This window comes from Nocardia sp. NPDC102475 (assembly GCF_055584605.1).
In genome coordinates, this window is record NZ_JBVJLS010000020.1 from 57,672 (window position 1) to 113,523 (window position 55,852).

General features: G+C 65.3%; 62 protein-coding genes (2 of these 62 only partly in view). 32 read left to right on the plus strand and 30 right to left on the minus strand.

The annotated features are described in order from the left end of the window. Together ACZ60G_RS31145 and ACZ60G_RS31150 are read left to right on the plus strand one after the other, a co-directional pair. On the plus strand, positions 1-642 hold the 3' portion of the coding sequence (locus ACZ60G_RS31145) for an acyl-CoA dehydrogenase family protein (RefSeq protein WP_465814584.1). 516 nt of this gene lie to the left of the window's left edge; only the last 642 of its 1,158 coding nucleotides appear in the window; its start codon lies beyond the left edge, outside the window; it ends in the stop codon at positions 640-642. Continuing rightward, entirely contained in the window at positions 639-1,769 is a 1,131-nt protein-coding gene (locus tag ACZ60G_RS31150; protein ID WP_465814586.1) for an acyl-CoA dehydrogenase family protein, read from the plus strand. The genes ACZ60G_RS31145 and ACZ60G_RS31150 overlap by 4 nt, the downstream gene beginning before the upstream one ends. On the opposite strand, the gene ACZ60G_RS31155 is transcribed toward ACZ60G_RS31150, so the two are convergent. From ACZ60G_RS31155 to ACZ60G_RS31175, 5 genes are all read right to left on the minus strand, one after another. Then, positions 1,727-3,004, minus strand: coding sequence for a TetR/AcrR family transcriptional regulator (locus tag ACZ60G_RS31155; protein ID WP_465814587.1), 1,278 nt, complete (start codon positions 3,002-3,004; stop codon positions 1,727-1,729). The genes ACZ60G_RS31150 and ACZ60G_RS31155 overlap by 43 nt on opposite strands. A 33-nt stretch (positions 3,005-3,037) precedes the next feature. Next, positions 3,038-3,247, minus strand: coding sequence for a ferredoxin (locus ACZ60G_RS31160; protein WP_465814588.1), 210 nt, complete (start codon positions 3,245-3,247; stop codon positions 3,038-3,040). A 14-nt stretch (positions 3,248-3,261) separates the two neighbouring features. Next, entirely contained in the window at positions 3,262-4,020 is a 759-nt protein-coding gene (locus ACZ60G_RS31165) for an SDR family NAD(P)-dependent oxidoreductase (RefSeq protein ID WP_465814590.1), read from the minus strand. Positions 4,021-4,048: 28 nt separating this feature from the next. Continuing rightward, on the minus strand, positions 4,049-5,317 hold the full coding sequence (locus ACZ60G_RS31170) for a cytochrome P450 (protein ID WP_465814592.1): 1,269 nt from the start codon (positions 5,315-5,317) through the stop codon (positions 4,049-4,051). Between the two features lie 185 nt (positions 5,318-5,502). Continuing rightward, entirely contained in the window at positions 5,503-6,102 is a 600-nt protein-coding gene (locus tag ACZ60G_RS31175) for a TetR/AcrR family transcriptional regulator (RefSeq protein ID WP_465814594.1), read from the minus strand. A 347-nt stretch (positions 6,103-6,449) separates the two neighbouring features. On the opposite strand from ACZ60G_RS31175, the gene ACZ60G_RS31180 reads away from it, so the two are divergent. Further along, positions 6,450-6,578, plus strand: a complete 129-nt coding sequence (locus tag ACZ60G_RS31180; RefSeq protein ID WP_465814596.1) for a hypothetical protein — start codon at positions 6,450-6,452, stop codon at positions 6,576-6,578. Here the strand turns inward: ACZ60G_RS31180 and ACZ60G_RS31185 are convergent. From ACZ60G_RS31185 to ACZ60G_RS31210, 6 genes are read right to left on the minus strand one after another with little or no spacing between them, the layout of a single operon-like run. Beyond that, positions 6,575-8,131, minus strand: coding sequence for an MFS transporter (locus tag ACZ60G_RS31185; RefSeq protein ID WP_465814598.1), 1,557 nt, complete (start codon positions 8,129-8,131; stop codon positions 6,575-6,577). The two genes, ACZ60G_RS31180 and ACZ60G_RS31185, sit on opposite strands and share 4 nt — an antisense overlap. An 8-nt stretch (positions 8,132-8,139) precedes the next feature. After that, a complete protein-coding gene (locus ACZ60G_RS31190; protein ID WP_465814599.1) occupies positions 8,140-8,976 on the minus strand; it encodes a mycofactocin-coupled SDR family oxidoreductase in 837 nt (278 codons plus the stop codon). Between the two features lie 9 nt (positions 8,977-8,985). After that, on the minus strand, positions 8,986-9,657 hold the full coding sequence (locus ACZ60G_RS31195) for an SRPBCC family protein (RefSeq protein WP_465814601.1): 672 nt from the start codon (positions 9,655-9,657) through the stop codon (positions 8,986-8,988). Next, positions 9,654-10,139 carry a (2Fe-2S)-binding protein gene (locus tag ACZ60G_RS31200; protein ID WP_357466261.1) on the minus strand — a complete coding sequence of 162 codons (486 nt, stop codon included), beginning with the start codon at positions 10,137-10,139 and terminating at the stop codon, positions 9,654-9,656. Before ACZ60G_RS31200 ends, ACZ60G_RS31195 begins: the two co-directional genes overlap by 4 nt. Further along, positions 10,132-11,007, minus strand: a complete 876-nt coding sequence (locus tag ACZ60G_RS31205; protein ID WP_465814603.1) for an FAD binding domain-containing protein — start codon at positions 11,005-11,007, stop codon at positions 10,132-10,134. Before ACZ60G_RS31205 ends, ACZ60G_RS31200 begins: the two co-directional genes overlap by 8 nt. Then, positions 11,004-13,376, minus strand: coding sequence for a xanthine dehydrogenase family protein molybdopterin-binding subunit (locus ACZ60G_RS31210; protein WP_465814605.1), 2,373 nt, complete (start codon positions 13,374-13,376; stop codon positions 11,004-11,006). Before ACZ60G_RS31210 ends, ACZ60G_RS31205 begins: the two co-directional genes overlap by 4 nt. Before the next feature lie 322 nt (positions 13,377-13,698). Between ACZ60G_RS31210 and ACZ60G_RS31215 the strand changes: the two genes are divergently transcribed. The 13 genes from ACZ60G_RS31215 (at position 13,699) to ACZ60G_RS31275 (ending at position 26,790) form a co-directional block, all read left to right on the plus strand. Beyond that, positions 13,699-14,772, plus strand: a complete 1,074-nt coding sequence (locus ACZ60G_RS31215) for an XdhC family protein (RefSeq protein WP_465814607.1) — start codon at positions 13,699-13,701, stop codon at positions 14,770-14,772. 35 nt (positions 14,773-14,807) lie between these two features. After that, positions 14,808-15,524 carry a TetR/AcrR family transcriptional regulator gene (locus tag ACZ60G_RS31220; RefSeq protein WP_465814609.1) on the plus strand — a complete coding sequence of 239 codons (717 nt, stop codon included), beginning with the start codon at positions 14,808-14,810 and terminating at the stop codon, positions 15,522-15,524. A 361-nt stretch (positions 15,525-15,885) separates the two neighbouring features. Continuing rightward, positions 15,886-16,230: a 2Fe-2S iron-sulfur cluster-binding protein gene (locus ACZ60G_RS31225; protein WP_465814814.1), complete on the plus strand. Its 345-nt coding sequence runs from the start codon at positions 15,886-15,888 to the stop codon at positions 16,228-16,230. 22 nt (positions 16,231-16,252) lie between these two features. Further along, positions 16,253-17,548, plus strand: a complete 1,296-nt coding sequence (locus tag ACZ60G_RS31230; RefSeq protein ID WP_465814611.1) for a cytochrome P450 — start codon at positions 16,253-16,255, stop codon at positions 17,546-17,548. A gap of 19 nt (positions 17,549-17,567) precedes the next feature. Continuing rightward, entirely contained in the window at positions 17,568-18,869 is a 1,302-nt protein-coding gene (locus ACZ60G_RS31235) for an MlaD family protein (protein ID WP_465814613.1), read from the plus strand. Continuing rightward, positions 18,866-19,903, plus strand: coding sequence for an MCE family protein (locus ACZ60G_RS31240; protein WP_465814615.1), 1,038 nt, complete (start codon positions 18,866-18,868; stop codon positions 19,901-19,903). Before ACZ60G_RS31235 ends, ACZ60G_RS31240 begins: the two co-directional genes overlap by 4 nt. A 4-nt stretch (positions 19,904-19,907) precedes the next feature. Next, entirely contained in the window at positions 19,908-20,960 is a 1,053-nt protein-coding gene (locus ACZ60G_RS31245) for an MCE family protein (protein ID WP_465814617.1), read from the plus strand. After that, complete coding sequence (locus tag ACZ60G_RS31250; protein WP_465814619.1) at positions 20,957-22,069, plus strand: MCE family protein; 1,113 nt, start codon at positions 20,957-20,959, stop codon at positions 22,067-22,069. The genes ACZ60G_RS31245 and ACZ60G_RS31250 overlap by 4 nt, the downstream gene beginning before the upstream one ends. Further along, the gene (locus tag ACZ60G_RS31255; RefSeq protein ID WP_465814621.1) at positions 22,066-23,178 is read left to right on the plus strand and encodes an MCE family protein; all 1,113 of its coding nucleotides are present in this window, start codon (positions 22,066-22,068) and stop codon (positions 23,176-23,178) included. Before ACZ60G_RS31250 ends, ACZ60G_RS31255 begins: the two co-directional genes overlap by 4 nt. Continuing rightward, entirely contained in the window at positions 23,175-24,470 is a 1,296-nt protein-coding gene (locus tag ACZ60G_RS31260; RefSeq protein WP_465814623.1) for an MlaD family protein, read from the plus strand. The genes ACZ60G_RS31255 and ACZ60G_RS31260 overlap by 4 nt, the downstream gene beginning before the upstream one ends. Before the next feature lie 28 nt (positions 24,471-24,498). Further along, entirely contained in the window at positions 24,499-25,089 is a 591-nt protein-coding gene (locus ACZ60G_RS31265) for a hypothetical protein (protein ID WP_465814625.1), read from the plus strand. Position 25,090: 1 nt separating this feature from the next. Next, a complete protein-coding gene (locus ACZ60G_RS31270) occupies positions 25,091-25,936 on the plus strand; it encodes an MlaE family ABC transporter permease (protein WP_465814627.1) in 846 nt (281 codons plus the stop codon). Continuing rightward, positions 25,936-26,790, plus strand: coding sequence for an ABC transporter permease (locus tag ACZ60G_RS31275; protein ID WP_465814629.1), 855 nt, complete (start codon positions 25,936-25,938; stop codon positions 26,788-26,790). The genes ACZ60G_RS31270 and ACZ60G_RS31275 overlap by 1 nt, the downstream gene beginning before the upstream one ends. Before the next feature lie 10 nt (positions 26,791-26,800). Here the strand turns inward: ACZ60G_RS31275 and ACZ60G_RS31280 are convergent, their stop codons facing one another. After that, a complete protein-coding gene (locus ACZ60G_RS31280; RefSeq protein WP_465814631.1) occupies positions 26,801-26,980 on the minus strand; it encodes a hypothetical protein in 180 nt (59 codons plus the stop codon). 359 nt (positions 26,981-27,339) lie between these two features. Here ACZ60G_RS31280 and ACZ60G_RS31285 point away from each other — a divergent pair, with 359 nt between their 5' ends. Then, the gene (locus ACZ60G_RS31285) at positions 27,340-28,515 is read left to right on the plus strand and encodes an amidohydrolase family protein (RefSeq protein ID WP_465814633.1); all 1,176 of its coding nucleotides are present in this window, start codon (positions 27,340-27,342) and stop codon (positions 28,513-28,515) included. Positions 28,516-28,560: 45 nt separating this feature from the next. Here ACZ60G_RS31285 and ACZ60G_RS31290 read toward each other — a convergent pair whose 3' ends face one another. Together ACZ60G_RS31290 and ACZ60G_RS31295 are read right to left on the minus strand one after the other, a co-directional pair. Continuing rightward, positions 28,561-29,385 carry an SDR family oxidoreductase gene (locus tag ACZ60G_RS31290; RefSeq protein ID WP_465814634.1) on the minus strand — a complete coding sequence of 275 codons (825 nt, stop codon included), beginning with the start codon at positions 29,383-29,385 and terminating at the stop codon, positions 28,561-28,563. Continuing rightward, on the minus strand, positions 29,382-29,852 hold the full coding sequence (locus tag ACZ60G_RS31295) for a VOC family protein (RefSeq protein ID WP_465814636.1): 471 nt from the start codon (positions 29,850-29,852) through the stop codon (positions 29,382-29,384). The genes ACZ60G_RS31290 and ACZ60G_RS31295 overlap by 4 nt, the downstream gene beginning before the upstream one ends. 88 nt (positions 29,853-29,940) lie before the next feature. On the opposite strand from ACZ60G_RS31295, the gene ACZ60G_RS31300 reads away from it, so the two are divergent. From ACZ60G_RS31300 to ACZ60G_RS31315, 4 genes are read left to right on the plus strand one after another with little or no spacing between them, the layout of a single operon-like run. Next, positions 29,941-31,242, plus strand: a complete 1,302-nt coding sequence (locus ACZ60G_RS31300) for an acyl-CoA dehydrogenase family protein (protein ID WP_465814638.1) — start codon at positions 29,941-29,943, stop codon at positions 31,240-31,242. Positions 31,243-31,271: 29 nt separating this feature from the next. Further along, positions 31,272-32,267 (plus strand): phosphotransferase family protein, encoded by a 996-nt coding sequence (locus tag ACZ60G_RS31305; protein WP_465814816.1) that lies wholly within the window; start codon positions 31,272-31,274, stop codon positions 32,265-32,267. Then, the gene (locus ACZ60G_RS31310; protein WP_465814640.1) at positions 32,264-33,034 is read left to right on the plus strand and encodes an enoyl-CoA hydratase-related protein; all 771 of its coding nucleotides are present in this window, start codon (positions 32,264-32,266) and stop codon (positions 33,032-33,034) included. The genes ACZ60G_RS31305 and ACZ60G_RS31310 overlap by 4 nt, the downstream gene beginning before the upstream one ends. A 1-nt stretch (position 33,035) precedes the next feature. After that, a complete protein-coding gene (locus ACZ60G_RS31315; RefSeq protein WP_465814641.1) occupies positions 33,036-34,004 on the plus strand; it encodes an NADPH:quinone oxidoreductase family protein in 969 nt (322 codons plus the stop codon). A gap of 472 nt (positions 34,005-34,476) precedes the next feature. On the opposite strand, the gene ACZ60G_RS31320 is transcribed toward ACZ60G_RS31315, so the two are convergent. From ACZ60G_RS31320 to ACZ60G_RS31370, 11 genes are all read right to left on the minus strand, one after another. Then, positions 34,477-34,638 carry a hypothetical protein gene (locus tag ACZ60G_RS31320; RefSeq protein WP_465814643.1) on the minus strand — a complete coding sequence of 54 codons (162 nt, stop codon included), beginning with the start codon at positions 34,636-34,638 and terminating at the stop codon, positions 34,477-34,479. A gap of 93 nt (positions 34,639-34,731) precedes the next feature. Beyond that, complete coding sequence (locus ACZ60G_RS31325) at positions 34,732-35,613, minus strand: hypothetical protein (RefSeq protein ID WP_465814645.1); 882 nt, start codon at positions 35,611-35,613, stop codon at positions 34,732-34,734. Positions 35,614-35,780: 167 nt separating this feature from the next. After that, a complete protein-coding gene (locus ACZ60G_RS31330; protein ID WP_465814647.1) occupies positions 35,781-36,179 on the minus strand; it encodes a hypothetical protein in 399 nt (132 codons plus the stop codon). Positions 36,180-36,283: 104 nt separating this feature from the next. Beyond that, on the minus strand, positions 36,284-36,904 hold the full coding sequence (locus tag ACZ60G_RS31335) for a TetR/AcrR family transcriptional regulator (protein ID WP_465814649.1): 621 nt from the start codon (positions 36,902-36,904) through the stop codon (positions 36,284-36,286). Between the two features lie 93 nt (positions 36,905-36,997). Next, positions 36,998-38,146, minus strand: coding sequence for an acyl-CoA dehydrogenase family protein (locus ACZ60G_RS31340; RefSeq protein WP_465814651.1), 1,149 nt, complete (start codon positions 38,144-38,146; stop codon positions 36,998-37,000). Positions 38,147-38,157: 11 nt separating this feature from the next. Further along, positions 38,158-39,303 (minus strand): thiolase family protein, encoded by a 1,146-nt coding sequence (locus ACZ60G_RS31345; RefSeq protein WP_465814652.1) that lies wholly within the window; start codon positions 39,301-39,303, stop codon positions 38,158-38,160. Next, the gene (locus tag ACZ60G_RS31350; RefSeq protein ID WP_465814654.1) at positions 39,296-40,129 is read right to left on the minus strand and encodes an enoyl-CoA hydratase/isomerase family protein; all 834 of its coding nucleotides are present in this window, start codon (positions 40,127-40,129) and stop codon (positions 39,296-39,298) included. Before ACZ60G_RS31350 ends, ACZ60G_RS31345 begins: the two co-directional genes overlap by 8 nt. Beyond that, the gene (locus ACZ60G_RS31355; RefSeq protein ID WP_465814656.1) at positions 40,123-41,358 is read right to left on the minus strand and encodes a CaiB/BaiF CoA transferase family protein; all 1,236 of its coding nucleotides are present in this window, start codon (positions 41,356-41,358) and stop codon (positions 40,123-40,125) included. Before ACZ60G_RS31355 ends, ACZ60G_RS31350 begins: the two co-directional genes overlap by 7 nt. Next, on the minus strand, positions 41,358-42,125 hold the full coding sequence (locus ACZ60G_RS31360; protein WP_465814658.1) for an SDR family NAD(P)-dependent oxidoreductase: 768 nt from the start codon (positions 42,123-42,125) through the stop codon (positions 41,358-41,360). The genes ACZ60G_RS31355 and ACZ60G_RS31360 overlap by 1 nt, the downstream gene beginning before the upstream one ends. A 20-nt stretch (positions 42,126-42,145) precedes the next feature. Next, the gene (locus ACZ60G_RS31365) at positions 42,146-43,312 is read right to left on the minus strand and encodes an acyl-CoA dehydrogenase family protein (protein ID WP_465814660.1); all 1,167 of its coding nucleotides are present in this window, start codon (positions 43,310-43,312) and stop codon (positions 42,146-42,148) included. 39 nt (positions 43,313-43,351) lie between these two features. Then, positions 43,352-43,660 (minus strand): hypothetical protein, encoded by a 309-nt coding sequence (locus ACZ60G_RS31370; RefSeq protein WP_357466303.1) that lies wholly within the window; start codon positions 43,658-43,660, stop codon positions 43,352-43,354. Positions 43,661-43,799: 139 nt separating this feature from the next. Here ACZ60G_RS31370 and ACZ60G_RS31375 point away from each other — a divergent pair, with 139 nt between their 5' ends. The 11 genes from ACZ60G_RS31375 to ACZ60G_RS31425 all read left to right on the plus strand — a co-directional run bounded on the left by ACZ60G_RS31375 (position 43,800) and on the right by ACZ60G_RS31425 (position 51,115). Further along, positions 43,800-44,270 (plus strand): pyridoxamine 5'-phosphate oxidase family protein, encoded by a 471-nt coding sequence (locus ACZ60G_RS31375; RefSeq protein WP_465814662.1) that lies wholly within the window; start codon positions 43,800-43,802, stop codon positions 44,268-44,270. Between the two features lie 71 nt (positions 44,271-44,341). Continuing rightward, positions 44,342-44,872, plus strand: coding sequence for a carboxymuconolactone decarboxylase family protein (locus ACZ60G_RS31380; RefSeq protein WP_465814664.1), 531 nt, complete (start codon positions 44,342-44,344; stop codon positions 44,870-44,872). A gap of 5 nt (positions 44,873-44,877) precedes the next feature. Beyond that, positions 44,878-46,146 carry an aromatic ring-hydroxylating oxygenase subunit alpha gene (locus ACZ60G_RS31385; RefSeq protein WP_465814666.1) on the plus strand — a complete coding sequence of 423 codons (1,269 nt, stop codon included), beginning with the start codon at positions 44,878-44,880 and terminating at the stop codon, positions 46,144-46,146. After that, positions 46,130-46,471 carry a hypothetical protein gene (locus ACZ60G_RS31390; protein ID WP_465814668.1) on the plus strand — a complete coding sequence of 114 codons (342 nt, stop codon included), beginning with the start codon at positions 46,130-46,132 and terminating at the stop codon, positions 46,469-46,471. Before ACZ60G_RS31385 ends, ACZ60G_RS31390 begins: the two co-directional genes overlap by 17 nt. 3 nt (positions 46,472-46,474) lie before the next feature. Then, complete coding sequence (locus tag ACZ60G_RS31395) at positions 46,475-47,692, plus strand: metal-dependent hydrolase family protein (protein WP_465814670.1); 1,218 nt, start codon at positions 46,475-46,477, stop codon at positions 47,690-47,692. After that, positions 47,679-48,095, plus strand: a complete 417-nt coding sequence (locus ACZ60G_RS31400; RefSeq protein ID WP_465814672.1) for a nuclear transport factor 2 family protein — start codon at positions 47,679-47,681, stop codon at positions 48,093-48,095. Before ACZ60G_RS31395 ends, ACZ60G_RS31400 begins: the two co-directional genes overlap by 14 nt. A gap of 2 nt (positions 48,096-48,097) precedes the next feature. Then, positions 48,098-49,186 (plus strand): acyl-CoA dehydrogenase family protein, encoded by a 1,089-nt coding sequence (locus tag ACZ60G_RS31405; protein WP_465814674.1) that lies wholly within the window; start codon positions 48,098-48,100, stop codon positions 49,184-49,186. Between the two features lie 66 nt (positions 49,187-49,252). Next, complete coding sequence (locus tag ACZ60G_RS31410) at positions 49,253-49,987, plus strand: acyl-CoA dehydrogenase family protein (RefSeq protein WP_465814818.1); 735 nt, start codon at positions 49,253-49,255, stop codon at positions 49,985-49,987. 30 nt (positions 49,988-50,017) lie between these two features. Then, positions 50,018-50,311: a hypothetical protein gene (locus ACZ60G_RS31415; protein WP_465814676.1), complete on the plus strand. Its 294-nt coding sequence runs from the start codon at positions 50,018-50,020 to the stop codon at positions 50,309-50,311. A gap of 43 nt (positions 50,312-50,354) precedes the next feature. Continuing rightward, complete coding sequence (locus ACZ60G_RS31420; RefSeq protein ID WP_465814678.1) at positions 50,355-50,537, plus strand: hypothetical protein; 183 nt, start codon at positions 50,355-50,357, stop codon at positions 50,535-50,537. 206 nt (positions 50,538-50,743) lie between these two features. After that, complete coding sequence (locus tag ACZ60G_RS31425; RefSeq protein WP_465814680.1) at positions 50,744-51,115, plus strand: DUF6188 family protein; 372 nt, start codon at positions 50,744-50,746, stop codon at positions 51,113-51,115. Between the two features lie 625 nt (positions 51,116-51,740). Here ACZ60G_RS31425 and ACZ60G_RS31430 read toward each other — a convergent pair. The 5 genes from ACZ60G_RS31430 to ACZ60G_RS31450 form a co-directional block, all read right to left on the minus strand. Further along, a complete protein-coding gene (locus ACZ60G_RS31430; protein WP_465814682.1) occupies positions 51,741-52,160 on the minus strand; it encodes a PIN domain-containing protein in 420 nt (139 codons plus the stop codon). Next, entirely contained in the window at positions 52,153-52,407 is a 255-nt protein-coding gene (locus ACZ60G_RS31435; RefSeq protein ID WP_063045154.1) for a type II toxin-antitoxin system Phd/YefM family antitoxin, read from the minus strand. The genes ACZ60G_RS31430 and ACZ60G_RS31435 overlap by 8 nt, the downstream gene beginning before the upstream one ends. Positions 52,408-53,167: 760 nt before the next feature. Beyond that, entirely contained in the window at positions 53,168-53,950 is a 783-nt protein-coding gene (locus tag ACZ60G_RS31440; RefSeq protein WP_465814683.1) for an enoyl-CoA hydratase, read from the minus strand. A gap of 11 nt (positions 53,951-53,961) precedes the next feature. Then, positions 53,962-55,137 (minus strand): acyl-CoA dehydrogenase family protein, encoded by a 1,176-nt coding sequence (locus ACZ60G_RS31445; protein WP_465814685.1) that lies wholly within the window; start codon positions 55,135-55,137, stop codon positions 53,962-53,964. After that, positions 55,121-55,852 carry the 3' portion of an acyl-CoA dehydrogenase family protein gene (locus ACZ60G_RS31450; RefSeq protein WP_465814687.1) on the minus strand. It continues 267 nt past the right edge of the window, so the window shows 732 of its 999 coding nt (coding positions 268-999); the start codon falls outside the window, past its right edge — the gene reads right to left on this strand; the stop codon is at positions 55,121-55,123. Before ACZ60G_RS31450 ends, ACZ60G_RS31445 begins: the two co-directional genes overlap by 17 nt.

Sequence of the window (55,852 nt, forward strand, 5' to 3'; positions counted from 1 at the left end):
CAGCTGTTCGTCCGCACCGATCCCGCAGCCCCCAAACACCAAGGCATTTCGTGCCTCATCGTGAATATGAGACGACACGGAATCCAAGTGCGGCCGCTGACCACGCTCACCGGCGAGGCCGAATTCGCCGAGATATTCCTCGATGAGGTACGGGTGCCGCGCACCGCGCTACTCGGTCCGGTGCACCAGGGCTGGCAGGTGGCCACCACCACGCTCGGCCACGAGCGGGCCAATGCGGCCCGGCTGTATTCGGAACTACAGGTCCGCCTCGACGATCTCGTCGCAGACCTCGACGAGACCAGTGTCGACGGCCACGCCTCCCTGGACGAACCGAACACCCTGCATCGGCTCGGGGAGGTAGCGGTACGGATCGCATTTCTCGAAGACCTTTGCCGCCGAGCGGTTTCGGCGGCGATGGCAGGCAACGACGCCAGCGGTTCGGCCAGCCTCGCCAAGACCGTATGGGGCGAGCTCGGCCAAGACCTCGCCACGCTCGGTTTCGATGTGCTCGGTCCGCATGCCGCCGATGGCAAGTGGGCGAAAATGCGGTTGGCCGCACGCGCGCTGACGATCGCGGGTGGCACCACACAGATCAACAAGAACATCACCGCAACTCGCGGACTGGGGCTGCCACACCGATGAACCTCGAATTCACCGAAGAGCAAGTGGCATTACGCGATCTGGTTCGTCGCTTCCTTTCCGAAAAGGCGTCGATCACCGAACATGTGCGCGCGATGCTCGACCATCCCACCGGCACAACGCAGCCGCTCTGGCAAGGCCTGGCCGACCTCGGCGTAACCGGCCTGCTCGTCCCGCAGGATTACGGCGGCGCAGGCGCCACCATGGTGGAAGCCGGAATCGTGCTCGAAGAAATGGGCCGCGCACTGGATCCGGGGCCGTGGCAATCCACCGCGGTCGCCGCTGCCCGAACCCTGGCCCGGCTCGACGCGACCGAGCACGCCGCCGATGTGCTGGCAGGCATCGCCGACGGATCGGTGACGGCCACGGTCTGCCTGCCACACACACAAGACGTCGTCGCGACTGCGCTCGGCACCGACTCGTTGGTGACCGCCACATTCAGCGAGGTACCCGACGCGGCGGCCGCGAACGTGCTGCTGGTACCCGTCCCGACAGCAACGCACATATCGTTGTTCGCCGTCGAAATACCTTCGGCCGGAGTGGAAATCACGCCGCAACCTACTGTGGACCGGACCCGCAAGCAATTTCGGGTGACTCTGGTGAACACGCCCGCTCGACACCTCGGCAGCGCGCCGACGCCGGGCCTCGCGGCGGTGATCGACGACATTCTCATCGCATCGGCCGCCGACGCTCTCGGTGCGGCACAACGCATTCTGGAACTGAGCCTCGACCATGCCGGGACCCGTCAGCAATTCGGCCGCCCGATCGGCACATTCCAGGCGGTTCAACACCTGTGCGTCGACATGTTCGAAACCGTGGAATTGGCTCGCGGCGGCGTGCTGCACGCACTGTGGGCCGCCGATTTCGCCTCGGACGAGCACCGGCACCTGGCGGCAATCCGGACCAAGGCCTTCGCGGGCCGGCTCGCGACCGTCGGCGAAGCCGCGATCCAGATCTTCGGCGGCATCGGCTTCACCTGGGAACACGATGCCCATCTCTATCTAGAGCGGCTGCTGAGCTGGAGCGCGTTCCTCGGCGGACCCGACCGGTACCTGCGGGAGATCGGCGCACACGTCGCCCGGGGCCGTCAACGCACCGCTACACCGCGCAGCACGGTATCGCGTGCGTGAATGAGCGCGGCGCGCTTGCCGATACGACGGACGATGTTCTCGGGCATCCAGGTCAATTCGAGGACGCAGCGCGCGGTCAGCTCGGCCGCCGGGTTGGCGAGGCGGATCTCTTCCTGTTCGGCACCAGTACCGAGCAGGGTCCGCAACTGCCGAAGCACGGCAGGGAACGACATTCCGGGATTGCTCACCTCGGGCGGCGATTGACGTAGCCAGGTCAGCTGGATCTTGAACTCGTCGTTGAACCGGTCCACGACATTGATGTGCAGCCAGGCCAGGGCGTCGAGTTTCTGGACGGCGGACGAATCGGAGCCGAGCGCGGCCTCCCAGCCAGCGACGGTCTTCTTGGAAAACGAGCTCATGATCGAGGCGAGCAGTTCCTCTTTGGAGCCGACCGCCCGATAGACGGTCCCGATGCTCATGCCCGCGGCCGCGGCGATATCTCGGATCGTGGTGACCTCGTAGCCGCGGCGGCCGAATTCCGTACGCGCGACCTGGCGGATCAAAGCCACCTTGCTATCCGCATCGGCCTCGTCCGTCTCGTTCCACAGCCGGATGACTCGATCGACCGCGACCAAAGCATCCGACTTATCCAATTCACCGTTTTCCGGCGACGCCGTGGCCACGCCATACAGCAGGATCTCACAGAACAGGTCGGCTACCCGATCGACCGCCGTGTAGCGGTGGAACAAATACAGACCCACGTGCAGAAACGTCTGGCACATTCGATCGGCGAGCGTCACCAGATCGATACCCGGACGAATGAATCCGATCGACCGCCCGGCGCGCAGCGTCTCCAGCACGGCGAATTCGATCGCCGTCGCACCGCGGCTGGTCAACCGCACCAGCTCGAGTCCGGCGGCGGCCGAGGGCTCATAGAAGGTGAACTGCAGAGCGGCACTGTTTCGGGCGGCGCATTGTGCGATCGCCCTACCCAATTCGACGATATTATCCGGGGTGAATCGGGAACCTTTCAGGTCCGCGAGCGCCGCCTCCGCCACGCGATCGATTTCGGCGTGATAGCGCTGAACCAACTCGACGACGATGGCTTCTTTCGAACCGAAATGGTGATAGAGACTCTGCGGTTTGATACCGCACGCATCCGCTATTTCCTGCAGCGAGGTGCGCAAGCCGGAGGAGGCGAACAGGCGAGCGGCCGTCTCGAGAATTTCATCCTTTCGGCGGCCATCCGTCGACAACGCACCGACGCTCGTTTTCACCCCGTGCCCGACTCTCACTTGTCCGAGCCTACCGGACGATGATTCGGGCTCCTACTCCTGATCGGCTATGTCATCGGATGCCGTAATGGCAAGTGTCGGACAGGAAGCCACCGCCGCGCGGATGTCCGGCCAGGCCTTGTCGTCGGATGCCGGATCGATGACTCGGGACAGGTCGTCGTCACCGACTTCGAACACGTTCGGCGCGATGGCCGCGCACAGCGCGTGCCCTTCGCATTTCTGCGGATCGACAGATATTTTCATACATATCTCCATACTCAGACGTACAAGCCGCCATTGACGCCGATGAGTTGCCCGGTAATGAAACCGGCCTGATCGGAGCACAGGAATTCACAGGCGGCGGCCACATCCTCGGCGGTTCCGGTGCGGCGTACCGGCGTCACCGCGGCAATGGCATCCAAACCGGGGAACCAGCCCGCCTTCGTCGCCTGGTGTGCCATGGGTGTGTCGATAATGGACGGCGGAATCGAGTTCACCGTAATGCCTTTCGGCGCCAACTCCGCGGACAACGCCTTCGTCAAGGCGATCACGCCGCCCTTGGACGCAATATAGTGAGCCATATTGGCGGCACCGGATTGGGCGCTGGACGACGATATCGTGACAATCCGTCCCCAACCCGCCGCGATCATATCCGGGACGACGGATTGAATGCAGGCGAAAGTGCCGGTGAGATTTACCGCGATGATCCGCTCCCACTGTTTTCTCGTGATGTCGGTAACCGGGGTGTGCTCCTGAACACCCGCGCTGGTGACCATTATCTGCACCGGACCGAATTCGTTGCGGACGCTCCCGATCGCCTCGGCGACCGAATTTTCATCGGCGACGTCCACCGCGTAGGTCAATGCCTCGACACCGACAAATCGCAATTCCGCGGCGACCTCACCGAGCGCCTCGACATCGCGGTCGAACAGAGCCATGCGGTGCGGGCCTCGGGCCAATTGCCGGGCTACTGCCGCCCCGATCCCGGACCCGGCTCCGGTTACGATGGCAACTCGTTTCGCGGTGTCCTGTGTCATCACTGCTCCTAACCGATGTGAAATGCGATCAACCAACCGGGGCGAATTCCACATGCAATGCGCTGAGCCCGCGCAAGATGTACGTCGGCTCATATGTGTAGCGCCGGGCATCGGCCGGGCCGTGCTCGGATTCGGAAATCCTGATACCGCGCCAGCGCTGCAGGATCCGCTCGAAACTGATGCGCGTCTCCATGCGGGCGAGCGGGCCGCCGGGACAGGTGTGGATGCCGCGCGCGAATGCGATGTGCTCGCGCGCGTTCGCACGGTCGTAACGGAACTCGTGCGGATCCTCGAACCGGCTCGGTTCGCGATTGGCGGCACCGGGCGCCACCATAACCATGGTGCCCGCGGGAAGGTCGACGCCGCCGAGTTTCGTTGTCGTGCGGGCCAATCGGAAATCGCATTTGACCGGGGCCTCCATGCGCAGGCACTCCTCGACGAAACCCGGGATGGCCGAACTGCCCTCCCGCAATATCTGCTGCAGGTCCGGCCGTTCGGCGAGTATGCGCAGACCGGATGTCATCAGCTTGGCGGTGGTTTCCTGACCGGCGGCGAACAGGAAGGCGGCCAAATGGACGAGTTCGTCGACGGCAGGCAGTGAGCCGTCCGGGAATTTCGCAGCGGCCAAAGCGGTCAGCACGTCACCACTCGGGTTACGCCGGCGCTCCTCGATGTAGGACGTGAACCGGTCGGCGAGAAATTCGAGCGGATTGCCTACCAAGGCTTCGCTTTGGACGGCACCCGGCGGTGTCTGCGAAGCGAGTGCCTGCCGAAAGTCCGGATAGTCGCGTTCGGGTACACCGAGCAGATTCGCGATCACCAGCATGGCGAGCGGCTGTGCGTATTCGCGCAGGAATTCGAGCTCGGAGCGGGTGTCGAACTCATCGAGCAGCTGATCGGCCTGCCGCCACATGAATTCCTCGTTCTCCTTCAGCCGCCGCGGCGTGAACAGGGTTTTCAGCAGGTCGCGTTGCGCGGTGTGCTCGGGCTGATCGAAGGTCACCATGTGCTCGTGCAGGGGGAATTTCTCCCGATGCTGTTCGATCAGCGGCCCGATATCGTCACCGGCCGGCTCGAATGGCAGCGGCGGGAAGGGACCCGTCGGCGCGACGCAACTCGAAAACACCTGATGGTTGCGGTACACCTCCACCGCCTCGTCGTAGCCGGTCACCGCGACGACGCCGTGGTGTGGCTCGCGAAAGACCGGACATTGCGCACGCAACGCGTCGAAGTAGGGGTGCGGATCGACAACGGTCGACATGTCGGTGAAGAAATCGATTTCGTCGGACATGCTCACGGCAGGCTCCTAGCGAGAAAAAGCACCGCACGGCCCACCGGCCATCTCGAGAGGACTTTCCCGCCGTCGACGCCATGCTAATCAAGTGCTCAGCATTTGTTGCTGAGCACATGCTTAGCATGCGCGGCCGAGCCCGGTCAAGGCATGCGCATGCGCGCTGCCGTCAGCGGTCAGGTGGCGGGGGGTTACTCGGGTTCGACGGGCAGCGGGCCGAACCGGTTCAGCTGCCGTTCGACGAACTCCGTCATCGCCGCATGTGCGCTCGTCATCCCGAACCCGTTCTCCAGGACCATGGTTCGAGACACACTCGCCATCACGAACGCCACCACGGCGGCGGGCCACTCGGCGGAATCGACCCCGTAGCGTTCGAGCAACTTCTCCATCGCCGCGACCTCGGCCTCCCGGAAGCGGCTGGAATAGTCGGCAAGCGCGGTGCGAACCACCTTTCGATGGTTGGCCAGCGCGACGAATTCCGTCGTCAGCGCACCACTGGCCGCCGCCTCCAGATTGAACTGCCACAGCGCGCGCAACGGATCCGGCGACCGCAGTGCGGCCGCCTGGCGCTTCAATCCCTCTTCGGCACGCCGCTGGAAAACCGCAAGGAACAGGTCGTCCATCGTGCGGAAGTAGTAGTAGACGAGCTGATATTTCAGTCCGGCCTTGCGCGCGACACTGCGCGAACTCACTGCGGCATAGCCTTCTTCGAGCATCAACTGCTCGGCCGCATCCAGCAGCACAGCGCGATTCTTCGCGTCGGGCGTACCGATCCTCCTCGGCGATGCCATCACAACAACCTCCATAACCATCGTCATCGACCCAACGCCGACCTCGCGCGCAACTGTCGACCGCGCCCGGCCCCACATGCTAACCATATGCTCAGCATTACGCGCTGAGCATATGCTTAGCGCGGGCCAGGTCGGCGGTGGTCACCGTACGCGCGGCAAGCCCCGAATCGAGGTAGACGATGAGCGAAGCCGATGCAACGGAGCTCTTCGCTGCCGTCGCCCTTCGCTCCGGACCTGCGGCGAGCTGGTCTGGCGCTCGACTTCCTGACCGGCCCCTGGCGGATCGGCTTCGTCCCATTGGGGCGACTGCGCGGAATTCACCTGTGCGCCACCGATATCGATCGGATGTGGGGCACGGGGCCGGGGTCCGTGGGTCGGCGGCCGCGTTGCCGATGAGCGTCGGTGGCCGCACCGCACTCATGCACCAGCTGGACGGCCCCGCCCTGCCACTGCTGCGCCACCGGTTGTCCGGCTAGTCGGGTTCGGCCACCTGTGTGATGCTCGGTTCGGTGGTGGGCGGGGTTCGACCGACGCGCCGACCGGGGGCCCATAGGCCGATGGCGAGGGCGGCGGCCAAGGTCAGTGCGCCGAGGATCGCCGCTGCTTGGCGGACGCCATGGACGAATGCGGCCTTGGCCGCGTCGGCGAGGGGTTGTGCTTGCGGGCCCAGATGTTCGGCCACGGTCAGTGCGCCGACCAGTGAGCCCGAGACCGGACCGCGTAGCTGTTGCGGGAGCATCGGCAGGATCGCCCCGATCTGGTGGCTGTAACCCGCGGCGAGAATGCTTCCGGCCAAGGCTATTCCGATCGCGGCGCCGACCTCGCGCGATACGTCGTTCACGGCCGCCGCGATGCCGTGCTGATCGGCAGGCACGCCCGCCATGATCGCGGCCGTTGCCGGCGCCGCCGACAGGCTGATGCCGAGACTGACGATCAGCAGCGGCCAGACGACATCGAAATAGGTGCCATCGACCGACAATCGGGCGACCGCCAGGAGCCCGACACCCAATAGCGCGAGGCCGCACAGGGTTTGCAGCCGCAATCCGAATCGCTCGGCGAGCCACGGCGAGATCGGCGATATGGTCACGAACGGAATCATCATCGGCGCCATGGCCAAGGCCGAGATCAACGGACGGTATCCGAGGATCAGCTGCAGGAACTGCACGACAAGCATGAACATGCCGAACGAGACCAGGAACTGAATCGCGACGGAGGCGGTCCCGGTGCCGAATCGACGATCGGCGAACAACCGGACGTCGAGCAGCGGATGCACCACACGCAATTCGATCAGCGCGAATGCCGAGAGCGACACGATGCCACCGATGGCGGCACCGATCACCAGCGGATGCGACCAGCCGAGCTGCGGCGTCTCGGTGGCCGCCGCCACGATCATGCCGACGCCGATTGCCGAGGTCACCGTGCCCCACGGGTCGAAACCGGGCCGCGCCGATGCGATCGATTCGGGGATGACGCAGCCGGTGGCGGCAAGCAGCGCGCTGCACGCGCTCATCGCCGCCATGATCGAAAGCCAGGTCCAGAACTGCAACAGCAGACCGGAGACGAGGATCCCGCCCACCGCGCCCATACCCACGGAACCGGCCCACATACCGACGGCGACGCCGCGCCTGCCCTCCGGCAATCCGGCGGTGAGCAGCGACAGCGTCGACGGCATCACCAACGCGGCGCCGAACCCGGCTGCCGAACGAGCCGCGATCAGCCATATCGGACCGTCGAACAGCAGTGGCACAGCGGAAAACAGTGCGAACACCCCGAGACCGATAAGCAGCATCCTGCGGCGTCCGTACCGGTCCCCCAATGCGCCACCGGGCAGCACCAGACAGGCCAGTGCAAGGGTGTAGCCGTCCACGATCCAGGTCAGCTGCTGCTGGGTGGCGGCGGTGGCCGCGGCGATCTCGGGCAACGCGGTGTAGAGCGCGGCCATCGAAGCGACGACCAGCGCCACCGCGGCACAGGACAGCATCAGCGCCCACCGCTGTAAGACAGACAACCGTGTCGCGGTGGAATCCATGTCCTGCCTTACTTGAGCATCATGCCGCCGTCGACCGGTAATGCCACCCCGGTGATGTAGCGGGCCTCGTCGGACGCCAGGAATAGCACGGCGTTGCTGATATCTTCCGCCTCCACCCAGGCGATCGGCAGCACATGGAACATCTGCGCGACGGGGATGAAGTCGTCGACGGTCGGATTCTCCAGATCCGGTCGGAACATGCGGAAGGTCGGCTCGTTGAGCAGCATCGGCGTCGCCACATTCGTGGGGCAGATCGCGTTGACGCGAATGTTCTTGTCTCCCACCTCCATCGCCAGTGAGCGCATGATGCCGATGACACCGTGCTTGGCGGTGGCGTAGTGGCCGATATTCGGGACGGCGCGCAGGCCGCCGATCGAGCTGGTGAGCACGATCGACCCGCCGCGACCACCCGCGATGATGTGCGGCACCGAGACCCGGGTGGTCATCCAGACGCCGGTCATATTGACGTCGATCATGTCGCGCCAGGTCTGTTCGCTCATCTTGTCCATCGAGGCGCCATCGCTGGCCAACCCGGCATTGGCCACCACGATGTCCAGGCGACCGAGTTGTGCGACGCCGTCGTCGACCACGGCCTGCATGGTCTCCAGGTCGCGCACATCGGCCTCGACGGCGATGATGCGACGGCCCGTCGCCTCGACCAGGGCGACCGTTTCGGCCAAGTCGTCCGGTGTCGACATCGGAATGGTGACGCCGTCGAGCTGCTTACAGACATCGACGGCGATGATGTCGGCGCCCTCCTGCGCCAGTTTCACGGCGTGGCTGCGCCCCTGGCCACGCGCGGCACCCGTGATGAAGGCGACCTTGCCCTCGACTCGTCCGGTCATCGGTATCACTCACTCCCTGGATTCGTGGTCGCCGACGGCCCGGTGCCGACGGCGAAGCAAAAGCAGAACGGTCAGCAGCACAGCGGCAACGGCTATCGCGCCGTAGCGCGCCGCACCGCTCATGCCGCTCGCGGCGAGCAGGTCGATCGGCGCGGCCGACGCGCGCGGTTCGGCGACCGCGCCCGATTCGGCGCCGTGCTCGACTTGCCCATCAGGCGAGGCGGATTCGGTATTCGACCCGGCGGTGATCTCAGCCGCGAGATTGGTGGCGAATGTTCCGATCAGCGTCCCGGCGACCTCGGCAAGCGCTCCTCGGCCGAATTGGGCCGGTTTACCCGTGACTGCGAGGTCGGTTTCGACGAAAACATCTGTCACGCCTGCGGATTCGACAAGTCGGCAGGTGATCGTCGCCTTCGCGGTGCCGTTGCCGCGCGCCTCTCGCCCGCCGCCCTCTAACACCGCGATCCCGGCCGCCTCGTCCTGCGAGGCGATCTTGATGGTGCCGGTATAGGACAGGGTGACCGGGCCGAGTTTGACCTTGATCTTGCCGCGGTAGTCGTCGCCGTCGCGCCCGGTGATGGCGGCTCCGGGGACGCAGGGGGCGATCCGCTCGAGGTCGAGCAGCACCCGCCAGGCTTGTGCGGCGGGGGCGGGAATGCTGAAGGTGTTCTCGAACTTCATGCGGACTCCTTCGCGATCGATTCCGCAGCCGCACGAACGGCTTTCACGATCCCCTGATATCCAGTGCAGCGACATACATTGCCGGACAGTGCTTCTCGGATCTCGTCATCGGACGGGTCCGGACTTTCCTGCAGGAATGCGGTCACGCTGGTGATGAACCCCGGTGTGCAGAAACCACATTGGAGCCCGTGACAGTCACGGAACGCGGCCTGCACCGGGGACAGCCGGCCGTCCGGCGATGCAATCCCCTCCACGGTCGTCACTTCCGCACCGTCGGCCTGCACGGCCAGGACCAGGCAGCCGCGTACTGCCTGTCCGTCCAGCAATACCGTGCACGCACCGCACACCCCGTGCTCGCAGCCCAGGTGGGTCCCGGTCAGCCCGCAAATTTCGCGCAGGTAGTCGGCCAGGGTCAGCCGGGGCGGCACCCGATGGCGCCGGGCCCGCCCGTTGACCCGCACCTCGATATCGATGTCAGTCATTACTCGCCTCCTCAACGGCGCGGCGCCAAGCGCGCGCCACCATGACCGCCCCGACCCGTTTGCGATAGTCGGCCGTGCCGTGCAGATCGGACGGCACCGCGTCCAACCGTTCCGTCGCCGCATGACCGACCTCGTCGGCGGCGAACTCGGCGATGTCTTTGCCGATCAGTTCTGCCTCGAGGGCAGCGGACCTGCTCGGGGTAGGCCCGAGTCCGAACAGACCGATACGGCACCGGTCCACGCGGGAGTCGGCGTCCAGACCGACGGCTACGACTGCGCCCGCCAATGCGAAATCACCACTGCGACGGGCGAATTCCTCGATCGCGAAACCACAGCGACCATGCCACGCCGGAAAGACGATCCCGGTCAGCAGTTCGTCGGCGGCAAGTTCGGTGCTCCACATGCCGGTGAAGAAATCCGACGCGGACAGGGTCCGACGCCCGCGCGGCGACTGCGCCTCGATACGCGCGTCGAGCACCAGCGCCACCGCCGGATATTCGGCCGCGGCATCGGCGTGGGCGATCGAGCCGCCTATCGTGCCGCGGTTGCGGATCTGGGGATGACCGATCAGCGGGGTGGCCCGTGCCAGCAGCGGCACCACCCGGTTGATCTCCGCGGACCGGCCGACCGCGGTGTGGGTCGTCCCCGCCCCGACCCACACCGAGTCGGCGCGCGACTCGATACCGCACAGTTGATCGATGCGGCACACGTCGACCAGATGCTCGGGGACCGCCAACCGCAATGCCAGCATCGGCACCAGACTCTGCCCACCCGCGATGAGCTTCGCATCGTCACCGAGTTCGGCGAGCAGCTCGACGGCCGCCATGGTGGAGATCGGCGCGTGATATTCGAACGGCGCGGGTTTCATGCCTGCACCGTCCCGGTTAGATCGGCGCGCGCCCGGTCCACCAGTGCAACGATCGCGGCGGGCGAGAGCGGCAGGTGGCCGACCTCCACGCCGAACGGTGCGAGAGCATCGACCACGGCATTGATCACCGCGGGCGCGGACCCGATGGCGCCGCCCTCACCGACCCCCTTGAAACCGCCGGGGCCGGGGCTCGGTGTCTCGACATGCCCGACCTCGATGACCGGCACCTCGGTCGCGGTGGGCAGCAGGTAGTCCATGAAGGTTGTGCTGATCGGATTCCCGCTCTCGTCATATGCCAGGTGCTCGTACAGCGCGCCGCCGATGCCCTGAACGGTGCCGCCGAAGATCTGGCCCTCCACCACATCCGGGTTGATCATCGGCCCGCAGTCCTCGCTGACGATGTAGCGCAGCAATGTCACCGCCCCCGTTTCTATGTCGACCTCGCAGGTGCACACATGGGTCGCGTTGGCCCAGATCATCATGTGCGGCGTCCGATATCGGCCGCTGGCCTCCAAGCCCGCGGGCACGCCCGGCGGCAGGTCGTATCCATTGAAGTAGGCGATATCCGCTATTTCGGCCAACGTCATCGCCACATCCGGCACGCCACGGACCACCGCGCGGCCGCGCGTCAACTCCACGTCCTCGACGGGCGCGCCCAGCTTGTGCGCTGCGATCGCCACTATCCGTTCGCGCAGTACCGCGGCCGTCTCCGCGATCGCACCTGCCAGCATCGACCCCGATCGGCTGCCACCGGTGCCGCCGCCGAACGGAGTCAGCGCGGTATCACCTTGAATCGTGTGGACATCGGCGATGTCCACACCGAGCGCGTCGGCGGTCAGTTGAACGACGGTAGTCTCCAGACTGTTTCCCGACGATCCGCCCGACACATACACATTGACCTTCCCGGAGGGTTCGATCCGAATGGTCGCGCCTTCGGTGCTGTGCAGCGGCGTGCCGCCGGTGGTCGGTTCGAGGTAGGTACAGGTGCCGACCCCGAGGTAGCGGCCTTCGGCTCGGGCACGCCGCTGCTGGTCACGGAAGTCGTCGTAGTCGAGCATGGCCAGTGCCTGCTCGAACGTCTCCGACGGTGACACGTCGGAATACGGCATGCCGTTGGGGTTGAACGTCGGAAACTCGTCCTGTCGCAACATATTTCGTCGTCTCAATGCCACCGGGTCCATCCCCATCCGGCGCGCCGCGGCATCCAGCAGTACCTCGCGGGCCACCGACTCGAACTGCCAGGGACCGCGATAGGCGACGCGTCCCACGGTGTTCGAATACATAAGCCGGACATCGAATGTCGCGGCAGGTACCCGGTACGGTCCCGGGAACAGCATCCCGACCGGGATGGCGGCCGTCAGCGGCGACGGGGTGGGATAGGCGCCGACATTCTGTACGTAGTCGATGGCCGCGGCGAGGATGGTGCCGTCCGAATCGAAGGCCATGCGGGCATCACCGTGCTCGTGCCGAGCCATGCCGCCGGCCATCAGGTTTTCCTGCCGATCCTCGATCCATTTCAGCGCCACCGGCAGCTTGCGGGCGGCCAGCACGATACAGACGTCCTCGCGCAACGGCGCGGCCTTGAGCCCGAAGCCGCCGCCGGTATCACGCATGATGACCCGCACCGAATGTTCGGCGATGCCCAGAAGTCGCGCGCAGAAGCCGCGGATCTCGTGCGGCACCTGGGTGGATGCCCAGACCGTCAACTCTCCGCTGGGAGCCCACCATTCCGCGATCAAGCCCCGCGTCTCCATCGGCACCGGCGCGTATGCCTGCTGAAAGATCTGCTGCCGCACCACATATGCGGCCGAATCGAAGATCGGGTCGAGCTCTGCCGCTGGGCGCCCGCTCAGCGTGCCGGCCAGGTTGCCCGGGCACTGTTCATGTACCAGTTCGGTGGTTTCGTGTGCCGTGCGGTAGTCGACGACCGGCTCGAGCGGTTCGTAATCGACGACCACCAACTCGACCGCATCCTCGGCCACATACCGATCGATGGCGACCACCAGGGCGACCGGATCACCGACGAACCGCACCTCGCCCTCGGCCAGCGGCGGCCGCGGCACCGGCGGCAGTCCGGGGGCGTCCAGCGAGTACGAGAACTGGTGCACTTCCGGATTCAGGTCGGCGGCCGTGAACACGGCATACACTCCGTCGAGCGCCGAGGCCGCCGCGGTATCGATGCCGAGGATGCGACCACGTGGGATCGGACTTCGCACGAAGCAGGCGTGCAGCATGCCCGGACGATGCACATCGTCGACGAAACTGCCCGCACCGGTCACCAACCGGAGGTCTTCGACCCTGGGCACCCGGGTGCCGACGAATCCGGTCGGCGGCGCTTCCGTCACCTGACGAATCCCGATATCTGTCATCAGGCGGGCCTCCCATTCACTGTGCGGAGCGTTTCCGCCACCATCGGGTAAATGGTGTCCGGAAGCGCACTGCCGGAAGAAATATGCACTAGCGCGATGAAAATCTGCGAGCAGGGAAAAAGAGCATTGGAAATCCGTTCGAATCAACGCGATCCGGCACTCCTCGGTGCCACTCATCGCTGCTGAGGAATTGTCTAGCACCGCATCGATTACGGTGTCAAGAGTGTAATATGTCTTGACTGAGAATTATGATCTCATGTTGGGCACTTGTCATTCTTCCACCTGCACCTGCCATCGCGCAATGTCGTCGAGAGGGTCGATCATGCGGGAACTGACCGCGTCATTACTGCGCTGGCATGCGGCCGATGCGCAATACGCGATCGCGACCGTCGTCGGGGTGACCGGAAGCGCTCCCCGACCGGTCGGCGCCGCGCTCGCCGTCGACGCCGCCGGGACCGTCCTCGGCAGCATCTCGGGCGGCTGCGTCGAGGCCGCCGCATACGACCTGTGCCGACAGGTCCTGCGATCGGGCACGCCGATGCGGGCGAGCTTCGGCTACGACAACTCCGACGCCTTCGCGATCGGCCTGACCTGCGGCGGCACCATGGACGTTTTCGTCCATCGGGTGCGCCCGGTCGACTACCGGATCATCGAAGCGGCATTGCGGCCGCCGGGCCCGGCGGCGCTGGTCCGCGATCTGGACACCGGGGCCATGACCACGGTCGATCCGAGCCACTTCGTCGGCGCGCCGTTGGACGCCGCCGTCGTCGCCGAGGTCCGCGCCATGTTGGACCTCGGCGCAACCGGCGTAGCCACGATCGGCTGCGACGCAGGGGAATCGACGGTTTTCGTCGAGTCCTTCGCACCACCACCACGGATGATCGTCTGCGGGGCAACCGATTTCGCCGGGGCGGTGTGCCGGGTAGGCAGCCTGCTCGGCTATCGGGTCACGCTGTGCGATGCGCGTGCGGTCTTCGCGACCCGAGATCGTTTTCCCGATGCCGACGAGGTCGTCGTCGACTGGCCGCATCGATACCTCGCGGACACCCCGATCGACGCCAGAACCGTGATGTGCGTCCTGACCCACGACCCGAAATTCGATATCCCACTGCTGGAGATCGCACTGCGCCTGCCGATCGCCTACGTGGGCGCCATGGGATCGCGCCGAGCCGACGCCGAGCGCCGAACCCGGTTGCGCGCGGCCGGGCTCACCGATGCCGAGCTGGCTTGCCTGCACTCCCCCATCGGCCTGGATCTGGGTGGTCGGACCACGGCCGAGGTCGCCGTCGCCATCGGAGCCGAAATCGTCGCGGCCCGTCGCGGCGGATCGACCCGACCGCTGCACGCCACAGATCGGCCGATCCATCCTGCCGAAAGCGTTCCCTCGATCCAGTAACACGGTTACCATGGTAACCGTGTTACAGTTTTCGCGTGAGTCGGACAGCAGCACGGATTCCGTCGAAGAAGATCATCAAAACCGTGCTCGCACTGCTGCAGACCGACGGCTACGACGCCGTTCAACTGCGCGAGGTAGCGCGACGCGCACACGTATCACTCGCCACGGTGTACAAGCTGTTCCCCACCCGGGACGCGTTGATCATCGCCGCGGTCCACGAGTGGATGGCCACCAACACCTATCCCGACATCGCCCCACCCACACCCGAGGAATCGATATCCGATGGCGTGATACGCGTGCTGCGACATGTGTTCGAGCCGTGGGAGCGCAATCCAACGATGCTCGAAGCGTTCCACCGGGCCCACTCAGCCCCGGGCGGCGCGCGCCTGAGCGTCGACGGATTCGCAGCCATCCTGCCAGTAGCCGGACAGATCCTCGATGGTGCCGATCTCGAGTACATCGAGGACATGGGGCTGATACTGACCAACGTGATCTACGCCCTGATCGCGCGGGTCGCGGACAAGACCCTCGACGTCGACGAGATCCTCCCGATACTCGAGCGCACCGTGCGGCGCCTCAGCGCGGACAACACGGCGCAGGACCGGGCCATTCGCGAGCGACGCAGCGCCACCGACCAGCGGCAGCCATTGGTACTGGATCCGTCGGTCACCGCACCTTTCGTACGGGAACGGCCCCTGGACACCGATGCGTCGACGCAGGATGGCGCCGCACATCGACCGAACGCGGGCTAGCACGTCCCGAGCACAGCCACACGGTCCGCCGGGCCGCCGCGACACCGCGGCCGGGCGACAACGGGAGGTGGTATTTCTGATCGGAAATCCGATCGTTCAACAGAAATAGAATTACGGTATACGGGTGACCGAAATTTTCGGTTCCCGAATTCGGCGCACCCTCCGATTATCATGTGGTAGGGGTGCATTCCAGCGTGCCGAAAAAGGGCATCGGCAGCCGAGAAAAATATTTGCTCGCACCTATTGACCCGACCTGTGACCACGCGCACAATCATCGGCGTAGCAAATCGGATCGGAAACTCTGATTCGATTTCGAGCAGCTTTTCTCCGCATGCGCTGCCGCCATAATCCCACGAAAGTGATTTCGCGATCGATGTTGATCCCGCACACTCCCGCGCCCGCCGAACCCGGGCTATCGCACAATGCGGTGGCAAATGGAATTGTGACAATTCACTTGGACGGTGCCGCGACGTCACAACCCGGCCGAGCAGGCGATACGGTGCTCGAAACCGCACGCCGGGCCGGGCTGACACCACCGTTTTCCTGCGAGGCAGGCAACTGCGGAACCTGTATGGCCACCCTCGTCGACGGGCGGGTCGAGATGTTGGTGAACGACGCGCTGACCGACGACGACGTCGCGGCCGGCTACATCCTCACCTGCCAGGCCGTTCCCCAGACCCCCTCCATCACCGTGGAATACCCGTGACCTCCCGATCCAGGAGCCGACGATGACCGATTTCGACACCATCGACTACTTCACCGATCCGGCACTCGTGCCCGATCCCTATCCGTACTTCGATCACCTGCGCGCCAAATGCCCGGTGACGCGGGAGCCGCACTACAACGTGCTCGCGGTGACCGGATACGAGGAAGTCTCCCAAGTCTTGCGCGACGCCGAGACCTTCTCCTCGTGCATCGCAGTGGGCGGCCCGTTCCCACCGCTGCCGTTCGTGCCCGAGGGCTCGGACATCAACGCGCAGATCGAGCAGCACCGCACCCAGCTGCCCATGTACGAGCACATGGTCACGATGGATCCCCCGGAGCACACCTACGCCCGGTCGGTGCTGAACCGGCTGTTGACTCCGGCGCGGCTGAAGGAGAACGAGGAGTTCATGTGGCGGCTGGCCGACCGCCAGCTCGACGAATTCCTGGCAAACGGCCGCGCCGAATTCGTCGCCGAGTACGCGAAACCGTTCTCGCTCTTGGTGATCGCCGACCTGCTCGGCGTGCCGGAGCAGGACCACCAGGAGTTCCGGGTCGTGCTCGGCGCCGAGCGGCCCGGCAGCCAGGTCGGTGCGCTGGACAAGGTATCGGTCGGCACGAATCCCTTGGAGTGGCTCGACGAAAAGTTCAGCGCCTACATCAGCGATCGGCGACGCGAGCCGCGCGACGACGTGCTGACCTCGCTGGCGCTGGCGAAATATCCGGACGGGTCGACACCCGAGGTCATCGATGTGGTCCGTTCGGCGACCTTCGTATTCGGCGCGGGTCAGGAGACGACCGCCAAGCTGCTCGCCGCCGCCGTGCGCGTACTCGGTGACGATCCGGAGCTGCAGCAGGCACTGCGTGCCGATCGCAGCCGCATCCCGGTATTCATCGAGGAGACGCTGCGCATGCACGCCCCGGTCAAGAGCGGCTTCCGGCTCGCCCGCCGCGACACCGAGGTCGGCGGGGTCGACGTACCGGCCGGATCCACGCTCATGGTCTGCCCCGGCGCGGCCAACCGCGACCCGGACCGGTTCGAGAACCCGCACGAGTTCCGCATGGATCGCGCGAACTTCCGCGAGCACATGGCCTTCGGCCGTGGTGTGCACTCCTGCCCCGGCGGTCCGCTGGCGCGAGTGGAGGGGCGGGTATCGCTCGAACGCATCCTGGATCGGATGCTGGACATCACCATTGATGCCGACGAGCACGGTCCCGCGGACGACCGCGACTACCGCTACGAACCCACCTACATCCTGCGTGGGCTCACCGATCTACACATCCGATTCACGCCACAAGACGCATCCGCGCCGCGAGAGTGAGTTGGATTTCGTGTCGATCATGTTCGAACCCGACGGCCGAGGCCCCTCCTCGGTCCGCCTGCTGGTGACCGGTGTCTGCTGCCTCGTCGTCATAGCGGCCGCCGCCACCGTGATGGTCGCGAATTCCCGTGGGGCACTTCGCAAGACCGTGACGGTGACCGCCGTCATGGCCAATGTGGGCGATGGGCTGCCCACCAAGTCGGATGTGAAATTCCAAGGGGTTCGGGTCGGGTTCGTGACGGCAGTGACGCCGGCCGCCGAAACCGGCATGAACGACGTCCGAATCGAGCTGAGTCCGCACTTCGCGCAGGTGATTCCGGGCACGGTGACCGCGCGGGTCGTGCCGAGCAACGTATTCGCGGTGCCCTCGGTACAACTCGTCTACAACGGTGCGGCGGCGCCGCTGAGTTCAGGTGCCCGGATCAGCCAGGATCACAGCCTGGCGACCGTACGCCTGCAGACCTCGCTCGATCAGCTGCGGCGAATCATCGCCGCGGTCGGCCGGGAGGACACCGACAACGCGGTCGGCATGTTGGCGACCCTCGCCGAAGCCACCGAGGGGCGCGGCGCAGGCATCGAGAATGCGGCGGCACGGCTGCGCGATATCGTCGTCGAACTGGACAAGGTCGTCTCCGTGGACGCCGCGCCGTCCACGCTCGACTCGCTCTCGGCCGCGATGCGTGAACTCCAGTCGACGGCACCGGATCTGCTCGACGCCATGCACCACGCGATCGTCCCGCTGCAGACGGTGGCAGAGCAGCGGGCGAAACTCACCGCGCTGCTGTCCGGCAGCCTGTACACGCTCGGTACCGTCGGCACCGCACTCGACCACAACACCGACAAAATCATCGACGTCACCACGCACATATCACCGGCCCTCGGCGCACTCGGTGACGGTGCGAGCAAGTTTCCGCAGATCAGTACTTCGCTCACGCGAATGACCGGCCGATTCAACGAGTTGTGGAATCCACAGACCCAACGGCTCAACGCGCGCGTCATTCTGCAGCTGACCCCCAACCGGCAGTACACCTCGGCGGACTGCCCCCGGTACGGCGAGCTGGCCGGTCCCAACTGCGCGAGCGGTCCGGCGACACCCGCCCCGGCCGAGGGCTTGCCGCCCGGCTTCGATCCACGCCGCTTCCAGCCACCGAGCTCGCTGCTGACCAGTGATATCGGACCGGTGGGCAGTGCCGCCGAACAGGAGCGGATCGCCGAAATCCTCGGCGGCGAACCCAATGCCGCCGCGGACATCCTGTTCGGTCCGCTGGCCCGCGGCGCCACCGTCGCGATCGCACCGGACCCGAACGGGGGCACTCGATGAGCTATCGCGGATCACTGGTCGTGCTGATCGCCTTCCTCATCAGTTCGGCGCTGCTCAGCTGGTCGGTCGCCGTCACCCTCGAGCGCGGCATCAGCGGCCAGACCACCGGGTACTCAGCACTGTTCACCAATGTCTCCGGCCTGCGTGTCGGTGATGACGTCCGAATGGCCGGTGTCCGGGTCGGCCGGGTCGAATCCGTCGAGTTGGCGGGCACACTCGCGCGGGTCGGTTTCCGTATCCACAGCGATCAGGTGCTGACCGGGAACACCACCGTATCGGTGACGTATCAGAACCTGATCGGTCAGCGCTACCTCGGTGTGGCCATGGGCAACCATGGCGACCCGACCGTACTGAAACCGGGCGCCGAAATTCCCGTCGACCACACCGAGCCGTCGTTCGATATCTCCAAGCTGCTCAACGGTTTCGAGCCGCTGTTCGGCACGCTGGACCGGACCGCGGTCGACAACATAACCGGCGCCCTGATCAAGGCATTGCAGGGCGACAACGGCTCGGTCACCACGCTGATCGCGGAGACGACCCGGCTTGCGGAATCCTTCGCCGGGCCGGACGAGGTGCTCGGCCAGGTCATCTCGAATCTCGCCACCATCGTGGGCAACCTCGCCCAGCAGAGCGGGGATCTGACCACGGTGATCGACCGGACGCGATCGGTTTTCGAAGGCCTGCAACAGAATCGGCAGGCATTGTTCGATTCCGTGGACCGGATTGCCGTCGTGGTCGGCCGGGCCTCGCAGATCGTGGCCGCCGACCAGCCCACCCTCGTCGACTTCCTGAATCGGGAACCGGGATTCGCGCAGCACTTCCTGGACAACAAGGCGAAGTTCGAGTACCTCGGCTACAACCTGCCGATGATCCTGAAAGGGCTGGCCCGCATATCGCAGGAAGGCGGTTACATCGACGCCTACGTCTGCGATGTGACCCTGTCGCTCGTCCCGGGCCTGACACCGCTGATTCCGCAAATAGTCGACGCGGTGACCCCCGGCGGGGTTGCCCAACACACCTCCAAGTGCAGGTGACCACATGCGTATACCGTGGAATCGCAAGGGCCGCAGGCGAATCGGGCGGCGGGCACTCGAAGACCTCAGCAAGCCCTGGCTCGGATTCACCGCGATCGCCCTGCTGGTCGTCGCGGTCGTCGCCGCACTGGGCGTCAATTCGCTCGATATCGGTGAACGCCGCCTGGAGGCCGACTTCGCCCAGGCCGCGCAACTCGGCGCAGGCGATCAGGTGACCGTGGCGGGGGTGCCGGTGGGCCACGTGGTCGGGCTGCGCTTGGCCGGTGACCACGTGACGGCAATGCTGAGCATCGCCGACAATGTGGTACTCGGCCCCGCCACGACCGCGGCGATCAAACTCACCACCTTGCTGGGCAATCGGTACGTGGAACTGGCACCGGCCGGATCGGGTGCACTGCCGAATGACCGAATTCCCTTGGCGCAGACCAGTGTTCCCTACGATCTGCAGTCGGCCCTCGCCGACGCGACGACCACCTTCGATCAGGTCGATGCCGACAAGGTCGGGCAGGCGCTCACCGAACTGTCCACCCAGTTGCACGGTTTGCCGCAGCTGATTCCGTCGGTGATGCAGAACATTACGACGCTGTCCGGTGTGATCGCCGAACGTCGCGGGCAGATCGGCACACTGCTGACCAGCACCAGCCAACTCACCACGGTCATCGAGAACCAGCGGGCCGGCCTCGGCGTGCTGGTCGACCAGGGCCGCGACCTGCTGCGGGAGGTCGCGGCCAAACGGCAGGCCATCGCGGCCCTCATCGCCGCCACCAGCAATGTGGTGCGGGCGCTGCAGCCGATCGTCGTGGACGACCAACCCGAAATTCAATCCCTGCTCGACAATCTGAGCCAGCTGGTGCAGATGCTCAGCAGGCACGACGACCTGCTGCGCAACATATTGCAGATCCTTCCGGTTCCCTGGCGCAGCTGGGCGGACGTGACCGGCTCCGGCACGGAACTGGACGCCAACGCGTCCTCGGGAGCGTTCGTCGACTCCTTCATGTGCGCGCTGGTCGGCCGCGCGCAGGTCCAGCTGCCACCCTATTCGGAGGACTGTCGATGAGATCGTTACCCCGCCCGGTGAAGCTGGTTCTCGTACTCGCGGTCACCGCGCTGATCGCGGGCGCGGCCAGCGCTCCACTTGCCCAGCTGAATCGCGAAACCATCACCGTGACAGCGCATTTCGATAGTGCCGCGGGTGTATTCGTCGGAAATCCGGTGGATGTGCTCGGCATGCGGATCGGCAAGGTGGCGAGCGTCGCGCAACGCGGCTCCTATGTCGAAGTGACGATGAATGTGGATGCCTCGGTACGGATTCCGGCCGACGTCACGGCGGTGACCGTGTCGGATTCGGTGCTGACCGACCGGCACATCGAACTCACTCCGGTCTACCGCGGCGGGCCGACACTGTCCAACGGTGCGACGTTAGGTGTCGATCGGACGAAGACCCCGGTCGAATTCGACAGTCTGCTCGCGATGGCGGACAAGCTGTCCACGTCATTGCAGGGCGACGGGCAGGGGCGCGGCCCGATCGCCGACGCGGTCGATGTCGGCGCGGCGGTGGCGACCGACAACGGCGCGCAGATCAAGGCCGCGCTGGACCAACTGTCCCGCGCGCTGCGCATGGGCGATGATCACGGCGCCGCCACCAAGAACGCGATAACCACCCTGGTGCAGAACCTGGACTCGCTCACCGCCGCGGCCGCGAGCAACGACCAGACGATTCGCGAGTTCGGCACCGGGGTCCGTCAGCTGAGTGACCTGCTCGCCGAACAAAACCTCGGCACCGGTGACACCGGCGCGAAACTGAACGAAATCCTCACCCGGACAAACGATCTCATGCAGCGAAATCGCGGCACACTGGCCGGTACGGCGAGCGGAGCGAACGTCATCTTCCAGAGTCTGTCGGATTACAACCGCAACGTCGCGGAATTCATGGACCTGTTTCCGCTGGTCGTCGACAACGCCTATGCCGTGATCGACCCGAATGTGGGTGCGGGCCGAGTGCACGTGAATGTGGACAAGGTCGCATTGGACGGGCAGATGGTGAAGCAGGTGTGCAACCTGCTCGACCTGAAACAGCTCGGCTGCAACACCGGGAAGATGTCCGATATGGGGCCGGACTTCGGCATCGTGGCCATGCTGGCCGGAATCGCGGGTTTGCCGAAATGACCACCAGGAAAACAAGATTCACCGCTGCCGCCGTCGTGCTCCTGGCCGCGGCACCGGCGAGCGGGTGTTCGGTGGGGCTGGACCGGATGCCGCTGCCCGCACCATCGGTCGGATCGCACAGCTTCGCGCTGACGGCCACCTTCGCCAACGCGCTCAATCTCCCGACCAAGGCCAAGGTGAAGGTCGACGGCGCCGATGTCGGTGAGGTCGAGTCCATGACGGCACGCGATTATGCCGCCGTCGTCACCCTGCGGATCCGATCCGAGGTCGTGCTACCGGCGGGCACGACCGCCGAATTGCGCTCGGCCACACCGCTCGGCGATGTGTTCGTCGCACTCGCCCCGCCGCCGAATCCGGCTCCCGGCGCCGCTGTGCTGCACGATGGGGACAGCATTGCGCAGTCGTCGACCTCGGCGGCGGCCACCATCGAGGAAGTGCTCACGCGGGCGGCATTGCTGGTCAACGGCGGAGTGATCCGCGATCTGACGAAGGTGATCAACGGTCTCGGCGCCGAATTCGGTGGGCGGGGTGATCGGATGGGTGAACTGATCGTCCAGACGACCGCACTGGTCCAGACCCTCTCGGCACGATCGGACCAGATCCGGGCGGTGGTCCACGACACCGCCGCACTGACCGCCACCATTGCGGCACAACAATCCGTGGTCAACGACGTAGTCGCCGCCGCGGGCCCGGCCCTGGATGTCGTGGCCGCCAGCACCCAGGACATCGTGGATATCGCCGCCCAGTTGAATCGGATCGCGGGCCAGCTCACCAAGTTTCCGTCGATCAACGGCACCGGAAAGCGCAGTCTGGTAAGCGATCTCAACAATCTCGCCGCCGGACTCAACACCGCCGCGACCGACCCCGGCGCCAACCTCGACGGGCTGAATCACACCCTGGCCCTGGTCGGCGGCAAGGTAGCCAACTCCCCCGCCGCCAGCGCCGACGCCGACATTTATCAGATAGCGCTCGGCGCGGTGCCCGACCCGAACTTCCCAGGCAACCCGGAAGCCCGGGTGCCCGACCAGAGCGACTGGGCCAATTTCGCCGGTTCGTTGGCGTACACCCTGGGCCGGTTGTACGGCCGAGTGATCGGACCGGGACGATGAAGCGCCCGGAACCGAATCGGTCCTTCGAGATGCGCGTGGAGTCGGCGGCGAGCGCGACCCTCGCGGTCACCGACCGGTTGGTCCGTCATCGGCTCGTCATCTCCTTGATCGCCCTGGTGGCCACGCTGATCGTGGGCGCGACGTATGTCGTGTTCGGATCGCTCGAGCTGAACCCGCTCGCCTCGACCTATCAGATCCGGGTCCACCTGACCCAATCCGGTGGTCTGCTACAAGACCGGGATGTCACGGTGCGCGGTGTCCGCGTCGGCCGGGTGACTTCGGTCGATCTGGTGGACGGTCAAGTGGTCGCGGTCGCATCGATCGAGGCAGGCACCAGGATCCCGACCGACAGCACGGTCCGGGTGGCCGGACTCTCACCGGCCGGTGAGCAATACTTGGATTTCGTCCCGGCCACCTCCAGCGGCCCGTATCTGGCCGCCGGTGCGCTCGTCGGCGCCGACCGGACCACGGTGCCGGTGCAATTGGCCCAGTTGCTCGGCGACCTCACCGGCACCATCGCACAACTCGATCCCGGCAAGCTCCAGGCGATCGTGCACGAGTTGGGCGCGAGTTCGGCGGCGCCGGAGAAACTGGCGGCGATCATCGATGGCGGTGCCTTCATGATCACCACACTCGGTGCGGTACTTCCGCAAACAGTCAGCCTGCTGCGCAATAGCGAGGTGGTGCTCGGCACCGCACGCGACCTCGGACCTGGCCTCGCGATTACCGCGGCCGATCTCGAACGCACTCTCGCCGGGGTGAATTCGATGACGGGCGGGTTCGAAACCCTGGTCGACACCGCACCGGAGATGCTGCGGACCATGGACCAGATCATCGCCGACAACTCCCCGACCATGGTCCAACTGCTCGGGAATCTCGCGACCGTGGCCCAGATGTCGTATGTGCACGTGCCTGCCATGAACAATCTGTTCTTCCCCACGCATCGGCCCGGGTCCGCGGCGGACGCGCTGGGCACCGCATTCCACGACGGCGCGGTGTGGGCGATCGCCAGCATCTATCCGCGAAAGCAGTGCGACTACGACCTGCCGCGCCTGCCCATCACCCTCGCGAACCATCCCGAACCCTACTTGTACGCCTACTGCACCGACCCGGATCCGACGCTCGTGCCACGCGGCGCGCGCAATGCGCCACGACCCCCCGGCGATGACACCGCTCACCCACCGCCCGGAGTCGATCCGCTGGCGACCGCCGATCCGACACCACAGGGCCCGCTGTCGATCCCGACGCCTTATGGCGGCGCACCCGTTCCGGCATATGTACCGCCGAAGTAGCAAATAACAACGAAGGCCAGGAGTTTCGATGAAGCAACCAGTGCTGGAGACGGAAACCGCTACCGAGACAACCGATTCGGAGCCGGTGGCCGAGGACTCGGCCGTGCATGAAGAGGTCGCGCCGCCGTTCTGGCGGCATCGCTGGGCACCTCGCGCCGCGGTCGGCGCCATCGCGGTCGTCGCGGTATCGGCATCGGTGTTCGCGGGCATTCTCGGCTGGAAACTGCACGACCGCGACGAGGTCGATGCCGCGGCCCGGCAGGCCGCAACCACCGCGCAGAATTACGCGATCACGTTGACCAGCATCGATTCCCAGCACATCGATCAGAATTTCGCCGCCGTCCTCAACGGTGCGACCGGTGAATTCAAGGACACCTACACCCAGTCCAGTAACCAACTGAAGACGCTGCTGGTTCAGAACAACGCGGTGAGCAAGGGAAAGGTGGTGGGCTCCAGCATCAAGTCGGCGACGAAGGACCGCGTCGAGGTGATGCTGTTCATCGATCAGGAGGTCAGCAACTCGGTGAGTCCCGATCCGCGGATCGATCGCAGCCGCATGGTCATGACCATGGAACGGGTCGGCGACAGTTGGCTGGCCGGCAAAGTGGAGTTGGTGTGATGTGATCGATCAATCGTCCGCACCGTCGGTCACGCGGATAAGGAACTGGGGACGCGGTTATCTGCGCCGTCATCCGGTCGCATCGCTCGATACCGTTGGCGCCCAGTTCATTCTGGGTGTGCGTGCCGTGCAGTATCTCGTAATCGACATCGCGACAGGCCGTTTCGCATTCAAGGAGTTCGTGCGGCAGGCCGCTTTCATGATCAAAACCGCCTACCTGCCGACCATCGCGGTCGCATTGCCCATCAGCGCGACCCTCTCGATCCAGTTCGGATTGATCGCGGGTCAGGTCGGCGCGACCTCGCTGGCCGGGGCGGCCAGCGGTCTCGCGGTCATCCGCCAGGCGGCGCCGGTGGTCACGGCGATGCTGCTTGCGGCGGCGGTCGGCTCGGCGATCTGCGCCGATCTCGGCTCCCGCACCATCCGAGAAGAGATCGATGCACTCGAGGTGATGGGGGTTTCGGTGCTGCGCAAACTGGTGGTGCCGCGAGTGGCCGCCGGAGTGCTGGTCGCGGTCGGGCTGACCGGGCTCAGCGCCTTCGTCGGATTCCTCGCCGGATATATGTTCAATGTCTATGTCCAGGGCGGTACGCCCGGCAGCTTCATCGCCACCTTCTCCTCGTTCGCGCGCATCGGCGATATGTATCTGGCGGTGGTCAAGGCCGTGGTGTTCGGACTCATCGTGACCGTCGTCGCGTGCCAGAAGGGATTGAGCACCAAGGGCGGTCCCGGCGGTGTCGCGAATTCGGTCAATGCCACCGTGGTGGCCTCGATCGTGCTGCTCATGGTGGTGAACGTGGGCTTCACCCAGATGTACACCATGCTCTTCCCGCGACAGGCGCTCTGATGGCGGCGCCGTACTATCCGCTGCACCTCGGACGGGTGCTCCACGTTGCCAACGCACCGCTGAACGGAGCCATGCGCCTCGGGCATATGGCCATATTCTTCCTGCGGGCGCTCAGCTCCATTCCCGTCGTCCTGCGCCACTACCGCAGGGAATTACTGCGCCTGATTTCCGACATCACCTGGGGCAACGGATCTCTCATCGTCGGCGGCGGTACGGCGGGCATCATTGTCGTGCTCGGCGCGAGCGGCGGCGCGCTGGTGGGGATCGAGGGCTACAGCGCACTGAAATTGCTCGGCATCGGCCCGGCGACAGGTCTGGTCTCGGCGACCGCGTCCACGCGCGAACTGGCTCCGATCATGGCTTCCATCGCCTTCGCATCCCAGGCGGGCTGCAGATTCACCGCCCAACTCGGCGCCATGCGCATCGCCGAGGAGATCGACGCGATGGAAACACTCGCCATCCGATCCATCCCCTACCTGGTGACCACACGGCTCATGGCCTCGGTGGCCGCCATCGTTCCGCTCTATCTCGTCTGCCTGGCAATGAATTTCGTCGCGGTCGAGCTGGCCATCGGCATCGCGGGCAGCCAATCACCCGGCACCTACGACCACTACTTCCGCATGGTGCTCAGTGCGACCGATGTTGCGTATTCGCTGGCCAAGGCCGTCGTCTTCGTCGTGATCACGACAACCATCCAGTGCTACTTCGGCTATTACTCCGCGGGCGGTCCGGTGGGCGTCGGCATTGCCGCCGGTCGTGCGATGCGCGCCAGCATCACCGTCATGATCTGCGTCAATCTGCTGATGACGCTGGCACTGTGGGGCTTCGACTCGGGAGCACGGATCAGCGGCTGACTGTGCTCATTTACACGCCTCGGGTGGTGGCGGGTTTGCGGCCGTGACGCATCGACACCGCGATCGCCGGCACCGCGAAGATGCGCAGGCGCGATGTGCCCGCGAGGCGACCGGCGTTCTGGGCGGCGGGGTCGTCGGCGTTGTCCGACAGGGTTTCGGCGGTGGACTGGATAGCTTGATCTGCTGTCATGAATTCTTTTCTCCAGCCTTTCGACAGAAACTCTCTTGGACATCGATCGGACCATCAACAAATGGCTGATTTCAAACTCTCCTGCAACCTTTCCATCGGTTCCCACATTTCGGCCGACCCGACAAACGTCCAGCCGGCTTCTGAGGTAATCGAGATCCGTCGAGCGCAGTCATATGGTGGCGCCGCTGGGCGTGTCGTGCCGCGTTTCGACTGCGCTCGGCGAGCGAACTGGACCTACGGTGGCCGCCGGGCGGGCGTAGGCGGCGCGGATCGCGTGCGACGGCCGATACTTCGGCTCAACTATTGAACGCCGAGCAGTCGTGAGAATAGAATTCTCCTAGCATGCGAAGGAGAGTTTCATGCCCAAATGGGATCTGCCCTACCCGCTGTTCGACGCCGACAACCACCTGTACGAGACGAAGGAAGCGCTGACCACCTACCTTCCCAAGCACTATCGAAACGCGGTCAAGTACGTCGAGGTCGACGGTCGCACCAAAATCGCGATCCGCGGCCAGATCAGCGAATACATCCCCAACCCGACCTTCGATGTGGTCGCGCCTCCCGGGGCGATGGAGGAGTACTTCAAGAACGGCAATCCCGATGGCAAGAGCATGCGCGAGATCTTCGGCAAGCCGATCCGCTCGACGCCCGCCTTCCGTGAACCGGCGCCCCGCCTGGAACTGATGAACGAGCTCCAGATCGACCGTGCTCTGATGTTCCCAACCTTGGCCAGTCTGGTCGAGGAGCGCATGAAGGACGATCCAGAGCTGATCCACGCCGTCGTCCATTCGCTCAACCAGTGGCTGCACGAGACCTGGTCGTTCAACTACTCCGACCGCATCTTCACTGTGCCGGTGATCAGCCTGCCTATCGTGGAGAAGGCGATCGAGGAACTGGAGTGGGTCGTCGAGCGCGGCGCCCGGGCGATCCTGGTCCGGCCCGCACCGGTGCCCGGCCTGTACGGACCACGCTCGTTCGCACTGCCCGAATTCGATCCGTTCTGGAAGCGCGTGGTCGAACTCGACGTGCTGGTGACCATGCACTCCTCCGACAGCGGGTATTCCCGCTTCTCCTCCGAATGGGACGGCCACCAGCAGGAAATGCTGCCGTTCGTGACCAACACCTTCAAGATGATCAACGAGTGGCAGCCGATCCGCGACGCGATGGCGTCCTGGGTCTGCCACGGTGCGCTGTTCCGGTTCCCGGAGTTGAAGATCGCGGTCATCGAGAACGGCGCCGAATGGCTGCCCGGACTGCTGGAAACCCTCGCCAAGGTATACAAGAAGGCCCCGCAGGGCTTCCCGGGCGATCCGGTCGAGGCGGTCAAGAAGATCCACGTCAGCCCGTTCTGGGAGGAGGATCTGGTCGCGCTCTCGGATCTCATCGGCGCCGACCACGTGCTGTTCGGATCGGATTATCCGCATCCGGAGGGGCTGGCCGAACCCGCGCGCTACGTCAACGAGATCAAGGATCTCCCCCTGGACGACCAGGCGAAGATCATGGGCGGCAACCTCGCCCGGCTGCTGAACGTGTAGTTGTCCCGTTGCCCGCGTTGCCGTTTGCGGCGCGGGCACCAGGGACTAACCGGCCGTCCGGACCGCCGCCATAGCGCCACCGTCCACGAGCAGGTCGATACCGTTGAGAAAGCTCGCCTGGTCCGACAGCGCGAATGCGACCGCGGCGGCGACTTCGTCCGCGGAACCCCTGCGCCGCAACGGCGTTCGCTGCACGAGCGCCGCCATGCTCGGATGATTGTCGGCTTCCTGGCGGCCCTGCGGAGTATCGATGATGCCGGGTGAGACCGAGCAGATGCGCGCGCCGACCGGGCCGAGGCGCACCGCCTCATGTGCCACGAAGCGGTGCACTCCCCGTTTCGCCCAGCTGTAGGCGAGACCGGGAGCCTCGACGGCGGGGCCGAGCGCATCGTGGATGCGCTCGAGAAACTTCTCGTCGAGCGGATCGTCCACCACGGCGAGCGCGGCCGGGTCCGGCGCGACAGGATCGAGGAGCGGTGCCATCGACGCGAAACACACCATGGCCGTGCCGGTTACGGCCAGCGGCCGCAGCGCCTGCGCGAGCAGCGCCGTCCCGATCAGATCGACGGTGAAGATCCGGCGCCAGTCGCCCATCGTCGGAGAGATACCAGCGGCATGGGCGACAGCTCGCAGTGTGCCGCGCCGATCCACTTGCGCGGCAAGCCGGGCCAGCCCTTCGGCGTCGGTAACGTCGAGTTCCACCGCTTCGACTGCGGCACCGCCATTTTCGGCCAACTGGTCCCGCGCGGCAGCGGCGGCGGCCGCGTCCCGATCCACCAGCAGCAGTACGTCGACCATCTCGGCCAGTCGTTGTGCGCAGGCGTAGCCCATTCCGCGACCCGCGCCGGTCGCGATGCCCACTGTTGTCATGTGTCGCTCCTCGCGGTCGTGGGTGCGGCCCAGCATTGCGCCAGGCTCGATTCCGCGGCCCGGTCGACCAGTTCCACCCGAAAGCCGTCGGCGCCGCGCAGAAATGCGAAGAACAGTTGTCCGTCGGCGCCGGGCCGGGTGGCCTCGGTGACGTACCCGTGCCGCACCAGGTCGGCGGCATCGGCTGCCACATCGTCGGACCAGTACCCGACGTGGTGGAGTCCGGCCGCCCCGGCCGGTTCCCACAGCGTGCCCGCGATGCTGCGCACGATCTCGAGGCGCGGCACGGTCGTGGAGTATCGGCATCTCATTTCCAGGACCACGGCCCGGGTGTCGGGCAGGTCCACCGACACCGGCCCGCCGATCTCCGGCCCCCACTCGTATCCGAGTACCCCCGACAGCGTGGCCACGGTGGCCTCGAAGTCCGCCGCGACGATCCCGATATGGAACTGATCCTCGGCCCTCACGCCACGACCTCCATTCGGCTCGAAATTCCAATAAGAATTGCATTCCGCATCATGAGAAGCATATTCTCATCAAGCGAGAGGAGATGCAATGGCATGGGATTTCGAGACTGACCCGGAGTATCAGAAGAAGCTGGACTGGGCCGACGAGTTCGTGCGGGAGGAAGTCGAACCACTCGATCTGGTCTGGGAGCATGAGCAGTTCGTGCCACTCGAGGGGACACGACGCAAAGCGATCCAACCTCTGAAGGAGGAGGTGCGGCGTCAGGGCCTGTGGGCCACGCATCTGGGCCCGGACCTCGGCGGCCAAGGTTATGGACAGCTGAAACTGGCCCTGCTGAACGAGATTCTGGGCCGCTCGTCGTGGGCACCGATCGTCTTCGGCTGTCAGGCGCCCGATACCGGCAACGCGGAGATCATCGCCCACTACGGGACGGCCGACCAAAAGCAGCGCTACCTGCAGCCACTGCTGGAGGGTGAGCTGTTCTCCAGCTATTCGATGACCGAACCGCAGGCCGGCGCCGACCCGACCCAATTCCAGACCCGGGCGGTGCGCGACGGCGACGACTGGATCATCAACGGCTGGAAGTACTTCTCCTCCAACGCCAGAACCGCCGCATTCCTGATCGTGATGGCGGTGACGAATACGGACGTCAGCCCTTACAAGGGCATGTCGATGTTCCTGGTGCCTGCCGACACCCCGGGCATCAATATCGTGCGCAACGTCGGCCTCTACGGCGAGCCGATGAACGACGGCAGCCACGCATTGATCCACTACGAAAACGTGCGCGTGCCCGCCGAATCCCTGCTCGGCGGCGAGGGCCAGGCCTTCGTCATCGCGCAGACCCGCCTCGGCGGCGGCCGCATCCACCATGCGATGCGCACCATCGGGCTCGCGCAGAAGGCCATCGACATGATGTGCGAGCGGGCCCTGTCGCGTACCACCGCGGGCAGCAGGCTGGCCGATAAGCAGTTCGTACAGGGCTATATCGCCGACTCCTACGCCCAGCTGGCCCAGTTCCGGCTGTTCGTACTGCACACCGCCTGGAAGATCGACAAGTACAACGACTACAAGAAGGTCCGCAAGGACATCGCCACGGCCAAGATCGTCATGCCGACGGTGCTGCACGATATCGCCTGGCGCGCAATGCAAGTGCACGGAGCCCTGGGCACCACCAACGAGATGCCGTTCTTCCGGATGATTCACGGAGCCGGTGTCATGGGGCTGGCCGACGGGCCGACCGAGGTGCACAAGACCACCGTGGCCAAGCAGGTGCTGCGCGACTACGAGCCCACCGACGGCATGTGGCCCACCGAATGGATTCCCGGAAAGCAGGAAGCCGCCCGGGCGAAGTTCGCCGAATATCTCGAGCACGAAGTAGGGAACCAGTGAGCATCGATACCACCCGGCTCGCCGATTGGATGGACGGCCAGGGCCTGCCCGGTAAGGGCGAACCCCTCGAAACCCGCTTCCTGTCCGGCGGCACCCAGAACGAGATCTATCAGATCCGCCGCGGCGAACACGTCAGCGTTCTGCGCATCCCACCTGCCGAGGCGCCCGCCGAACGGGATGCGGGCATTCTGCGCGAGTGGCGGATCATCGAGGCCCTCGACGGCACCGATGTCCCGCATACCGCCGCCGTCGGAGTCTGCACCGACTCCGACGTGCTCGGCCGCACCTTCTACCTGATGGGCTTCGTCGACGGCTGGTCGCCGATGGACCATCGCGGCGTCTGGCCGGAGCCGTTCGACTCCGACCTGCAGGCGCGGGCCGGACTCGGCTACCAGCTGGCCGAGGGAATCGCATTGCTGTCCAAGGTGGATTGGCAGGCGAAGAGCCTGCAGGATCTGGGCCGTCCGGACGGCTACCACGAGCGACAGGTATCGCGGTGGTTGAGCTTCTACGACAAGATCGATGGCGCGCGCACGCTCGACGGCATGGACGTGGCCACCGAATGGCTGCGCACCCACCGCCCGCTGGACTACATTCCCGGCTTGATGCACGGCGACTACCAGTTCGCCAATGTGATGTTCCAACACGGCGGACCGGCGCGGCTCGCGGCGCTGGTGGACTGGGAGATGGGGACGGTCGGCGATCCGAAGCTCGATCTGGGCTGGATGCTGCAGGGGTGGCCGGAAGACACCAGCGACCCGGCGGTTGCCACCAAGGGCTACGCCAATATGCAGTACATGCCCTCGCGTGACCAGATGCTCGCGCACTACGCACAGGTCTCGGGACGCCAGGTCGACGATATCGACTACTACCTGATCCTGGCCAAGTGGAAGCTGGCCATCGTGCTCGAGCGCGGTTTCCAGCGCGCCAAGGGTGACGTCAAGCTGGCGGCGTTCGGACCGATCGTGGTCGACACCATGCGCGCCGCCGCCGAATTGGCCGAGAGTACGGAGTACAAGTCATGAGCGAAGCGGAGTTCGTACTCGACCGGCTCGGCCCGGTCATGGTCGTCCGGCTCAACCGTCCGGATGCACGAAATGCGTTGACCGGCACCATGATGCGCGGGATCGGCGCGGCGATCATCGCGGCCGAGGCCGATCCGCTGGTGCGGGTCGTCGTGCTCACCGGCACCGGTGATCGCGCCTTCTGCTCGGGAATGGATCTGCGCGCCTTCGCCAGCGGCGAAGACTTCGGCAAGGGCGCGGAAGCCGAGGCCTACGGGCGGCTGGCCAAGGGGCAGGTGAGTGTCCCGGTGATCGGCGCGGCCAATGGGAGCGCCGTCGGCGGCGGACTGGAACTACTGCTGGGCTGCGATCTGATCGTGGCGTCCGCGGCGGCGAAATTCGGCTTCCCCGAGGTCAAGCGGGGACTCTTCGCCGGTGGCGGCGGCACCTTCATCGGCACCCGAATCCCGCTCGGCATCGCACTCGAACTGCTACTGACCGGTGATCTCGTCGACGCGGAGCGCGCCGAGCGGATCGGTCTGGTGAACGCGGTGGCCGAACCGGATGCCGTGTTCTCGACCGCGCTGGCCTTGGCCGAGCGGATCGCCGCAAACGCACCACTCGGGCTGGCCGCTTCGAAAGAGCTGGCCCGCCTTGCGGTTTCGGACGCAGACGCGGCCACCGATCAACTCGGCAAGTGGCAGGCGTTGGTATTCGGCAGCGAAGACGCTAGGGAGGGCGCCCGCGCCTTCGCCGAGAAGCGCACGCCGAACTGGCGAGGGCGGTGAGATGCGCGCGGTGATCTGCCCGGCCTACGGGCCGCCGGAGGTCGTGCGCATCGAAGACCGTGCGGCGCCCGCACTCGAATCGGGACAGGTTCGAGTGCGCGTCGGCGCGGCCGCGGTCAATTTCCCGGACGTCCTGGTGATCGCGGGCGAATATCAGATCAAGGTGCCGACACCGTTCGTGCCCGGCAGCGAATTCGCCGGTGCGATCACCCAGACCGCCGACGACGTCACCGAATTCGTCATCGGTGACCGAGTCACCGGCACCGGGATCGTCGGGGCGTTCGCGGAAGAGGCCACCGTGCCCGCCGCCGGACTCGGCCGCATTCCCGACGGAGTCGACGACCACTGTGCGGCCGCGTTCGGCGTCGCATATCGGACGGCGTATCACACACTGCGGTCGGTGGCCCGAGTGCGGCCCGGGGACCGGCTGCTCGTACTCGGGGCCGGTGGCGGAGTCGGGCTTGCGGCGGTGCAACTCGGTGTGCATTTGGGCGCCGAGGTCACCGCCGTCGCGTCCTCCAACGAAAAGCTCAGTGCCGCAGCAGCTTACGGCGCCACCGGACTGATCGACCACACCAGCGGTGACCTGCGCGCGGCGCTGAAGCAAGCGCTGCCCGACGGCGCTCACGTCGTCGTCGACCCGGTCGGCGGGCGACTGTCCGAGCCCGCACTGCGGTCGCTGTGCCGCGGCGGGCGGTTCGTCACCGTCGGCTTCGCTTCCGGCGAAATTCCGCGAATTCCGCTGAATCTGGTGCTGGTCAAGGGAATACAGGTACTCGGCTTTCAATTCCAGGATCTGGATCCCGTCGAATTCCGCCGCAACGAGGACGAATTGCGGGAGCTGCTGACCACCGGCCGGGTACTTCCGCATATCAGCGCGGTGTATCCGCTTACCGAGGCTGCCATCGCACTACGGCGCGTCGCCGATGGGCAGGTCGTCGGCAAAATCCTGCTCGATATGAAGGCGTAGTCCGACGCAGCGGAACCTGTTGACCACCAACTCGAGTCACGCTGACCAGGTCGACGACCTAATCGAGACGTAGTGGTGCCGCAGCGCATCCGACCACGACCGGATCACTGTAGGCAAGATCTGCGTCGAAGCGGCCGTACTCGTGGGCGATGCGCCCCTTAACGGAAGAACCACGTGGGCACCGTCATTGACAACCTCCAGTGCGGTCAGTGCGTGCTACGCGAAGAGGTCATCGATGGACTCAGCCCCGAGGGCGCGATCAAACCAGGCGGCCAGCCGGTCGTGATCTGTGCATGAACCGATTCGGGCACGCGCATCGTCGGTTACCGCAATCCCACGCAGTTCCAACAGCCGCAAGATGGATTTGGCCTCACCCCGGGCCTTACCTTCAGCGCGAACTTCCTGCCAGTATTCGGACCGGAGGAACCACGTGGGCACCGTCATCAACAACCCCCTGTGCGGTCAGTGCGTCCTACGTGAAGAGGTCATCGATGGAGTCGGCCTTGACCGCCCGGTCGAACCAAACAGCCAGTTGGTCGAGATCCGTGCTGGTGGCGATTCGGGCGCGCACATCGTCGGGTACCGCAATCTCACGGACTTCCAAGATCAGGACGATATCTTCGGCACGAGTCATCGCACGGGCCTCCGCACGGACTTCCTGCCAGTATTCAGAACGAAGGAACCACGTGGGCACCGTCATCAACGACCCCTGTGCAATAGCTGCGTCCTACGCGAGAAGGTCATCGATGGAGTCAGCCCCGAGGGCGCGATCAAACCAGGCGGCCAGTTGGTCGTGATCTGTGCATGAACCGATTCGGGCACGCGCATCGTCGGGTACCGCAATCCCACGCAGTTCCAACAGCCGCAAGATGGATTTGGCCTCACCTTTGGCCTCACCTTTGGCCTCACCTTCAGCACGGACTTCCTGCCAGTATTCGGAACGGAAGAACGAGGTATCCACGGCCATCAACTGCCTCCAGGTCTGTCCGGCCGGGCCTTTGCCCAATCCGAGTGCGGTTAGTTCGGTGAAGATCACGCGGTCGTCGGGATTATCGATGCTGTGCAGTGCGGTGGCCAGCGTGTTCATTATGTCACCGATGACGGAATCGTCGTCAGCATGTGTGATTGCCGAGAGCGTCGCCAACGGAACGTCTTTGATGGCTGTCTCCAGGTCGACCACTGCGGGAACATTGTCCGGGCCGAATACCAGTGGGTGAACGGTGAGACTGGTCCACTGCGGTGGGCCGATAGTGAGTGGCCCACGGGCCCACGCGGCCGTGGAAGTGTCCTGGCAGACGACCAGCAGCACAGGGTGCAGCCGGTATTTAGCGTGCAGGTGCGCCAAGTAGTACGCCCAGGCGCTTGGCTTCTTCCTGTCCTCATGCCCCTGAGCTTCGACGAGCAGCAGGAACGCTCCTTCCGCGGTCTCCACGCGCAGCAAGGTATCGACGCGGCGCTCCAGCGGGTCGATCTCCGTAAGATCGGTCGGCAGCAACGCGACATCGATCGGATCCGGAAATGGCAGTCCCAGATCACGGATCGTACGGGCGAATACACCCGGGTCCTGTCGGAACAGGTGGTGCATAGCCTCGTGCTGGGAGCTGACCATGCGCGCGAAGGTACTGGAAAAGATCGCAAATATGTTCGATCAGGCGATATCGGTCCAGAATCGCCGGAATAGCTTGGGACACACCCGATGTCGTCCCGTGTGGCGCCTCGGCGATTCCCCGGGACGCCACCGCACAGCTACCGGACAGATCCACACATCTCAGAAACTCACCCCACCGGCAGCAGATCCGCGGCCAGGTGATCCTGGGTTTCACTGCAGCGGAACATCTCCACATCCTCGAGCAGGTCGACCGGTTGTCCCACCGCCGCAAGTGCCCGTGCCTTGAACGCTCGCGCGGCCACGCTCAGCCGGTGCTGCACTCCCTCGGTCCGGCAATCGAGTTCACTCGGACAGGCGGCACCCCACACCGTCACTTCGAACGACCGGTCCTCGATATTCTTCAGCACCCCCTGACGGACCCGCGGATCGGATTCGAAAAGCTCTGCGGCGATTGCCATTCCGTTCGGCCACACGCCCGCATCCGATAGCGATGCCATCGAGGTCTCCAGATCCAGCACGGTTGCCCCGAGGATCCGCAGCGGTCGGATATCGGCGACGTCGCCCACGCAGACAGTCACCTCCCACCCGGCCATCGCCCGGTCGAATAGCCAACCTCCCGAGTACCGCACCACATCGGCGATATCGGGAGCGATGACCGCCAGCCGATATCTCAGAGGGTGCTTGCGGGCATGAGCTCGCGCTCGAGCGAGCGGACGTACTCCGTGAATACCCGGTTCAGTGGTATCGAGGGGTCGAGCAGCCATGAGGTTTCCATCCCGTTGAGAAATGCGACTATCTCCACAGCCTTGACGGCAGGGTCCAGATCGGTGCGGTATCGGCCGGCGCGCTGACCGCGTCGGATGCCGCCGGCAATGGTGGCGACGGCGGCTCGGTACCGACCGAGCAGGCGATCGTGCAGGGGCGCGTCCGGGTCGAGATTCTCGACGAGCAGCACGGTGAACATGCCGACCAGATCCGGCGAGCGCCGAAACCGGTCGACGACGTTCTCGAGTTGCTCGATCAGATCGCGACGGCGGTCGGAATGGAGTTCGTCGTCGGTGTCGCGAGCCTCGAGTACCGCATGCAGCAGCTGTTCCTTGGACTCGAAGTGATGCAGCACCCCGGCCGTACTGACCCCGGCCTCCCGCGCGATCTGCGCCAGCGTCGTATTACGCCAGCCGTTGCGCGTGAGCAGTCGCTGTGCGACGGCGAGAATCTGCAGCTTGCGGTACTCGCCTTTGGCGAGCAACGTCTCATATGGACGCGGGGTACCGCTTTCGGGATCGGACACCGAACTCCTTCGTTCGATCAACCTACTTAAGACACAGTAGGTTGGTTCCGAGACTGTGACAAGGGTCTCAGGTGGCCCACTTTTTGCGCTGGATCACAGGCCGAGAGATTTGGCTATGATCATTTTCATCACCTCACTGGTACCGGCATAAATGCGGGCGACACGCGCATCGGCGTAGAGCCGGGCGATCGGATATTCCGTCATGTAGCCGTAGCCGCCGAACAGTTGCAGGCAGCGATCGACCACCCGCGCCTGCACCTCGGTGCAGAACAGCTTGACCCGCGCGGCATCAGCACCCGAGAGCTGCCCCTCGACCAATTCCAGCACCGCACGATCGACCATGGTCTGGGCCGCCTCCACCTCCGTCGACAGCGCGGCCAGCTCGAATTTCGTGTTCTGGTAGGCCGCCACCGGCTGGCCGAAAACCTTGCGCTGCTGCACATATTCGATGGTGGCGGTGATCGCGGACCTGGCCTGCGCCACCGATCCGACGGCGACCGTTATCCGCTCCTGGGCGAGGTTGTGACCGAGATAGGCGAACGCCTGCCCCTCCGCGCCGAGCCGGTTCGTCACCGGCACGCGCACATTGTCGAATGCCAACTCCACCGTGTCCTGCACCTTGCAGCCCAGCTTGTCCAGGACCCGGCCCTTGGTGAATCCGGTTCGGCCGCTTTCCACCACGATCAGGCTCAGGCCCGCGCGCCGGTTGTCCGGATCCGACGAGGTGCGTGCCACCACGATCACCAGATCCGCGAGCAGACCACCGGTGATGAATGTCTTTGCGCCGTTGAGTATGTACTCTTCGCCGTCGCGAACCGCGGTGGTGCGCACACCGGCCAGATCAGAGCCGGTGCCCGGCTCGGTCATGGCGATCGCGGTCAGCAGCTTGCCGCCGGCCAGACCCGGAAACCAGCGCTCGCGTTGTTCGGCGTCGGCGTATTCCAAGAAGTAGGGCAGGATCACGTCGATCTGGGTGCGGACGGTACTGAGCGTGACGAGCGCGCGGTAGGCCTCCTCCTGCAGCACGGCATTGAACCGGTAGTCCCGCATGCCGCCGCCCCCGTATTCCTCGGGGATCGCAGTACCGAGCAAGCCGAGTTCGCCCATCCGCTCGAAGATTTCGCGCGGCATCTGCCCGGCCCGCTCCCAGTCCGGGTAGTGCGGCACCACCTCCTTATCGATGAATTCGCGGGCCAGCTGCCGGAATGCCTCGTGGTCTGCGGTGAAAATGTCTCGGCGCACGGTCGGCTCCTTCAGTGCACGAGTTCGACGACGGTGGCGTTGGCGGTGCCGCCGCCCTCGCACATGGTCTGCAGGCCATAGCGAATTCCGTTGTCGCGCATGTGGTGGATCATCCGGGTCATCAGCACGGCGCCGGATCCGCCGAGCGGGTGGCCCAGCGCGATCGCGCCGCCCAGCGGATTGAGCAGGTCCGGGTCGGCGCCGGTTTCGGCCAGCCACGCCAGCGGGATCGGGGCGAAGGCCTCGTTCACCTCGAAGACACCGACCTCGGACAGATCGATACCGGCCTTGCGCAATACCTTCTCGGTGGCCGGGATCGGACCGGTCAGCATGAGCACCGGATCGGCACCGGTGACCGCACCGGCGCGATAACGCACCAGCGGCGTGAGCCCCAGCTCGCGCGCTTTTTCCGGGGTCGTCACCAATAGCGCCGCGGCGCCGTCGGAGATCTGCGACGAGTTACCGGCATGGATAACGCCATCGACCTGGAAGGCGGGTTTCAGCCCGGCCAGTTTCTCGACCGTGCTGCCGGGCCGGATGCCCTCGTCGGCGATTACCGTCCCGGAATCGGTTGCGACGGGGACGATCTGCTCCTCGAACGCGCCGCGGTCCTGGGCGGCGGCGGCCCGTTCGTGCGACAGCACCGAGAACTCGTCGAGCCGGGTGCGGTCGAAACCCCATTTCTGCGCGATCAATTCGGCGGAAATGCCCTGGTTGAACGAGAAATCGTCATAGCGGGCAAGAGCTTTCGGGCCGTAGGGCATGCCGTCGGCGCGCGCGGCACCCAGCGGCACCCGGCTCATCACCTCGACGCCGCCCGCGACCACGACCTCCTGCGCACCGGACGCCACCGCCTGCGCCGCGAAATCCAGGGCCTGCTGGCTGGATCCGCAGGCCCGGTTCACCGTGGTGCCCGGAATGGTTTCCGGCCAGCCCGCGGCGAGCACCGCGTAGCGCCCGATATTGCTGGACTGGTCGCCGACCTGGGAGACACAACCCCAGATGACGTCGTCGATGACCGCCGGGTCGATGCCCGTGCGGCCCGCCAGCGCATTGAGCACGATCGCCGACAGATCGGCGGGATGCGTACCCGACAGTCCGCCATTGCGTTTGCCGATCGCGGTCCGCACCGCTGCGGCGATGACTACCTCACGCATCTGCTGTACTCCCGTTTTCGGACCGGTCCGCGCCGCGAACCGGTGGTCTGTGCACGGTCCAGCGACCGTCGAACTGCGGTTCTCGTTTCTCGGCGAAGGCCGCGAATGCCTCCGGGGCGTCCGAGGTGGCGAAATTGAGGCCCTGCGCGGCGGCCTCCCCGGCGAGCGCTTCGCGCAGGGTGTGATCGGCACCCGTGTTGAGCAGGGCCTTGGTTTGTGCCAGCGCCACCGGCGGGCCTGCCGCCAGCCGCGCGGCGAGATCGGTTACGTAGGAGTCGATTTCGTGCTCGGGAACCACCCAGGTCACCAGATTCAGTTCCCGCGCCTGTTCGGCATCGATCATTTCGCCCAGCAATGCCAACCGCTTGGCCTGTTGCAGCCCGATCAGTTTCGGTAGCAGCCACGAGCCGCCCAGATCCAGCGAAAGGCCGCGGCGGGCGAAGATCTGCGAGAAACGGGATTCGGGCGTGGCGACCACCAGATCGCAGCCGAGCGCCAGATTCCATCCGGCGCCGACGGCAACGCCGCTCACCTTCGCGACCGTCGGCATCGGCAGCTCGTGCAGCAGCAACGCCACATCGGTCAATGCCCGCATGCGATAGACCGGATGCCCGTTATCGGGCACCGAAATGTCGGCGCCGGAACAGAACGCACCACCGGCCCCGGTGAGCACCAGTGCGCGCACGGTGCGATCGGACGCAGCGGCCCGCAGCGCATCCGCCAGCGCCTGCCACAGTTCGGCATCGATCGCGTTCTTGCGAGCAGGCCGATTCAGGGTCACGGTGCGTACGCCGTCACGATCCTCGGTCAGCAGCGACCTCAGCATGCCCGCTCCGCGGGTTGCCGATATGCCGGACCGATCGCGCTCACCGCGCGAAGTTCGGCGATTTCCGCACCGCCGCAGCCGATTTCGGCCAGCACGGCGTCGGTGTGCTCGCCGAGTCCGGGGACCGCGCCCATGGGCGGATCGAAACCGTCGACAATGGCCGGTGGCAGCAGCGACGGGATCGGGCCGGACGGGGTGTCGATGTTGCGCCAGCGATCGCGGGCCGACAGCTGCGGGTGAGCGATGACCTCGCTGGGCAGGTTGTAGCGCGAGTTGCCGATCCCGGCGGCGTCGGCGAGCTCTTGAATCCGCGCGAGATCGTGTCGGGCGCACCAGGATCCGATGGCCTCATCGAGGACGTCGCGCCGCTTACAGCGGTCCGGATTGGTGCGCAGGCCCTCGTCCTCGGCCAGGTCGGGGCGGTCGATGATGTCGCGGGCCAGCCGCTGCCACTCCCGATCGTTGGTGGTGCCGATCACCACGGTCTGTCCGTCCGCGGTGCGGTAGGCGCCATAGGGCGCGACCGCCGCCGAGCTCATGCCCAGCGGTTGCATATCTATTCCGGAGTGCCTGGCGTAGGTGAGGTGATAGCCCATCACATCGGCCATGGTGTCGAACAGGCTGACCGCGATCGTCGCGCCCGCATCCGATCCCCGGCGCTGCCGTCCGCACAGCGATGCCAGAATCGACAGCGCCGCATACTGTCCGGTGATGACATCGGCCATCGGCGGGCCCGGTTTCGCCGGGGCACCCGGATATCCGGTCACCGCGCACACCCCCGATTCGGCCTGCACCAGCAGGTCGTAGGCGCGCTTGTGCGACAGCGGCCCACCCGAACCGAATCCGTCGATCGATACCGCGATCAGATCCGGGTGCCGCTCGGCCAGATCCGCCGGCGCGAGACCGAGCCGGTCGGTCGCACCGGGTGCCAGATTCGATACCAGTACCTCGGCCCGATCCAGCAAGCGATGCAGAATCGCCACGCCCGCAGGCGTTTTCAGATCGAGGGTCACCGATTCCTTGCCGCGGTTGACCCAGACGAAATGCGCCGCCTGCCCCTCGACCACATCGTCGTAATACCGGGCGAAGTCGCCGCCGTCCGGATTTTCGATCTTGATCACGCGGGCGCCGAAATCGGCGAGTGTGCGGGTGCACATCGGCGCCGACACCGCCTGTTCCAGGGCGACGACGGTGATACCCGCCAATGGTCCCTGCGCCGTATCCGGCATCACATCACCATGCCGCCGTCCACCGGCAGCACCTGCCCGGTGACGAACGAGGCGGCATCGGAGGCGAGGAAGACGAAGGCACCGGCCACCTCCGCGGGATCGGCCCAGCGCCGCAACGGAATTCGGTTCAGCATCTGCGCCGCGAACTTGTCACCGGTGCGAATGGTCTCGGTCATCGGCGTGGCCGCCAGCGGCGCCAGCGCGTTCACCAGGATGTTCTTGCGCGCCAATTCGCGAGCAAGGGATTTGGTGATGCCGATGATGGCCGCCTTGGCCGCGGAGTAGTTGACCTGCCCCAGCGTGCCGACCAGCCCGGCCGACGAGGTGACGTTGATGATGCGCCCGGTGCCGTCGGTCGGCAGGTAAGGCAAGGCCGCCTGCGAGCAGTTGAAGGTGCCCAGCGTGTGGATCTCGAACAGGCGCCGCATCGAGTCGACACTGGTGTCGGCGAACATGTGCGGATCGGTGACCCCGGCGTTGTTCACCACGATATGCAGTGTGCCGTCGGCCAATTCGGCCGCCTTGGCCGCGGCGGCGTCGGCGGCCGCCCGATCGGACACGTCGAGAGCGAAGCTCGCCGCGCTGCCACCGTTTCCGATGATCTTCTCGGCGACGGCCGCGGCCGCGTCCGCATCGACATCGGTGACCAGCACCGCCGCGCCCTGCGCGGCGAGGGCCTGGGCCACCGCGGAGCCGATGCCGCCCGCCGCGCCGGTGACCATTGCGGCCCGCCCGGTCAGCTCGAAAAGTCCGTTCTTGGCTGCCATTCGGTAATTTCCTGCCTCTGCTAATAGCTTCTGGGTAGGCCCAGCGTGTGGGAGCCCAGGTAGTTCAGAATCATTTCCTGGCTGATCGGGGCGATCCGCATGACGCGGGATTCCCGGAAATAGCGGGATACGTTGTATTCCTCGGCGTAACCCATACCGCCGTGGGTCTGCAGCGCCCGGTCGGCCGCGGTGAATCCCGCGTCGGCGCACAGATATTTGGCGGTATTCGCCTCGCGTCCGCACGATTTCCCGTTGTCGTAGAGCCAGGTTGCCTTGCGCAGCACCAATTCCGCGGCATCCAGGTGGGCCAGCGAATCGGCGAGTGGGAATTGGATGCCCTGGTTCATGCCGATCGGCCGACCGAATACCACGCGCTCCTTGGCGTATTTCGTGGCCCGGTCGAGTGCGACCCGTCCCAGCCCGAGCGCCTCGGCGGCGATCAGCATGCGCTCGGGATTCAGGCCGTCGAGCAGATAGCTGAATCCCTTGCCCTCCTCCCCCACTCGATCCTCGACCGGTACGCGCAGCCCGTCGATGAACACCTCATTGGAGGTGACGGCATTGCGGCCCATCTTCGTGATCGGCCGGATATCGACGTGCGCGCGATCGAGGTCGGTGAGGAACAGCGTCATGCCGTCGGTCTTCTTGGTGACCTCGTCGTAGCGCTGGGTGCGGGTCAGCAGCAGGATCTTCTCCGACTCCATCGCCTTGGAGATCCATACCTTGCGGCCGTTGACGACATAGTGGTCGCCATCGCGGCGCGCGAAGGTGGTGATGTGGGTGGTGTCCAGGCCCGCACCGGGTTCGGTGACGCCGAAGCACACGTGCAGATCACCGGTGGCGATGCGCGGCAGCGTCCGCTGTTTCAATTCCGCGGACCCGTGCACGATCACGGGATGCATGCCGAAGATCGACATGTGGATCGAGCTGGCGGCATTCATACCACCGCCCGATCGGGACACCTCCTCGGCCAGCAGCGTGGCCTCGGTGATGCCCAACCCGTGTCCGCCGTATTCCTCCGGGATGGTGATGCCCAGCCAGCCGCCCTCGGCGATGGCGTTGTAGAACTCGGTCGGGAATTCGTGTGCCTGGTCCTTTTCCATCCAGTACTGGTCGTCGAACTTGCGGCACAGTTCGGCGACCGTGCTGCGGATCAGCTGCTGATCCTCGGTGAGTTCGAAATTCATGCCTCCGACGTTCGTGTCGTCGCGCACCGGCAAACCCTTTCAGTCCGAGGCTGGCAGCGCTTTGGCGGCCTTGAGGGTCATCGCGGTCCCGTTGCAGGTCAGCTCGCCGGTGCCCGAACTGGTGCACAGCAGCTCGACGGTCTCCGCGGCGTCGACATAGCGTTTCCCGATCAACGTGACCGCATCGGCCCCAGCTGATTTCCCGGGCGGGGCCGAGGCCGCGGGCACCATGGGCGCGCCACCGCACGCGATTTCCGGCCGAGCGTCGGCGGGTGCCCGGACCACCACCACCCGCGTGCCGCATACGGTGCTGGCGAACTGTTCACCGGGACGAATCGGCGCCGTCATGGTGAATCTCCTTTCCGCTCAGGCGATCCCCGAGCCGATCGCATCGAAGGACCGACGGAACACGCATTTCGTCGCGCTCTCGCTATTGGAAAACTATATTCTCTTTCTTGGAGAATCAACATCTGATCGGAAGATGAGCATGACTGAGCAGCGACGAGCACGGGCAATCGCCATGACCGCCACCGAACGCGACGCCTTCCTGCAGAGCCAGCCGATCTGCCGGGTCGCCACCCTCGGCCCCGGCGGACACCCCCATACGAGCCCACTGTGGTTCGCCTGGGACGGCACGGCCCTGTGGCTCAACTCGCTGGTGCACAGCCAGCGATGGACCGATATCACCCGGGATCCACGGATCAGCGCGATCGTCGACGACGGCGGAACCGACTTCCTGCAGCTGCGCGGCGTCGAACTGCGCGGACACGTCGAAGTGGTCGGCGAAACGCCGCGCACCGGTACACCGGTCGAGGAGCTCACCGAACCGGAGCGGCTGTTCGCCGACAAGTACATGGGCGGGCAGCCGTTTCGGTACGACGGCCGCCACGGCTGGCTGCGGTTGACCCCGGACCACGTCGTGAGCTGGGACTTCGCCCGATTACAACGCCGACGTTGACTATCGCATCCGTCCATGGAAATCTAGTATCCAAATTTGGAGAATCTAATTCTCATGAGAGGAGGACAGGAATGCGTCTGCCGCCGTTGCCCGCCGACCAATGGGACGACCGGACCCGCGACGCCTTCAAGGGGCTACTGCCGCGCGCGATCCGCAACGCGGAAGGGGCAGGCCCCGCGATGGGACCGCTGGCCCGGCATCCGGACCTGACCGAGGCCTATCTCGGATTCAGCGTCTACCTGCTGTTCCGGTCCACGCTGCCGCCTCGGGTGCGCGAGTTGACGATCCTGCGGGTCGCCCACCGGCGCGGCTGTGCCTACGAGTGGGCCCATCATCTACGGCTCGGCCAAGATGCCGGACTGACCCTCGACGAGATCGAGGCCGTCACCCGCGGCGAGGCCGCCGACGACTTCGACCGCCTCGTCCTCACCGCCGTCGACGAACTCGACGACAAATCCGAACTGTCCGACCAGACCTGGGCGGCACTTGCCGAACGACTCGATGAAAAGCAGCGCATGGACCTGGTTTTCACGGTCGGCGGCTACATCCTGCTGGCCATCGCGCTCAACACCTTCGGCGTACAGCCCGACCCTGAAAGGTAAATCCCTTGCCACACTTCACCAAACCGACGGCGGGCAGCTGGACGGAGAACTATCCCGAGCTCGGCACCGAGATGGTCGACTTCACCGACTCGACCGATCCCCAGTTCTACAAGGATGAGCAGGAAGCCATCTTCAAGAAGAGCTGGCTCAATGTCGGCCGGGTGGAGCGGTTGCCCCGTGTCGGCAGCTATTTCACCAGGGAGCTGGCCTGCGTCAACGCCTCGATGATCATCGTCAAGGACCACGATCAGCAGGTGCGGGCCTACTACAACATCTGCAGGCACCGCGGCAACAAACTGGTCTGGGACGACTTCCCGGGCGAGGAGACCGCCGGTAGCTGCCGGCAGTTCACCTGCAAATACCACGCTTGGCGCTACAGCCTCGAGGGCGAGGCCACCTTCGTCCAGCAGGAGAAGGAATTCTTCGACCTGGACAAGAGCAAGTTCGGGCTCAAGGCCGTGCGCTGCGAGGTGTGGGAAGGCTTCATCTTCATCAACCTCGACGACAACGCCCAGCCACTGGAGCAGTACCTCGGCGCATGGGCGAAAGGCCTGGAGGGCTACCCCTTCCACGAGATGACCGAGGTCTACAGCTACAAGGCCGAGATCGGCAGCAACTGGAAGCTGTTCATCGATGCCTTCGCCGAGTTCTACCACGCACCGGTGCTGCATATGAAGCAGGCGGTCAAGGACGAGGCCGACAAGCTGCTCAATGTCGGCTTCGAGGCACTGCACTACGAGTGCTGGACCCCGCATTCGATGGTGTCCTCATGGGGCGGTATGGCCCCGCCCAAGGACATCAATATGGTCAAGCCGATCGAGCGAGAGCTGCGCAGCGGCCTGTTCGGTCCGTGGGAGCGACCCGATATCGAGGGTCTGGATCCGCTGCCGTCCGGAGTCAACCCCGCCGGCCACAAGGCCTGGGGCATCGACGAATTCGAGGTCTTCCCCAACTTCGGCATCCTCATCTGGGCGCCGGGCTGGTACCTGACCTACCACTACTGGCCGACCGCGGTGAACAAGCACATCTTCGAGGCGAATCTGTACTTCGTGCCGTCGAAGAGCGCGCGCGAACGTCTCGGCAAGGAACTGGCTGCGGTGACGTTCAAGGAATACGCGCTGCAGGACGCCAACACCCTCGAAGCGACTCAGACCATGCTCGAGACCGGTGTGGTCACCGAATTCCCGCTCAACGACCAGGAGGTGCTGCTGCGCCACCTGCACCTCACCGTCCAGAAGATCGTCAAGGAGTACCGCGATGCCCGAAACAACTGAGAAAGCGCTGCCCGCCGAATTCGCCGACCTGGACCGGTTTTCGGACTGGATCCTGGCCACCGAGCCCGAGCGTTACGCCAAGCGGCTGGCCTCCTCGATGGAGGAAATGCAGGACCTGTACGACACCGTCTTCCCGCGCCTGCAGGCGGGGCTGGACTACTGCGACAAGTTCGAGTGGTCCGATCTGCCCGATGACGCCCGGCACCTGTTCCACCTGCTGCAGTCGCTGGTGATGGTGTCGTTCCCGATCGAGGTGTGGAAGCAGGCGCGGGTGCCCGACTCCGGCGCCGCCTACCTCGACGTGATCAAGGAGCCGGTGGTCTAACCCATGCTGACACTGAAGGCGGCCGGTCTACTCGATATCGACACCGGCGAGATAATCCGACCCGGCATCGTTCGCATCGACGGCGATCGGATCGTCGGCCTCGGCGCGACCGCGGACGACGCCGACGAGGTCATCGATCTCGGTGATGTGGTGCTGCTGCCCGGCCTGATGGATATGGAGGTCAACCTCCTGATGGGCGGGCGCGGCGAGACCGGCCTGGCCTCCAGTGTGAAAGACGATCCGGCACTGCGCATGCTGCGTGCGGTGGGCAATGCCCGCCGCACGCTGCGGGCCGGTTTCACCACCGTGCGCAACCTCGGACTGTTCGTGAAGACCGGCGGCTATCTGCTGGATGTAGCGCTCGGCAAGGCGATCGACGCGGGCTGGATCGAGGGTCCGCGGATCGTCCCGGCGGGCCACGCGATCACACCCACCGGTGGCCACCTGGATCCGACCATGTTCTCCGCCTTCGCGCCCGACGTGCTGAAGCTGACCCTCGAGGAGGGCATCGCCAACGGCGTCGACGAGGTGCGCAAGGCGGTGCGCTACCAGATCAAGCACGGCGCGCAGCTGATCAAGATCTGCGTCTCCGGTGGCGTCATGTCGCTCACCGGAGCACCTGGGGCGCAACACTATTCGGATGAGGAGCTGCGCGCGATCGTCGACGAGGCGCATCGGCGCGGGCTCAAGGTCGCCGCCCACACGCACGGGGCGGAGGCGGTCAAACATGCCGTCGACGCCGGAATCGACTGCATCGAGCACGGCTTCCTCATCGACGACGAGGCGATCAAGATGATGGTGGCGGCGGGCACCTGGCTGGTGCCGACCACCCGGCTCGCCGATGCGATGGATGTGTCCAAGGCGGATCCGGCCTTGCAGGCCAAGGCCGCCGAGATGTTCCCGAAGGCCCGCACCTCGGTCCGGGCGGCCTACGAGGCCGGGGTGAAGATCGCCGTCGGCACGGACGCACCGGCGATCCCGCACGGCCGCAACGCCGACGAATTGGTGGCGCTGGTCGATCGCGGCATGAGCCCTATCGATGTGCTGCGCGCGGCCACCGTGCGCGCGGCCGAACTGATCGATGTCATCGACCGCGGGCGGCTGGCCGAGGGACAGCTGGCCGACATCATCGGCGTGCCGGGAGATCCGTTGCGCGACATCACCGTCACCCAGAACGTGCGGTTCGTCATGAAAGGCGGCAAGGTTCATGTCCAGAAATGATGATCTGCTGGAGATCCAGCAGCTGCTGGCCCGCTACGCGGTGACGATCACCAAGGGCGACATCGATGGCCTGCTCGCGGTATTCACCCCCGACGGCACCTACAGCGCATTCGGCGACACCTATACCCTCGACCTGTTCCCGGAGCTGGTCGCGGCCGCGCCGAAGGGGCTGTTCCTCACGGGCACACCGGTTCTCGATATCGACGGTGACACTGCCGCGGGCACCCAGCCGCTGTGCTTCATCGACCACAGCACCCACGATATGCGCATCGGCTACTACACCGACAGCATCGTGCGAACCGAAGAGGGATGGCGGCTGAAGACGCGCCGGATGACCTTCATCCGCCGCAGCGGTGTGCATGATTCGGGCATCCCACACGCCTTCGAGAACACCCGCGGATGATCATGGACGTGTCCGAATTCCGGTCCGGTGTGCGGGCGTGGCTGGACGGGCACGATCTGTCCCCCGGTCCGGATCATTCGCTGGACGGTCAGGTCGCGCAGTTGGCCCGCGTGCGACGGGCCCTCTACGACGCGGACTGGATGCGCTACGGCTGGCCCGCCGAGATCGGCGGGCTCGGCGGGCCCGCCATGCTCCGCGCGATTCTCGGCGAGGAGGTCGCCACCCGCGACCTGGCCGAGCCCGGACTCTATTCGATGGTCGAAGTGCTTGCGCCCACGATGATTTCGTATGCGCGCCCGGAGCTGGCGGCGGAAATGGTGCCGTTGCTGCTGTCGGGTCGTGAGCAGTGGTGCCAGGGCTTCTCGGAGCCGGGTTCGGGCAGCGACCTCGCCTCGCTGACGACGAAAGCCGTTGCGCGCAGCGATGATTGGGTAGTCAACGGGCAGAAGGTGTGGACCAGTCTGGCCCAGTACTCGGCGCGCTGCGTTCTGCTGACCCGCACGGCCCCCGGACACGACGGGATCACCGCGTTCTTCCTCGATATGGACTCCCCCGGCATCACGGTGCGCCCGCTGCGCACCATGCACGGCGTCGACGAATTCGCCGAGGTGTATTTCGACGATGTCGTGATACCCGGTGACCGCATGCTCGGGCGGCCCGGTGATGGCTGGCGCGTCGCGATGGATCTGCTCCCGCACGAGCGCTCCACCTGCTTCTGGCACCGCGGCGCCTATCTGTTCACCCGGCTCGACCGCTTGGCGACCGCGGCCACGGTGGCCGACGACGCCGACCTCGGTGCCGCCTATCTGGCGTTGCATACGTTGCGCTGCCGCTCCCGGCTGACCCAGCAGCGGTTGGCGGACGGCGAGCACCTCGGACCGGAAACCTCGATCGACAAGGTGCTGCTGGCCGGTGCCGAACAGCAACTGTTCGACACCATGCGCGACGTGCTGCCCGGCTCGGTAGAGCTGACCGATCCCGAATTGCGCACCGAATTCCTCTATTCGCGCGCGGCCACCATCTACGGCGGCACGGCCGAGATACAGCGCAATATCATCGCGCGCCGTCTGCTCGACCTGGGCAAGGAGTAAGCCGTGACCAGCATCGATACTGATACCGCCGAGCTCGAACTGCTCACCGACACGCTGCGCAAGACGATGACGGCGACGTCGGGTCGGCAACTCGATCAGGCGCTGACCGACCTCGGCTGGCCAGACCTGCTCACCGAAATACCGGACGTGGCAATACCTCTGGTGTTCCGCCTGCTCGGTGAGACCGGCGCGCACGCGCCACTGCTCAACGATGTCATCTCCCACGCCGCCGGCACGTCCCTCGGCGCCACGCACCCGCTGCCGTTCGCGGGCGGGTCGTGGGTCGTCTGGGAGCGTGCCGATCGGCCAGGCACCACGGTGGACGAGGAACTCCCCCTGCGCCCGGTGCGGACCGGAACCGCTGTCGGGGTGGCGGCCGGTCGCCATGCCCTGGCCTGGTGGCTGCTCGGCAGCAGCCGCGCCATGCTGTCACTGGCCCGCCGACATGCCTTGGACCGCAAGCAATTCGGCCGTCCCGTCGCGTCGTTCCAAGCGATCCGGCACCGCCTCGCCGAGACGCTGGTCGCCATCGAAGGCGCCGAAGCCACGCTCACGGCCGCCGACGACGAGTTCGGTGCGCTGCTGGCCAAGGCCGCCGCCGGACGCGCGGCACTGATCGCGGCCCGACACTGTCAGCAGACACTCGGCGGTATCGGCTTCACCGCCGAACACGACCTACAGCGGCATATCCGCCGCGTCCTGATCCTGGACGGATTGCTCGGCAGCACACGGGAACTCACCCGCGAGGCCGGCACCCGTATCCGCACCGCGGGCGCGGCACCGCGCCTGGTTCACCTGTAGATCCGAACCGCAAACTCCGAGGCGCCCGCCATGAAATTCGCTCCAACCGCGATCGGCTATCTCCGCAGCGATGTATCCGGAATACGGCAGGGATGGGACGAAACCCAGATCCGGAGCCTAGCAGGGCGTCTCGGCTACAACCTCACCAAAACCGTTGCCTTCAGCGCCAAGACCGACAATCCGGTGGCACAACTGGTCGCCCTGGCGCGCAAGATGAACGCCGACGCGGTGATCGCGCCGGGCCTGACCCATTTCGGCGGTGCGATACCGCGCGAATTGGACAGGATCACGGCCGTGATCACCGTCGTCTCGGAGACTGTCTGAACCGAACACCGAAGGAGTCCCAGGCCACCTGCCTGGTGAGGCGGTGTCAGCTGTGCGCCATGACGAGATCGCGATAGGGAAGGTCGATCACACGGCGATCGGCGATTCCGAGTCCGATCTCGACCTGTTCGAGATGCGTGGTGGCGGCGACGGTTTCGGTTGCGGTGACTTCGGTTTCGACGAAGTTCGAATCCTGCCGAGTACCGGTACCTGCGACTCTCTATGAAATCGTCACCACCACAACCAAATTCATCAGCCTGATCACACCCAACGGCACCCTTCTCGACTTCCTGCCCGCTGCCTCCGAGGGTATGTCAGGTTCTACAATTCGCACGGCCAACCAGTCGATCTCGCAGGCAAGCCGGGCCCCAAGACCACAACACATATTTCTGTGGACCCAGATGGAACGTTCCCCAAGCCACAAGGATGGTAATGGAATTGCCGCTTACCGGGCAGCGCGTCTCGGTCGCAGCCAGCGAGTACATGGTCGAGATCACGACCGTCGGCGGATTCGCACTCCAAATCGAGGGAGATCTGGAGATCGAATCCAGCCGAGGCGACCGACAGTCGGTCACGCTCGCGGACGGGGGCAGTTCACAAGTCGACCTCGAAGCCGTCCTGCACGGCACGATCACCTCCGTGGTCGTGAATTCCTCAGGGACGCTGACCATCGACTTCGACTCCGGGAACCGACTCGTGGTCCCGCCGGATAGTGAATACGAGGCATGGACACTCGTGGGCCCCAACGGCTACCGGGTCGTATGCATGCCCAATGGCGAACTGGCAACCTGGACAGCCGACTGATCATCCTCACGCGCTGATCTCGATCACGTCCCGTTCCGGAACCAGATCGAGGTAGTTTGCGTACCACCGGGGGCGTGATCGCGCCGCGGGTCGGCGTAACGCCACCGGCATGCCGCCGACGGTGACGCGGCGCGCGTATTCGTCTCGTCCGGTTCGAGAAGCGGATCCGGTGTCTTCGGGTAGTCCGCCGTTGAGCAGGTTGTGTGCGAAATGTTCTATCGCAAACCGACGGCTGACCTTGATGCCGATCAGCGCTCGTCTCCTGCTATGCCGATCCGAGCGTCCATGCCGGTGGAGGGTCAGGTACCAAGCGGCCTCGCTGATCAGGCGGGACCCTGCTGCGGTGCCATCGTGGCAATCTTGACCTGTCGCACCGAATCGAACAGAACGTCGGACGCTTGTTCGCAGGGTTTACAGGCTTTCCGCTGGTCCTGTCGATCGGCTCAGTTTCGGGTCCGTTGTCGGCGCGAATGCGTTGCTGCCCGGTGCAGTGCACACCCCAACGGAACGGCGCCTCCTGCCGATGACCGTAATGGTGCTCAACGCGACGACCAGAGCCAGCAGGGCGCGACGATCGCGCGTCCACGTCGGAGACGGCGTTGTGTGGTGCGGTGTGCCCGAGTTGTTAGACCGATATCACGGTCAAGAACGGATCCAGGCCTTTGAAGTCGTCCGCGTTGCGGGTGAACAGCGGTAGATCATGCACCGATGCCACGGCCGCGATCATCAGGTCCGTCTTGCGTGGTTTCGGGTTTCGCCCCGATGCGACCACCAGTTTTGCCATGGAGGTAAACCGCCGGGCCGCCGCGGACGCGAAAGGCAACGCATCGAAACCATGCTCGACCTCGAACAGTCGCTCGGTGCGCACCGCCAGCGCTTCCGGTGTGGCGGCGACCGCGATACCCAAACCCAGTTCGGCGAGTGTGATTGTGCTGATCCTCGCTCGAACCGGCAGTTCGGCCTCGTTGATGACGCTGATGTCGATGAGCACACAAGTGTCCAGCAGTCCCACTGGAACTCGTTTATCCGATTCCGGTTCAGTCATCGAGGCGGTCCTCCCCGAATGCCGCGTCGATTTCAGCTCGCTCGGCGGTGCCGCTGCTGATATCGGCGAAGCGGGCAAGCCGTGCCTTGAGGTCGGCGACCGCCATGTCCTGTCGTGGCGCGATGGGCCGCAGTTCGCCGACGGCGCGACCGTTGCGGGTGATGACGAAGTCCTCGCCGGCTTCGAGTGCATCCATCACGCCAGCGCTGCCGTTGCGTAGCTCGGCCTGTGTGATCGTTCTCGTCATGACTCCACGATAGCAACCGATGCTATCTATTGCTATCGGTCCTGGAAGGATCGCTCGTGCACACGATCGTCTCAGCCCCCGTCTCCCGAATGAACGCCTGTACCTCGCACCTTGAACGGTGACCGAAAGGGCCGGTGTCGTTTCAGCCTGCGACGGCCTCGATTTCGGATTTATCGGAGTCGGGGAGGGCAAAGCGGCGCCCGCATCCCGCAGCGTGGCCACGATCCGATGCGAAGCAGACAACCTCGCAACCGAACCAACCGACAGAACCCTACGCCAGCCTCCCACTCAGCTACTTTCACCGAGCCACTGAAAACTATTGCAAATCAATAGAATTGAGACCACGCAACGTAATCACCCCGCCAGTGCTACGCTCTAGCGACACACAATAGAGGGTCCCTGTGACCACTGTCCTCAAAGCCCTACACGATGCTCGAATAAAGGCGAGTCACACGGATTCTCTTGAAAATGCGATCGTTTCGATAGGTGACTACGCCGTCGGAGCCGATGCTTCCGAGAAGAATCGGCGGCGCTTCGCCGTGACAACCGCACTCGCGGGACGGTGACCGAGCGCCCGCCGCCTTGTGCCCCGTCCAGATAGGTTGCCGCGCTATCAGGTCCGGTTCGCCGAGCGCAGTCGAAACGCGGCACGACACGCCCTGCGGCACCTCCATATGACTGCGCTCGACGGATCTCAGGGACGCCTGAATGGGGCTGCCGGACCGATCCGTTACGAAATTCCTGCACGGACCGCGCTCGGCTACTGCATCTTTTCCTTCATCTCGTCCAGATGCACCAGAATCGGCAGCCCGGAATGGCTGAGGGCATTGCCGTGGCCGGTCTGGTGCACATCGAAGACCGATTGGATGGCGGCGTAGAAGCCCTGTATGTCCAGCGTTTGATTCACCGCACGCTTGGCCTGACGCAACCCGAACGGCGGCATCGCCGCGATCTGCGTGGCCAGCGCGGTGGTCTCCGCATCCAACTCGGCCCGCGGCACTACCTTGTTAACCATGCCGACCTGTTCGGCTTCGCGCGCGGTGACCGGACGTCCCGTGAACAGGATCTCTTTGGCCTTGCGCGGGCCCAATTCCCAAGTGTGCCCGTGATATTCGACGCCGCCGATTCCCATCAGCACGACCGGATCGGAGAAGAGCGCGTCCTCGGCGGCGACGATCAGATCGCACGGCCAACACAGCAGCAGGCCACCGGAAATGCAGCGGCCCTGCACCGCGGCGATGGATGGTTTCGGCACATTCCGCCAGCGCAGCGAATACTCCAGGTAGCGGCGCGATTCGACGTTGTAGATCATGTCCAGGGTGATCTTGTCCGGTAGCGGCCCGCCCGAGCGCAGATCATGACCGGAGGAGAAATGCTTGCCCTCGGCCCGCAGGACGATCACCGATACGTCGTCGTCGGCCGCCGCCCGAGCCCATGCCGCATCGAGTTCGTCCAGTAATTCACCGTTCTGGGCGTTCGCGACCTCGGGACGATTCAAAGTGATGGTCGCGATCTTATCGGCGACGGCGTACAGAATATGCATTGCGAACTCCGCTACCTGGGCAGTCCGAGCACCCGCTCGGCGACGATATTGCGCTGAATTTCGGAGGTGCCGCCGGCGATGGTTCCGGCGAAGCTGCGGACGTAGCGCTCGAACCAGCTGCTGATGAAATTGTCGTTGTTCAGCGGGTTGAACGGCGCGGTCATTGCCGGATGGATCAGGCCGTCGGGGCCCTGCGCGGACAGCGCCTGTTCCGAACCGTTCTGCACCGCCTCCGAGCCGAGCAGTTTCAGCACCGACAGCGCGGCCACATCCTGTTGGCCCCGCGCCTCGCGCGCCAGCGCCGCTGACCCGAGCAACCGCAGCGCCTGAGCATCCATGACCAGCGTCGCGTAGCGGTCGCGATCGAGCACGGTGCGCGGGTGGAAGTCCTCGATCAGCTCCTGCAGCCGGTCCGCGAAACTGAGCCACAACAGCGTGCGCTCATGCCCGAGCGAACCGTTGGCCACGCCCCAGCCGCCATGCAGCGGGCCGACCAGATTTTCCGCGGGCACCCGGACGTCCTCGAAGAACACCTCATTGAAATCCAGATCGTTCGGTCCGCAGATGGAGGCGAACGGTCGCCGGGTCACGCCGGGAGTATCGGTGGGGATCAGCAGCACGCTGATGCCCTTGTGCTTGGGCGCATCCGGATCGGTGCGCACGAAGGTGAGCAGCACGTCGGCATCGTGTGCGCCGGAGGTCCATACCTTCTGCCCGTTGACCACGAAATGATCGCCGTCGCGCACGGCCCGGGTGCGCAGCCCGGCCAGATCCGAACCGGCACCCGGTTCGCTCATGCCGAGCGCCGCGGTGATCTCGGCACGCAAAATCCTTGCCGCCCAATGCTTCTTCTGCTCTGCGCTGCCGAACGACAGCAGCGAGGCGGCGATGATGCCGAGCCCCTGTGGATTGAAGCTGTGATAGATGCGCCGCTTGGACAGCTCCTCCAAATGCACATACTGCTGCAGGATTGTGGCATTGCGGCCGCCGAATTCCGGCGGGTTGCCGGGCAGCAACCAGCCGTGGTCGAACTGCAGCCGCTGCCATTCCCGCGCCCACGGCGGGACCTCCGCACTGGAGATCGGCCGATCCCGGGCCGCCACCGCCTCGTCGGGCATGAACTCGGTGAGGAAGGCGATGAATTCGGCCCGGAACTCCTCGACCTCGGTATCAAAAGTCAGTCGCACGGTACTCCTCGGCGATCAGCGCCCGGTGCTCGGCCGCGCCGCCGAGCAACAGCTCACCGGCTTTGGCCCGCTTGAGCGCGAACTGCAGGTCGTTTTCCCAGGTAAAGCTCATGGCGCCGAACAACTGCATGCCGCGGCCGAACACCTGCGACTGGCATTCGCCCGCCGCGGCCTTGGCCATCGACGCGGCCAGCCGTCGCCGCGGATCGTTCTCCCGGATCGTCATCGCCGCGAAATACGCCAGGGCGCGGGCTCTTTCGATCGCAATGTGCATATCGGCGGCCTTGTGTTTGACCGCCTGGAACGAGCCGATCGGCACGCCGAACTGCTGTCGGCCGCGTACATGCTCGAGCACCATGTCCAGTACCCGCCGACACGCGCCGACCATGGTCAGCGCCATTCCGGTCGTGGCCAGGTGGCGCGCGGGCTGCGGATCGACGCGCAGGTAGCGATCGTCTGGAACCCGCACCTCGACGAAGCTCACTTCGGCGAGATGCAGCACCGGATCGAACACGGACGCACGCCGCACGATGACGTCGTCGGCGGGCACCACGAAGACACCGGCCTCGGTCCCGACCGCCAACTGCCGCGCCCGATCGCCGTCGAGCACATGACGCGCGGTGCCGCTCAGCAGCCAGCCATCCCGGTCCCGCACCGCCGACACACCGTCGTACACCGCGGCGCCCGGTTCACCCGGTCGCACGAAATCCGGTGC

Coding starts and splice junctions, on each gene's coding strand:
- ACZ60G_RS31160 (WP_465814588.1), bottom strand. CDS start 3,247: ATGAAAATATCTGTCGATCCGCAGAAATGCGAAGGGCACGCGCTGTGC.
- ACZ60G_RS31240 (WP_465814615.1), top strand. CDS start 18,866: ATGAGCTATCGCGGATCACTGGTCGTGCTGATCGCCTTCCTCATCAGT.
- ACZ60G_RS31315 (WP_465814641.1), top strand. CDS start 33,036: ATGCGCGCGGTGATCTGCCCGGCCTACGGGCCGCCGGAGGTCGTGCGC.
- ACZ60G_RS31400 (WP_465814672.1), top strand. CDS start 47,679: ATGTCCAGAAATGATGATCTGCTGGAGATCCAGCAGCTGCTGGCCCGC.
- ACZ60G_RS31310 (WP_465814640.1), top strand. CDS start 32,264: ATGAGCGAAGCGGAGTTCGTACTCGACCGGCTCGGCCCGGTCATGGTC.
- ACZ60G_RS31245 (WP_465814617.1), top strand. CDS start 19,908: ATGCGTATACCGTGGAATCGCAAGGGCCGCAGGCGAATCGGGCGGCGG.
- ACZ60G_RS31175 (WP_465814594.1), bottom strand. CDS start 6,102: ATGGCATCGCCGAGGAGGATCGGTACGCCCGACGCGAAGAATCGCGCT.
- ACZ60G_RS31165 (WP_465814590.1), bottom strand. CDS start 4,020: ATGACACAGGACACCGCGAAACGAGTTGCCATCGTAACCGGAGCCGGG.
- ACZ60G_RS31215 (WP_465814607.1), top strand. CDS start 13,699: ATGCGGGAACTGACCGCGTCATTACTGCGCTGGCATGCGGCCGATGCG.
- ACZ60G_RS31320 (WP_465814643.1), bottom strand. CDS start 34,638: ATGACTCGTGCCGAAGATATCGTCCTGATCTTGGAAGTCCGTGAGATT.
- ACZ60G_RS31210 (WP_465814605.1), bottom strand. CDS start 13,376: ATGACAGATATCGGGATTCGTCAGGTGACGGAAGCGCCGCCGACCGGA.
- ACZ60G_RS31305 (WP_465814816.1), top strand. CDS start 31,272: ATGGACGGCCAGGGCCTGCCCGGTAAGGGCGAACCCCTCGAAACCCGC.
- ACZ60G_RS31355 (WP_465814656.1), bottom strand. CDS start 41,358: ATGCCGGATACGGCGCAGGGACCATTGGCGGGTATCACCGTCGTCGCC.
- ACZ60G_RS31235 (WP_465814613.1), top strand. CDS start 17,568: ATGTTCGAACCCGACGGCCGAGGCCCCTCCTCGGTCCGCCTGCTGGTG.
- ACZ60G_RS31250 (WP_465814619.1), top strand. CDS start 20,957: ATGAGATCGTTACCCCGCCCGGTGAAGCTGGTTCTCGTACTCGCGGTC.
- ACZ60G_RS31405 (WP_465814674.1), top strand. CDS start 48,098: ATGGACGTGTCCGAATTCCGGTCCGGTGTGCGGGCGTGGCTGGACGGG.
- ACZ60G_RS31255 (WP_465814621.1), top strand. CDS start 22,066: ATGACCACCAGGAAAACAAGATTCACCGCTGCCGCCGTCGTGCTCCTG.
- ACZ60G_RS31395 (WP_465814670.1), top strand. CDS start 46,475: ATGCTGACACTGAAGGCGGCCGGTCTACTCGATATCGACACCGGCGAG.
- ACZ60G_RS31275 (WP_465814629.1), top strand. CDS start 25,936: ATGGCGGCGCCGTACTATCCGCTGCACCTCGGACGGGTGCTCCACGTT.
- ACZ60G_RS31345 (WP_465814652.1), bottom strand. CDS start 39,303: ATGCGTGAGGTAGTCATCGCCGCAGCGGTGCGGACCGCGATCGGCAAA.
- ACZ60G_RS31370 (WP_357466303.1), bottom strand. CDS start 43,660: ATGACGGCGCCGATTCGTCCCGGTGAACAGTTCGCCAGCACCGTATGC.
- ACZ60G_RS31260 (WP_465814623.1), top strand. CDS start 23,175: ATGAAGCGCCCGGAACCGAATCGGTCCTTCGAGATGCGCGTGGAGTCG.
- ACZ60G_RS31390 (WP_465814668.1), top strand. CDS start 46,130: ATGCCCGAAACAACTGAGAAAGCGCTGCCCGCCGAATTCGCCGACCTG.
- ACZ60G_RS31440 (WP_465814683.1), bottom strand. CDS start 53,950: ATGCATATTCTGTACGCCGTCGCCGATAAGATCGCGACCATCACTTTG.
- ACZ60G_RS31205 (WP_465814603.1), bottom strand. CDS start 11,007: ATGAAACCCGCGCCGTTCGAATATCACGCGCCGATCTCCACCATGGCG.
- ACZ60G_RS31150 (WP_465814586.1), top strand. CDS start 639: ATGAACCTCGAATTCACCGAAGAGCAAGTGGCATTACGCGATCTGGTT.
- ACZ60G_RS31185 (WP_465814598.1), bottom strand. CDS start 8,131: ATGGATTCCACCGCGACACGGTTGTCTGTCTTACAGCGGTGGGCGCTG.
- ACZ60G_RS31435 (WP_063045154.1), bottom strand. CDS start 52,407: ATGACGAGAACGATCACACAGGCCGAGCTACGCAACGGCAGCGCTGGC.
- ACZ60G_RS31285 (WP_465814633.1), top strand. CDS start 27,340: ATGCCCAAATGGGATCTGCCCTACCCGCTGTTCGACGCCGACAACCAC.
- ACZ60G_RS31265 (WP_465814625.1), top strand. CDS start 24,499: ATGAAGCAACCAGTGCTGGAGACGGAAACCGCTACCGAGACAACCGAT.
- ACZ60G_RS31410 (WP_465814818.1), top strand. CDS start 49,253: ATGACGGCGACGTCGGGTCGGCAACTCGATCAGGCGCTGACCGACCTC.
- ACZ60G_RS31430 (WP_465814682.1), bottom strand. CDS start 52,160: ATGACTGAACCGGAATCGGATAAACGAGTTCCAGTGGGACTGCTGGAC.
- ACZ60G_RS31425 (WP_465814680.1), top strand. CDS start 50,744: ATGGAATTGCCGCTTACCGGGCAGCGCGTCTCGGTCGCAGCCAGCGAG.
- ACZ60G_RS31200 (WP_357466261.1), bottom strand. CDS start 10,139: ATGACTGACATCGATATCGAGGTGCGGGTCAACGGGCGGGCCCGGCGC.
- ACZ60G_RS31365 (WP_465814660.1), bottom strand. CDS start 43,312: ATGAATTTCGAACTCACCGAGGATCAGCAGCTGATCCGCAGCACGGTC.
- ACZ60G_RS31350 (WP_465814654.1), bottom strand. CDS start 40,129: ATGCTGAGGTCGCTGCTGACCGAGGATCGTGACGGCGTACGCACCGTG.
- ACZ60G_RS31280 (WP_465814631.1), bottom strand. CDS start 26,980: ATGACAGCAGATCAAGCTATCCAGTCCACCGCCGAAACCCTGTCGGAC.
- ACZ60G_RS31375 (WP_465814662.1), top strand. CDS start 43,800: ATGACTGAGCAGCGACGAGCACGGGCAATCGCCATGACCGCCACCGAA.
- ACZ60G_RS31230 (WP_465814611.1), top strand. CDS start 16,253: ATGACCGATTTCGACACCATCGACTACTTCACCGATCCGGCACTCGTG.
- ACZ60G_RS31415 (WP_465814676.1), top strand. CDS start 50,018: ATGAAATTCGCTCCAACCGCGATCGGCTATCTCCGCAGCGATGTATCC.
- ACZ60G_RS31195 (WP_465814601.1), bottom strand. CDS start 9,657: ATGAAGTTCGAGAACACCTTCAGCATTCCCGCCCCCGCCGCACAAGCC.
- ACZ60G_RS31290 (WP_465814634.1), bottom strand. CDS start 29,385: ATGACAACAGTGGGCATCGCGACCGGCGCGGGTCGCGGAATGGGCTAC.
- ACZ60G_RS31300 (WP_465814638.1), top strand. CDS start 29,941: ATGGCATGGGATTTCGAGACTGACCCGGAGTATCAGAAGAAGCTGGAC.
- ACZ60G_RS31380 (WP_465814664.1), top strand. CDS start 44,342: ATGCGTCTGCCGCCGTTGCCCGCCGACCAATGGGACGACCGGACCCGC.
- ACZ60G_RS31360 (WP_465814658.1), bottom strand. CDS start 42,125: ATGGCAGCCAAGAACGGACTTTTCGAGCTGACCGGGCGGGCCGCAATG.
- ACZ60G_RS31325 (WP_465814645.1), bottom strand. CDS start 35,613: ATGGTCAGCTCCCAGCACGAGGCTATGCACCACCTGTTCCGACAGGAC.
- ACZ60G_RS31190 (WP_465814599.1), bottom strand. CDS start 8,976: ATGACCGGACGAGTCGAGGGCAAGGTCGCCTTCATCACGGGTGCCGCG.